This is a genomic window from uncultured Tissierella sp., from assembly GCF_902479755.1.
Classification (GTDB): Bacteria; Bacillota; Clostridia; order Tissierellales; family Tissierellaceae; genus Tissierella; species Tissierella carlieri.
The window spans coordinates 230,686-288,356 of sequence record NZ_CABSQO010000001.1 but is presented as its reverse complement, the minus strand read 5'-3'; the positions used below and the strand labels follow the sequence as shown (position 1 = coordinate 288,356).

At 30.9% G+C, this 57,671-nt stretch carries 49 protein-coding genes (2 of these 49 only partly in view); 42 read left to right on the top strand and 7 right to left on the bottom strand.

Annotation, left to right across the window (positions count from 1 at the left end; genetic code table 11):
• The 3 genes in view from RDK80_RS01550 to RDK80_RS01540 are tightly spaced (at most 35 nt apart) and all read left to right on the top strand, a layout consistent with a single transcriptional unit that may run on beyond the window.
• A protein-coding gene (locus tag RDK80_RS01550) for a hypothetical protein (protein ID WP_308523301.1) crosses the window boundary here: on the top strand, positions 1-394 show its 3' portion. 392 nt of this gene lie to the left of the window's left edge; the window shows 394 of its 786 coding nt (coding positions 393-786); its start codon lies off the left edge, out of view; the stop codon is at positions 392-394.
• A 17-nt stretch (positions 395-411) separates the two neighbouring features.
• Complete coding sequence (locus tag RDK80_RS01545; protein ID WP_158220166.1) at positions 412-1,101, top strand: SGNH/GDSL hydrolase family protein; 690 nt, start codon at positions 412-414, stop codon at positions 1,099-1,101.
• Between the two features lie 35 nt (positions 1,102-1,136).
• The gene (locus tag RDK80_RS01540) at positions 1,137-2,024 is read left to right on the top strand and encodes a DegV family protein (RefSeq protein WP_308523300.1); all 888 of its coding nucleotides are present in this window, start codon (positions 1,137-1,139) and stop codon (positions 2,022-2,024) included.
• A 77-nt stretch (positions 2,025-2,101) separates the two neighbouring features.
• Here RDK80_RS01540 and recQ read toward each other — a convergent pair whose 3' ends face one another.
• The gene (gene recQ / locus RDK80_RS01535; RefSeq protein WP_308523307.1) at positions 2,102-4,267 is read right to left on the bottom strand and encodes a DNA helicase RecQ; all 2,166 of its coding nucleotides are present in this window, start codon (positions 4,265-4,267) and stop codon (positions 2,102-2,104) included.
• Between the two features lie 156 nt (positions 4,268-4,423).
• Between recQ and RDK80_RS01530 the strand changes: the two genes are divergently transcribed.
• The 5 genes from RDK80_RS01530 to RDK80_RS01510 all read left to right on the top strand — a co-directional run bounded on the left by RDK80_RS01530 (position 4,424) and on the right by RDK80_RS01510 (position 9,977).
• Positions 4,424-5,095 (top strand): response regulator transcription factor, encoded by a 672-nt coding sequence (locus tag RDK80_RS01530; protein ID WP_308523299.1) that lies wholly within the window; start codon positions 4,424-4,426, stop codon positions 5,093-5,095.
• Positions 5,096-5,111: 16 nt separating this feature from the next.
• The gene (locus RDK80_RS01525) at positions 5,112-6,149 is read left to right on the top strand and encodes a HAMP domain-containing sensor histidine kinase (RefSeq protein ID WP_308523298.1); all 1,038 of its coding nucleotides are present in this window, start codon (positions 5,112-5,114) and stop codon (positions 6,147-6,149) included.
• 110 nt (positions 6,150-6,259) lie between these two features.
• Positions 6,260-6,940 (top strand): ABC transporter ATP-binding protein, encoded by a 681-nt coding sequence (locus RDK80_RS01520; RefSeq protein ID WP_094903614.1) that lies wholly within the window; start codon positions 6,260-6,262, stop codon positions 6,938-6,940.
• Positions 6,937-9,468 carry an ABC transporter permease gene (locus tag RDK80_RS01515; RefSeq protein ID WP_308523297.1) on the top strand — a complete coding sequence of 844 codons (2,532 nt, stop codon included), beginning with the start codon at positions 6,937-6,939 and terminating at the stop codon, positions 9,466-9,468. Before RDK80_RS01520 ends, RDK80_RS01515 begins: the two co-directional genes overlap by 4 nt.
• A gap of 8 nt (positions 9,469-9,476) precedes the next feature.
• On the top strand, positions 9,477-9,977 hold the full coding sequence (locus RDK80_RS01510; RefSeq protein ID WP_094903618.1) for a M15 family metallopeptidase: 501 nt from the start codon (positions 9,477-9,479) through the stop codon (positions 9,975-9,977).
• A 57-nt stretch (positions 9,978-10,034) separates the two neighbouring features.
• Here RDK80_RS01510 and RDK80_RS01505 read toward each other — a convergent pair whose 3' ends face one another.
• Positions 10,035-12,173 (bottom strand): molybdopterin-dependent oxidoreductase, encoded by a 2,139-nt coding sequence (locus tag RDK80_RS01505; protein WP_308523296.1) that lies wholly within the window; start codon positions 12,171-12,173, stop codon positions 10,035-10,037.
• Positions 12,174-12,485: 312 nt separating this feature from the next.
• On the opposite strand from RDK80_RS01505, the gene RDK80_RS01500 reads away from it, so the two are divergent.
• The 4 genes from RDK80_RS01500 to RDK80_RS01485 all read left to right on the top strand — a co-directional run bounded on the left by RDK80_RS01500 (position 12,486) and on the right by RDK80_RS01485 (position 15,146).
• Positions 12,486-12,752: a hypothetical protein gene (locus RDK80_RS01500; protein WP_308523295.1), complete on the top strand. Its 267-nt coding sequence runs from the start codon at positions 12,486-12,488 to the stop codon at positions 12,750-12,752.
• 236 nt (positions 12,753-12,988) lie between these two features.
• Entirely contained in the window at positions 12,989-13,438 is a 450-nt protein-coding gene (locus tag RDK80_RS01495; protein ID WP_308523294.1) for a peroxiredoxin, read from the top strand.
• Between the two features lie 280 nt (positions 13,439-13,718).
• Positions 13,719-14,591, top strand: a complete 873-nt coding sequence (locus tag RDK80_RS01490) for an AraC family transcriptional regulator (protein ID WP_308523293.1) — start codon at positions 13,719-13,721, stop codon at positions 14,589-14,591.
• 222 nt (positions 14,592-14,813) lie between these two features.
• The gene (locus RDK80_RS01485) at positions 14,814-15,146 is read left to right on the top strand and encodes a DUF6054 family protein (RefSeq protein ID WP_308523292.1); all 333 of its coding nucleotides are present in this window, start codon (positions 14,814-14,816) and stop codon (positions 15,144-15,146) included.
• Between the two features lie 70 nt (positions 15,147-15,216).
• Here the strand turns inward: RDK80_RS01485 and RDK80_RS01480 are convergent, their stop codons facing one another.
• A complete protein-coding gene (locus RDK80_RS01480) occupies positions 15,217-16,545 on the bottom strand; it encodes a Na+/H+ antiporter NhaC family protein (RefSeq protein WP_308523291.1) in 1,329 nt (442 codons plus the stop codon).
• A gap of 23 nt (positions 16,546-16,568) precedes the next feature.
• Positions 16,569-17,639 carry a uroporphyrinogen decarboxylase family protein gene (locus RDK80_RS01475; RefSeq protein ID WP_308523290.1) on the bottom strand — a complete coding sequence of 357 codons (1,071 nt, stop codon included), beginning with the start codon at positions 17,637-17,639 and terminating at the stop codon, positions 16,569-16,571.
• 332 nt (positions 17,640-17,971) lie between these two features.
• On the opposite strand from RDK80_RS01475, the gene tsaE reads away from it, so the two are divergent.
• From tsaE to tsaD, 4 genes are read left to right on the top strand one after another with little or no spacing between them, the layout of a single operon-like run.
• Positions 17,972-18,430: a tRNA (adenosine(37)-N6)-threonylcarbamoyltransferase complex ATPase subunit type 1 TsaE gene (gene tsaE / locus RDK80_RS01470; RefSeq protein ID WP_308523289.1), complete on the top strand. Its 459-nt coding sequence runs from the start codon at positions 17,972-17,974 to the stop codon at positions 18,428-18,430.
• On the top strand, positions 18,427-19,128 hold the full coding sequence (tsaB, locus tag RDK80_RS01465; protein WP_308523288.1) for a tRNA (adenosine(37)-N6)-threonylcarbamoyltransferase complex dimerization subunit type 1 TsaB: 702 nt from the start codon (positions 18,427-18,429) through the stop codon (positions 19,126-19,128). Before tsaE ends, tsaB begins: the two co-directional genes overlap by 4 nt.
• A gap of 1 nt (position 19,129) precedes the next feature.
• On the top strand, positions 19,130-19,573 hold the full coding sequence (gene rimI / locus RDK80_RS01460) for a ribosomal protein S18-alanine N-acetyltransferase (RefSeq protein WP_308523287.1): 444 nt from the start codon (positions 19,130-19,132) through the stop codon (positions 19,571-19,573).
• A gap of 19 nt (positions 19,574-19,592) precedes the next feature.
• Positions 19,593-20,597, top strand: a complete 1,005-nt coding sequence (gene tsaD / locus RDK80_RS01455; RefSeq protein WP_308523286.1) for a tRNA (adenosine(37)-N6)-threonylcarbamoyltransferase complex transferase subunit TsaD — start codon at positions 19,593-19,595, stop codon at positions 20,595-20,597.
• A 164-nt stretch (positions 20,598-20,761) separates the two neighbouring features.
• Here the strand turns inward: tsaD and RDK80_RS01450 are convergent, their stop codons facing one another.
• The gene (locus RDK80_RS01450; RefSeq protein ID WP_308523285.1) at positions 20,762-22,672 is read right to left on the bottom strand and encodes an ABC-F family ATP-binding cassette domain-containing protein; all 1,911 of its coding nucleotides are present in this window, start codon (positions 22,670-22,672) and stop codon (positions 20,762-20,764) included.
• Positions 22,673-22,949: 277 nt separating this feature from the next.
• Between RDK80_RS01450 and RDK80_RS01445 the strand changes: the two genes are divergently transcribed.
• Complete coding sequence (locus tag RDK80_RS01445) at positions 22,950-23,237, top strand: CC/Se motif family (seleno)protein (RefSeq protein ID WP_308523284.1); 288 nt, start codon at positions 22,950-22,952, stop codon at positions 23,235-23,237.
• Between the two features lie 39 nt (positions 23,238-23,276).
• Here the strand turns inward: RDK80_RS01445 and RDK80_RS01440 are convergent, their stop codons facing one another.
• Positions 23,277-23,504 (bottom strand): hypothetical protein, encoded by a 228-nt coding sequence (locus RDK80_RS01440; RefSeq protein ID WP_094904275.1) that lies wholly within the window; start codon positions 23,502-23,504, stop codon positions 23,277-23,279.
• A 135-nt stretch (positions 23,505-23,639) separates the two neighbouring features.
• Between RDK80_RS01440 and RDK80_RS01435 the strand changes: the two genes are divergently transcribed.
• The 17 genes from RDK80_RS01435 to groL all read left to right on the top strand — a co-directional run bounded on the left by RDK80_RS01435 (position 23,640) and on the right by groL (position 45,573).
• Entirely contained in the window at positions 23,640-24,278 is a 639-nt protein-coding gene (locus tag RDK80_RS01435; protein ID WP_308523283.1) for a redox-sensing transcriptional repressor Rex, read from the top strand.
• A gap of 219 nt (positions 24,279-24,497) precedes the next feature.
• Positions 24,498-25,637, top strand: a complete 1,140-nt coding sequence (locus RDK80_RS01430) for an acyl-CoA dehydrogenase (protein ID WP_308523282.1) — start codon at positions 24,498-24,500, stop codon at positions 25,635-25,637.
• Positions 25,638-25,656: 19 nt separating this feature from the next.
• The gene (locus RDK80_RS01425; protein WP_094904278.1) at positions 25,657-26,448 is read left to right on the top strand and encodes an electron transfer flavoprotein subunit beta/FixA family protein; all 792 of its coding nucleotides are present in this window, start codon (positions 25,657-25,659) and stop codon (positions 26,446-26,448) included.
• 30 nt (positions 26,449-26,478) lie between these two features.
• Positions 26,479-27,705, top strand: a complete 1,227-nt coding sequence (locus RDK80_RS01420; RefSeq protein WP_308523281.1) for an electron transfer flavoprotein subunit alpha — start codon at positions 26,479-26,481, stop codon at positions 27,703-27,705.
• A gap of 205 nt (positions 27,706-27,910) precedes the next feature.
• Positions 27,911-29,179 carry a Glu/Leu/Phe/Val dehydrogenase gene (locus RDK80_RS01415; protein ID WP_094904280.1) on the top strand — a complete coding sequence of 423 codons (1,269 nt, stop codon included), beginning with the start codon at positions 27,911-27,913 and terminating at the stop codon, positions 29,177-29,179.
• A 114-nt stretch (positions 29,180-29,293) separates the two neighbouring features.
• Positions 29,294-33,004: an efflux RND transporter permease subunit gene (locus tag RDK80_RS01410; protein ID WP_308523280.1), complete on the top strand. Its 3,711-nt coding sequence runs from the start codon at positions 29,294-29,296 to the stop codon at positions 33,002-33,004.
• Between the two features lie 3 nt (positions 33,005-33,007).
• Complete coding sequence (locus RDK80_RS01405; protein ID WP_308523279.1) at positions 33,008-33,616, top strand: TetR/AcrR family transcriptional regulator; 609 nt, start codon at positions 33,008-33,010, stop codon at positions 33,614-33,616.
• An 82-nt stretch (positions 33,617-33,698) separates the two neighbouring features.
• The gene (locus RDK80_RS01400) at positions 33,699-34,589 is read left to right on the top strand and encodes a DNA glycosylase (RefSeq protein ID WP_308523278.1); all 891 of its coding nucleotides are present in this window, start codon (positions 33,699-33,701) and stop codon (positions 34,587-34,589) included.
• 128 nt (positions 34,590-34,717) lie between these two features.
• Complete coding sequence (locus RDK80_RS01395; RefSeq protein WP_094904284.1) at positions 34,718-35,455, top strand: FG-GAP repeat protein; 738 nt, start codon at positions 34,718-34,720, stop codon at positions 35,453-35,455.
• A gap of 1 nt (position 35,456) precedes the next feature.
• Positions 35,457-37,643, top strand: coding sequence for a DUF3160 domain-containing protein (locus tag RDK80_RS01390; RefSeq protein WP_308523277.1), 2,187 nt, complete (start codon positions 35,457-35,459; stop codon positions 37,641-37,643).
• Positions 37,644-37,761: 118 nt separating this feature from the next.
• Complete coding sequence (locus RDK80_RS01385; protein WP_094904287.1) at positions 37,762-38,454, top strand: response regulator transcription factor; 693 nt, start codon at positions 37,762-37,764, stop codon at positions 38,452-38,454.
• An 8-nt stretch (positions 38,455-38,462) separates the two neighbouring features.
• Positions 38,463-39,533: a sensor histidine kinase gene (locus RDK80_RS01380; protein WP_308523276.1), complete on the top strand. Its 1,071-nt coding sequence runs from the start codon at positions 38,463-38,465 to the stop codon at positions 39,531-39,533.
• 210 nt (positions 39,534-39,743) lie between these two features.
• Positions 39,744-40,511: an ABC transporter ATP-binding protein gene (locus RDK80_RS01375; protein WP_094904168.1), complete on the top strand. Its 768-nt coding sequence runs from the start codon at positions 39,744-39,746 to the stop codon at positions 40,509-40,511.
• Entirely contained in the window at positions 40,498-42,453 is a 1,956-nt protein-coding gene (locus tag RDK80_RS01370; protein ID WP_308523275.1) for an ABC transporter permease, read from the top strand. Before RDK80_RS01375 ends, RDK80_RS01370 begins: the two co-directional genes overlap by 14 nt.
• Before the next feature lie 169 nt (positions 42,454-42,622).
• Positions 42,623-43,318: a DUF554 domain-containing protein gene (locus tag RDK80_RS01365; RefSeq protein ID WP_094904170.1), complete on the top strand. Its 696-nt coding sequence runs from the start codon at positions 42,623-42,625 to the stop codon at positions 43,316-43,318.
• Positions 43,319-43,521: 203 nt separating this feature from the next.
• Positions 43,522-43,803 carry a co-chaperone GroES gene (gene groES, locus RDK80_RS01360; protein WP_094904171.1) on the top strand — a complete coding sequence of 94 codons (282 nt, stop codon included), beginning with the start codon at positions 43,522-43,524 and terminating at the stop codon, positions 43,801-43,803.
• A gap of 132 nt (positions 43,804-43,935) precedes the next feature.
• A complete protein-coding gene (groL, locus tag RDK80_RS01355) occupies positions 43,936-45,573 on the top strand; it encodes a chaperonin GroEL (RefSeq protein WP_094904172.1) in 1,638 nt (545 codons plus the stop codon).
• A gap of 102 nt (positions 45,574-45,675) precedes the next feature.
• Here groL and RDK80_RS01350 read toward each other — a convergent pair whose 3' ends face one another.
• Positions 45,676-47,307 carry a helix-turn-helix transcriptional regulator gene (locus RDK80_RS01350; protein ID WP_308523274.1) on the bottom strand — a complete coding sequence of 544 codons (1,632 nt, stop codon included), beginning with the start codon at positions 47,305-47,307 and terminating at the stop codon, positions 45,676-45,678.
• A 242-nt stretch (positions 47,308-47,549) separates the two neighbouring features.
• Here RDK80_RS01350 and RDK80_RS01345 point away from each other — a divergent pair, with 242 nt between their 5' ends.
• The 8 genes from RDK80_RS01345 to RDK80_RS01310 all read left to right on the top strand — a co-directional run.
• Entirely contained in the window at positions 47,550-49,553 is a 2,004-nt protein-coding gene (locus RDK80_RS01345; protein WP_308523273.1) for a methyl-accepting chemotaxis protein, read from the top strand.
• Between the two features lie 206 nt (positions 49,554-49,759).
• Positions 49,760-50,566 carry a divergent polysaccharide deacetylase family protein gene (locus RDK80_RS01340; RefSeq protein ID WP_308523272.1) on the top strand — a complete coding sequence of 269 codons (807 nt, stop codon included), beginning with the start codon at positions 49,760-49,762 and terminating at the stop codon, positions 50,564-50,566.
• 241 nt (positions 50,567-50,807) lie between these two features.
• On the top strand, positions 50,808-51,506 hold the full coding sequence (locus tag RDK80_RS01335) for a DUF5058 family protein (RefSeq protein ID WP_201260063.1): 699 nt from the start codon (positions 50,808-50,810) through the stop codon (positions 51,504-51,506).
• A gap of 14 nt (positions 51,507-51,520) precedes the next feature.
• Complete coding sequence (locus RDK80_RS01330; RefSeq protein ID WP_308523271.1) at positions 51,521-52,192, top strand: hypothetical protein; 672 nt, start codon at positions 51,521-51,523, stop codon at positions 52,190-52,192.
• 34 nt (positions 52,193-52,226) lie between these two features.
• Positions 52,227-53,402, top strand: a complete 1,176-nt coding sequence (locus tag RDK80_RS01325) for a M20 family metallopeptidase (RefSeq protein ID WP_308523270.1) — start codon at positions 52,227-52,229, stop codon at positions 53,400-53,402.
• A gap of 29 nt (positions 53,403-53,431) precedes the next feature.
• A complete protein-coding gene (locus RDK80_RS01320; protein ID WP_308523269.1) occupies positions 53,432-54,616 on the top strand; it encodes a M20 family metallopeptidase in 1,185 nt (394 codons plus the stop codon).
• 142 nt (positions 54,617-54,758) lie between these two features.
• Complete coding sequence (locus RDK80_RS01315) at positions 54,759-56,396, top strand: PucR family transcriptional regulator (protein WP_094904178.1); 1,638 nt, start codon at positions 54,759-54,761, stop codon at positions 56,394-56,396.
• Between the two features lie 265 nt (positions 56,397-56,661).
• On the top strand, positions 56,662-57,671 hold the 5' portion of the coding sequence (locus RDK80_RS01310) for a flotillin family protein (RefSeq protein ID WP_094904179.1). Its footprint extends 436 nt past the window's final position; the window shows 1,010 of its 1,446 coding nt (coding positions 1-1,010); it begins with the start codon at positions 56,662-56,664; the stop codon falls past the right edge of the window.

The following is a 57,671-nucleotide window of genomic DNA, read 5'->3' as shown; positions in this document are numbered from 1 at the left end:
CTTATATGAATATGCTAAATTGTTTAGTTTCAAAGCACTCGGAAGATGGGGTATAGCATTTATCTATATTAGTTTAATACCATTAATCTATGTATTTCCATCATTATATTTATCTATAGTATATTCAAAAAATATATGGAACCGTAGTTGGCTAATAATTATAATTATAGTATTTTTCTACATAATAACAGATTATATAGTAAATAGAAAGCATATATCAATTGTAGAAAAAGATATTCGACTTTTTGCTTCAGGATTTATATTAACAACATTTTTATATTTATTCATATCAATGAAATTTAAGATTTGGAGTATTGCTTGGGTTCTATATGTGCTTTATTTATCATTGATATCAATTATATTCCACATTGGTAGAAATAAAAGAATGGATTAAAGGGAGAGGTGCTAATTATGAGTCTTATAGATATTTGTGTTTTTGGAGATTCGATTGGCAAAGGCATAGTATTACAGTCTGAAACAAGTCGATATAAGGTAATTAAAATGAATTTAGAGAAAATATTTGGGTTGGAAGAAATAAATATTAGAAACTATTCTATGTTTGGATGCACTGTTTCAAAGGGTTTATCAAATATTAAGAGACATGCAACTGAAATTATGAAATATAAAAATGTCTTTTTAGAATTAGGCGGTAATGACTGTGACTTTAATTGGAAAGAAATAGCCGAGAATCCAGAAAAAGAACATTTTCCTAATACACCGATTATTGAATTTAGAAGATTATATGAGAGTTTAATTGGAGAAATACGTAATAACGGTGGGAGTCCAATAATGATTAATCTTCCACCTCTTGATCCTAAGAGATATTTTAATTGGATCTCTAAGGATTTAAATGAGAGAGGTATATTGCAATGGCTTGGTGATGTTAATATGATTTATAGGTGGCAAGAAATGTATAATGTAGAAGTTATGTTATTGGCTAATAAAATGGGTGTTCCAATAATTGATATACGTTCTGCATTTTTGAAATATAATAATTATAGTGATTTTTTATGCTCTGATGGTATTCATCCCAACGATGCTGGATATGAGCTAATTTATAAGACCATTGGAGAGCAGTATATGTTTACTATTGGTTATTAAAATTAATAATTATAATTATGGAAGGAGTGTTAAATATGTCTAAATTTGTTTTAACATGTTGTTCTACAGCAGATATGCCCTATGAATATTTTTTAAAAAGGGATATACCTTTTGCTTCTTTTCATTTCAACATGGACGGGAAAGAATATATAGATGATCTCGGTCAGACTATGTCTTTTGAAGAATTTTACAGTAGAATTGAGGGGGGAGCAATGCCTACTACCTCTCAGGTAAATGTAGGAGAGTTTATAGATCTTTTTGAACCTTTTCTTAAGGAGTCAAAAGATATTTTGCATATTTCTCTTTCTACAGGTTTATCAGGTGCTTATAATTCAGCATGTATGGCAAAGGAAGAATTATTATCTAGGTATCCGGAACAGAAAATTATGATTGTTGACTCTCTAGGTGCTTCTTCAGGTTATGGATTACTTACTGATTTAGCTGCTGATATGAGAGATAGAGGTTCAAGTATTGAAGAGGTTTATGAATGGTTAGAGGGAAATAAATTAAATGTACATCATTGGTTTTTCTCTACTGATTTAACGCATTATAAACGTGGTGGTCGTATATCTGCTACATCTGCAGTTGTAGGGAATCTATTAAATATATGTCCTTTATTAAATATGAGCTATGATGGAAAGTTGATTTCCCGTGAAAAAATTCGTGGGAAGAAGCATGTAATTGCAGAAATAGTGAAAAAAATGAAGAAACATGCAGAGAATGGGATAGAGTATTCAGGTAAATGTTTTATATCCAATTCTGCATGTTATGATGATGCACGTATGGTTGCTGATTTAATTGAAGAAAAGTTCCCTAATCTAAAGGGGAAGGTAATGATTAACAGTGTAGGTACCGTAATAGGTTCTCATACAGGCCCTGGCACAGTTGCTCTTTTCTTCTTAGGAGATAAGAGAATAGATTAATTTTAAACGATTATTCCTCCATGGATTAGTTAACATTTGCTATTATAGCATAGTATTAATCATATGGAGGATAATTATTATTTTAGTCCATTTTTAGCAATAACTACTTTTATGTCTTCATAAGTAAATTCTTCTGGTAATAATTCTTTTATTGGCTTTAATCTTTCAAATCCTATTCTATTTATTACTTCCAGTATCTTTTCCTCTTTTATAGGGGTGAGAAATCTTGACCAATTTACAGTTTGGCCTTGTTCTTCACATTTAGAAAGATGCTCAATAATAGTATTTATGGTAAAATTTCTTGTTTTTGATATTTCTTCTAAAGATAATCCTTCCTGATAACAATTGTAGGTTGATTTATACCTATCCACTAAATCCTCTCTTACTATTTTTTCATCTCGGGAAATGATTGAGGAAACTCCATTTTTTATACAGTAATCAGTGATTACCTTTAGAAAGACTTCACCATAGCTTTCATATTTCTTTAGGCCTAATCCTTTTATCATCATCATAGATTCCTTATCTTGAGGAAAAAGGGATGCCATTTCAATTAGTGTAGAATCATGGAATATCATAAATGGAGCTAATTTCTTATCTTGAGATAGAGAATATCGTACTGATTTTAATTCTTGGAATAATTCTTCATCGAAGTTTTCATTCATATCCTTTATTGATAATCCCTTTTTATCTTTAGATGATTTAATTTCTATTAAATGCTTCTTATGATATACTTTAACTTGTCCTCTTAAGACCTCTCCAGCAGTTTGGGATAATTTTAATACTGGAAATTTATCTGCTGTTACATAGATATATCCTCTAGAAACCAAGGTCATTATAATTTCTCTTAATGAGCCTTCACTATATTCCTTCATAATCCCATAGGTTGAAACATTATCTAGGCCAAACTCTATTATCCTCTTATTTTTTGAACCTCGAAGTACCTGAATTACTGTAGTCAGTCCATATCTTTCCTGGACCCTATATATACAGGACAGTATTTTTTGAGATTCTATGGTAATATCCACCATCTCAGACCTATCTAAACAATTTCCGCAATTTCCACAGCTTGACTCAGTTATCGTTTCCCCAAAATACTCCAATATACTATTTCTCAAACAGTTATTTGTATGACAGTAGTCAATTAGATATTGAAGATTTTGATATAATAAAGTTTCCCTTTCCATAGATATAGGATTGCTCTGTATCAATAATTTTTGCTTTACTATATCTGAAGGTGAATATAATAGGGTACAGCGACTGGGTTCTCCGTCACGGCCTGCACGTCCGGCTTCTTGATAGTATGCCTCCATATTTTGAGGCATATTATAATGGATTACAAATCTAACATCTGGCTTATCTATGCCCATACCAAAGGCATTGGTGGCTATTATTATCTGAACTCTATTAAATATAAAATCATCTTGATTTCTCTGGCGAATATTTGCATCCATTCCACCATGATATCCTATTACGGAAAAGCCTTCTTCACTTAGCTTCTCAGTTAATGATTCTACAGTTTTCCTTGTGGAGCAGTAGATGATCCCTGACTCATTTTGAAAGCTATTTCTTATATAATCTACTATATATGAATATTTATTGCTTACCTTTAGAACCTGATAATATAAATTTGGCCTATCAAATCCGATTATAGACTCTATAGGATTTTTAAGGGCTATCAAAGACTTGATTTCCCTAACTACTTCTTTGGTGGCTGTTGCCGTATAACAAGCGACTATAGGTCTATTATAAAAGGTTTTGATAAACCTTGGAATTTCTACATAGGATGGTCTAAAATCATGACCCCATTGACTGATGCAATGAGCCTCATCAACTGCCACCATAGATACTTTGATGCTATTTACTAAATTAATAAAGGAAAAAGTATTTAAACGTTCCGGAGCTACATAGATTATTTTATATTTGCCTTCTTTTATTTCTTGTACTCTATAATTAAATTCATTATCATCTAAAGTACTGTTTATGAATGTGCCTGATATTCCGATCTCATTTAATGCATCTACTTGATCTTTCATCAGTGATATTAAGGGTGAAACAACTATTGTAACACCTTCCAGCAATATAGCCGGTAATTGATAGCAAAGAGATTTTCCACCTCCTGTAGGCATTATACCTAGGACATCTCTTCCTGCTAAAATTCCTCTTATTAAATTTTCCTGACCCTCTTTAAACTCCGTATATCCAAAATAAGTTTTAAGAGCATTATAAATATCCAAATATACCACCTCATACATAATTTTATACTTTTATTCACCTAATATCAAGAATATAAGAGAAGATATAAATGTGTTATCATATGCTATTTTTATGATATAATGTGTGTCGTAGGTCTGCATTTTGTGAAATTGATAATATTGATGAAATTACAGGGGAAGAGTTATATGGAAAAATCTAAAATTTTAGTGTTAGAAGACAATAAAATAATAAGAGAAGGAATTAAGGAGTATTTGGAAGAAAATAATTATATAGTCGAGGAAGTTACTACAATCGAAGAATTTTATAATAAATTTATTGATGATATAGATATATTTTTATTAGACATTAATCTTCCAGATGGAAATGCCTTTAATATTGCCCCTAAAATAAAAAAATTGAAAAAACCTATAATTTTTCTTACTGTTAGAGATGAAGAAGAAGATATAATAAATGGTCTAAAAATTGGAGGAGATGACTATATTACAAAACCTTTTAAACTAAGTATTTTAAAGGCGAGAATAGAAACTGTTTTAAGAAGATATAAAAATGAAAATGGTAGATTTATTTATTATGATAAAATGGTTTTAGATATTGAAGGAACAGCACTCTACATAGACGGTAACGAAGTAGAATTAAGACCTAAGGAATATTTATTATTAGAAACTTTCATGAAGAATATAGAAAAAACCTTGACCAGAGATTTTCTTATGGAAATTACTTGGGATAACTATGAAGAATTTGTTAATGACAATACTTTATCAGTCACTATTAAAAGATTAAGGGAAAAACTTGAAATCTACGGTAAAAATATTAAAACTATAAGAGGTTTAGGATACAAATTAGAGAGCTATAAATAGACTTAGGAGAATAAATATGAAAAACAAGAAAATATTTATAATTATATTTCTTACAAGCTTAATATTATTCTTTTTCTTATATAAAGTTATTGACGGAATATATTATAGAGAAGTTTCCAATTTAATTGATTTGGAGGTTTATGGATATGGCGGTTCTATGACCATTTATGGAGATAGATCTCTTGTATTAATATTAATAGTCTTATTTAGTATTATTACATCTTCTGTTTTTATTTATATTTATAATCAAAGGGAAAAAAACTTTTTAGAATATATAAAAATGATAAAATCAAAGTTAAGCTCCTTATCTGAAGGTGATTATTTCATATCTATAGATGAAGTAAATAGTCTTGGAGCATTATATGATGAGCTATATAAATTAGTTCTAGAATTGAGAGAGGGTAGAGAACTAGCTATAAGAGATAAGCTGAAGCTTAAAGAAAATTTAGAGGATATATCCCATCAATTAAAAACGCCTTTAGCATCTATAGAAATACTCATTGAATTATATAAAGAAAATAAAGATGAAAAACATCTTGATAAAATCGACTGTGAGCTTTCTAAAATAAATTATTTAATATCTTCAATGCTTACCATTGCAAGACTGGATGTGAATCAAATAGAATTTAAGTCTGAAGAATTTTCTATTAGAGAGGCAATCAATGCTAGTATAGAAAGTTTGGAAGCCCAAATCCAAGAAAACTCTATAGAAATTTTAGCAGACGGAGAAGATTTCACAATAATTGGGGATTTTTATTGGATTGTGGAGGCCTTAATAAATATTGTTAAAAATAGTATTGAATATGGAAGATCTCAAATTCAGATTATGACTAGAAAAACCAATGTTTATTCAAAAATTATAATCAAAGATGATGGAGAAGGCTTTTCAAAGGAGGACCTAAATAAATTGTTTCAAAGATTTTATAAATCAAAAAATAGTGCAGCAGGAGCAGGTATAGGACTCAATCTTTCAAAAAATATATTGGAAAAACATAATGCTACAATCTTCGCTGAAAATGACAGGGGGGGAAAATTTACAATTAAATTTTATTGAAAGCCAGAAAAGAGCATATCTTTATTCATTATCTTTTCTGGCTTATTTTTATTTATATTCTGTCACTTAAATGTAAGATTCGTCGTATATACTTTAATTGAGGTGATAGTATGGAAATATTAAAGACTATAAATATAACAAAAAGTTATAGGGATGGAAATCAGACAAAAACAGTACTTGATAATGTAAATATCTCTATAAATCGAGGAGAATTTATAGGGATATTTGGACCTAGTGGAAGTGGTAAAAGCACTTTATTAAATCTCATAGGAGGTTTAGATAGACCTTCCAGAGGAGAAGTATATATCGAAAAGGAGAGAACTGACAATCTCACTCAATCAAAGCTTGCAATATACAGACGTAGAAGGATAGGTATAGTCTATCAATTCTACAATCTTATGTCTAATTTAACTGTAGAGCAAAATATTTTACTTCCTTTACTAATGGATGATAAGGAGCCAGATTTAGAATTATATGAAAAAGTCATGAATATAATTGATTTAAAAGAAAGATTAAAAAGTTTCCCCGAAGAATTATCAGGAGGAGAACAACAGAGAGTAGCTATTGCAAGAGCATTAATTAACAAGCCTTCTATCGTCTTACTAGATGAGCCAACGGGTAACTTAGATAGAGAAAATAGAAATAAAATATTTGAACTATTAAAATATTCAAACTCAGCTTTTAATCAAACTATGTTAATAGTCAGCCACGATGAAGAAATAGTTAATAAAACTGATAGAATGCTTCAAATAGAAGATGGAAGAATTATTAGGGATGTGAGTTTGCAATGAAACTCTATGATATATATATTAAAAACTCCCTGAATAGAGAAAATAAAAGGTTAAAAACACTTCAAATTACCATATTTTTAGCTGTGATAGCTTTCTCGTTGTTTATATTATTATTTGGCACCATAGTAAGAAACGATCAAGAAATGGCAGAAAAGATAACAGGAGATTTCCATACAAGGATACCAGTAAGTTTAGACAGTGAAAAGGTCAATATCTTAGAAAGTAATGTAAATATTAAAAAACTAGGTTATTTAGGGAAAAAGGGAATTGAAAAAGGCTCCGATAATAATTTTTCTTTTCATATATTTTTAGGAGATAAGAATTATTTTGATACCATGAAGGTAGTTTTATCAGAGGGGGAACTGCCAAGGAAAGAAAATGAAGTTCTAATTCCTAAATTGACAGCTAAAGATTTAAATCTCCAAGTTGGAGAATATTTAAATACAATTGATAAAGATAATGTTAAGCATGATTATAAAATAACAGGATTAATGAATTATTATACAAGAAGTTGGGAAGAAGAAATCCCGATTTACAGCTATATGGATTCTGATGCTTTAAAAACCAACGCTTATAGGGTAGTTATTTGGTATAAAAATATAAAAGATACTTATAAATTGACACCTAATTTATATGATATATTAGGAATTGATTATGAGAAAGCCATAAATGAAGGAGATTTTGGATATAACTTTTTATATCTTAGCAGCCATTTTGTAAATCCAGATGATATGCGTATATATACAAGCAGCGAAAGATATCCAAAGATATTTGTAATGGGATTGATACTAATTGGAGGATTTTTTATAATCATAATTAAAAACATTTTTTTGGTTTGGGAAAAATCTCATATAAGGGAATATGGTTTGCTTCTAAGTGTTGGAGCCAGAAAAATAGATATTGTGAAGATGATTATAAAAAGATTGATTAAAATTGCTATTAAACCCATACTTTTAGGGGTTATTGCCGGGACAATGCTAGACTTTTTCATTATAAGAATTCTCAATAAATATTATCTTTTGTCTCAGATGAATATGTCTTCCGAAAACATTAAGAATTTAAGAGTCATAATTAGTCCCCTATCAATTTTAATAATCTTAGTGGTAAGTACATTGATTTTATTAGTTGCATCTTTATCACCTGTATTTAAGCTTTCAAAATTAAATCCTATAGACTCTATGAAATTGTATCGAAGTGATGATAAACATTCTAGAAAATCCTATAAGCTTAGGAGAAGTAATTTCATTGGAGATTTGTCAAAAATAAATGCGAAGAAAGATAGAAAAAAGACCTTGATAACCACACTGTCAGTATCAATATCATTATTACTTCTCAGTGTATTATTAGCACTTTCTTCTGCCCTGGATCTTGAACTAAAACACAATAGACCTAATGAGTTATCTTATTATAATCACAAAATTAATTATTTTAGTCCACAGGCTATACCTAAGGACTTAATCTCAGAATTGACTAATAATTTTGAAGAAGAATATATTAGTTATAGAAAGTATGGCTTTTATATGGAATTGAGCAATGATTATGAAAAGATATTAGACCAAGAATACCTACGTGAATTATATCCTAAATATGTAGAGGACAATAAATATGAAGAAATTGGTATAAATCTAATAGGAATTGAAGGCAATAAATTTGGGGAGATTGTTGAAAACTTTAATTTAAAATTGGAGGATTTTAGTAATGGAAATAAATGTATCATAGTAAATACGATTCCAATTGATTTTACTAAGCCTTACAGTAGATTAGAATATACAGATGCTATTGATGAAAATGTGGAAACTATTAGAGTAAATGCAAATCCATCATCCTTTAAAGAGAAATTAGAAGGCTTTGATTTAGAAGTTTTAGATTATACAATGGACCCAAATATATTAAAAATTCCACAATCTAGGACCTCCTTAATTGCTATAATGCCAATGGATAATTTTATTTCCATTTTAAATAATTTAGATACGGCAGCAGATGTCTTTAATTTAGAGAGTCTTTATTTGAAAACATCTGAATATGCAAACCTTGAGGAAATCAAAAATAAAACAAAAGAGTATCTTAATATTAGAGATCTAGAATTTTTCAATAGAGAAAATTTATATGCTTTTGAGTCAAATTCTAATAAAATGTTATATTCATTAATTTTAATAGTTACTATATTTATTGCAATAGTTGGAATATCAAGTTCTTATAGTGCAACTAACAGTATGAGAGAATCTAGGAAACAAGAATTTGTTTTATTGCAGATGGTTGGGATGGATAAAAGCATCTTAAAAAAACTAATAATCAGAGAAGTTAATTATAATATGCTATTTATAGTGATTATAAGTATTTTCTTTCTCTTAATATCTGCTTATATCGGCACTACCGCTTATGATTTTTTCAAGACCTTTGAGGTATTATTAAATATGAAAATTTATCTTTGGTTATTATATTTACTCTTGATATATATAATCCTTAGGAAAAATTATCTTAAGAATTTAAAAGATGTAGAATTGACAATGAATAGTAGAATTATGTAGGTGAGAATATGAGGAAGAGTATAATATTATTTTTATTGCTTTTACTGTTACTATTTGTAATTTTTCCAAGGACTGGTGTATATGCATTTCTCTTTGATAGAGGAAATTATGGATATATAAATGAATCTTCAACTGAAATAATTTCAGATTTAGATGAACTTAGTCCCAGGACTAGAGAATTGGCAATCAAGTTTTTAGAAAAGTGTGAAGAAAAGGGGCTTTCTGTACGAATTACAGAAACTTATAGAACCCAAGCTCGACAAGAGATGCTATATAAACAAGGGAGAACTACATCCGGTTTAGTTGTCACATGGACTAAGAATAGTAAACATACAAAGAGGCGTGCATTTGACATTTGCGAAAACAATACTGATGATCCCTATGGAGATTTGGAGTTTTTTAGAAAATGTGCAGAAATTGGTAAGGAAGTGGGGCTTACTCCAGGCTATTATTTTGAAAGATATCAAGATATGCCTCATTATGAATTAAATAGATGGTGGCTGCGGTAATTATCAAGTATCCCCCTGAAGAAATGGATAGCTATCCATTTCTTCAGGGGGTTTATATTATTTCTTCTTAGGGTTTAGTTTTTCCACATCACATAGTAAAGCTTTATAAATAGGGAATCCAGAAATATAGTCACAATTTTCATCATCAGTTAAATGATTAGTATTGGATTTTGCCCAAGCTTCAGCTTGATAAGCAGAGCCACCCCCCATATTCAATTCTATTTCACCTGATGGAATTTCATAAGTAACTTTAGCTACAAATTCGACCTGATTTCTTTTAGTTTTAACTCGTACCTTATCTCCATTTGCTATATTACGATTTTCTGCATCATCTGTATTGATCCATACCAAGGGTTCTGGCTGCATCTTTAGTAAACCAGGTATATTTAAAAATTGTGAGCGGAAGGTAGTAGGGATACGTGTCCCTGTATTTAGAATTAAAGGATAAGTTTTTGCCAATTCTGGTTGACTCACAGGACTTTCTATAGGCTCCATATATTCTGGCAATCCTGGATATCCAAACTTTTCAAGTAATGATGACTTAATTTCAAATTTCCCAGAAGGTGTAGGGAATCCCGGCTTACCATCTTTACGAAATTTACCATTTTCATATTTTTTAAATGTTCTTTCTGCCATAGGATACTTGATGAAACCATCCCTATTCAATTGTTCCGCCAACTCTTTGCTTCCTAGGGCCCTCTCCAAAAGCTCAGACTCATCCTCAGGATAATTCTCACCATAGCCAAGTCTCTTTGCTATATCATGTATAATGAAAATATCCGTGCGTGCTTCACCAACTGGGGCTACTACACGGGTTCTTTTTTTGATGGTAGGGCCATGTACAACATAGGATTCATCTTCAAAATATGTAGTTGCAGGTAATACAACATCTGCATACTTACAATCCTCTGTAAAGTATCTATCTATTACAACAAAAAATTCTAATTTAGATAGAGCTTCAGCAAATTTATTTGGATTTGGATAGCTGGTTAAAATAGATGAACCTAAGTTTAATAAACCCCTTACTGGATAAGGATTATTTTCTAAAACTGCTTGAGGGAATTTCATAAAGTGGGCATTTTGCATTAATTCACAGAACAAAGGATATTCATTGGCACCAATAGGTTTTCTATCTGGTTTTTTACAGTAAATTTCTTTTACTCTATTTACTGTTGGTGAATTTAATAGTATGCCTCCTGGAATATCTATCTTTCCTAATAGTGCCCAGATAGTATAGACTGCTCTTATGGTTTGTACTCCTGAATTGGAATATTCCAATCCAGTATACATTACTAAGGTAGTCTTTTCTTCCTCTGCTATTTGATAAGTTAGATGACGTATTGCCTCTGGTTCTAAGCCAGGAATAGCTGCCCATTCTTCAAGTGTTTTAGAAGCAACATAGAATTTAAGTTCTTCGAATCCTTCAGTCCATTTTTCCGCAAATTCTTTATCATAAATATCTTCTTCTATAATAATCTTTAAGATTGCAAGTGCTAATGCTCCATCTGTACCCGAACGAACCAGATGATATTCTTCAGCCCGTTTACATATATCTGTTTTAAAATGGTCAATTGCAGTTATCTTAGCACCTTTGCTTACAGCAACTTGAATAGCATGAAATTGGAATTGAGGAGATTTAGTAATTGGATTAGCCCCCCAGACTACAATTCGATTTGCATTGGCTATATCTGGTAAAATACTATTTCCATAAACACCAAAAGTTGTAATTGGAGCAAATGCTCCAAAGGAGTTATAACATACTGATCCAACACTTGATACATTAGGTGATCCTAATGGTAGAAAAAAACCTGGAACTGCACGGTTTTCAGGGTTTACAATCCCCAGAAAGTCGGAGGTGCTTGCTTCGAATCCACCACGACCTGAATGGTTAATCAGAGACTCCGGTCCATATTTTTCCTTTACCTTCAAGAATCCATCGGCAACATAATCTAATGCCTCTTCCCAGCTAGCTTCTCTAAAATCTCCTTCTCCTTTTTCACCCACACGAATAAGGGGTTTCTTCAGCCTATCTGGAGAATAAAGAATTTCTTTTGCAAATTTTCCTCTTAAACAAAGAGCACCAAAAGGTTCATCTTTTGCAGGAAAAATATCAATTAATTTTCCATCTTCTAAATTAACATCAACTACACAAGAACCAGGACATACTCCACATATCACAGATTTTTTAACTTCCATATTAATAGTACCGCCTTTCTACACCCATGTTATTATTTAAACAATACAATTCTATTATATTTACTTTTTTATCTCCAATTAATAATATCTATACCAGCGATTATTGATATAGAAATTATTAAAACACAGAGGGACGGTTCTTCTGTGTTTTAATTTAAGTAATATCAAGAATTAGAGTAATATATAGATAAAATTCTATTATATTGTTTCAAAAGTTAAGTTATGATATTGTATGTATAAAGAAAGAGGGACAATAGTAATTTTAATTTTCAAAAGTTTATAAAGTCATAATCGGCCAAGGAGGATTAGATTATGAAGAATAATATTAAAGCATTAATATTACATTTAATCACTGTAGTATTATCATTCATTTTATTAGTAATCTTTGTTGCAACCGCTTCTAAATTTGGAAAGTATACAACTAATATATTAAGTAGGCTGTTTCTGACTGTATCATTAATAAGATTTTATGTTTATATGGGGACATTCTTAGATATTAATAAGGATAGGAAGTATGATTTTTATGTAGGTGGTATTATTAGCATTATTGGTATTGGATTATGGTTATACACATTTTAATGACAAATGGAAGTTTAATAGAAGTACCTAAAGAGGTAAGTACATATTGGATATTATTCAATTCGTACTATATGCCATTTACAATGATTGATTTTCTTTTAGGTATACAGCATATACCATTATTGTCATTATTGAATATTTTTATGCCATCCTTGTTTATGGGATTTGGTCTAAGATATAAAAGGGTAAGAATAGAGAAGAAGTAATATAATCATTATGAGATGAGGAGGATTAATATGTTAAATTATGATTTTGTATTAAAGGAAACTAGTGGAAATGATATTTCAATAAAGGATTTTAAAGGCAAAAATGTAGTAGTATATTTTTATCCAAAGGATAATACAGCAGGTTGTACTACAGAGGCATTAGAATTTATGGACTTATATGATGAATTTGAAAAACTAGATACTGTTATAATAGGAATAAGTAGAGATAGTTTAAAATCCCATGCTAAATTTAGAGATAAGCATGATTTACCATTTTTACTTCTTAGCGATGAAGATGAAGACGTTCATAATCTATTTAATGTAATGAAACTTAAAAAGATGTATGGAAAGGAATATATAGGAGTTGAAAGATCTACTTTCATATTCAATAAAGATGGAGAATTGATAAAGGAGTTTAGAAATGTGAAAGCAAAGGGACATGCAGAAAAGGTATTGGAATTCATAAAGAATGGAGAGTAGAAAACCTTCAATTTTCAAGAGTCAAATTTAATAAATATTAAAAAAAGTATTGGCATATCAATGCTATTTTTATTGATTACTGGTATGTTTTTAGCTGATTTAAGCACAGATATTGGAGATTAATCTAATAATGGGATAATTAGCAGGAGATAATATTTTAGTAAAATAAAATATTTAAAGTATAATTTGATTATGATTCTAAGCCTGCAGATCTGTGCAGAAAACATCGGGCATACATATTAACTTCCTGATACTATATTGATAAAAGGAGGTCATATAGATGGATTCGCTAAAAAGTATGAATGAAGCATTGAAGTATATTGAAGAAAATCTTACTAATGATATTGATTTTAAAGAAGTAGCAAAAATTGCATTATGCTCAGAATATCATTTTCAGAGAATGTTTTCTTTTCTTGCAGGTGTTACCTTATCAGAATATATTCGTCGCAGACGTCTTACACTTGCGGCTTTCGAGCTTCAAGATGGTCAGATAAAGGTAATTGATTTAGCCATGAAATACGGATATAGTTCACCAGATTCTTTTACAAGGGCTTTTCAGAACTTACATGGAATAACGCCTTCAGAAGCCAGAAATAAAGATAAATTACTAAAAGCTTTTCCACCAATGACCTTCAGATTATCAATTAGAGGAGGTAATATGATGGATTATCGAATTGTTGAAAAAGAAGGATTTAGTATAATTGGCATAATGAAAAGAGTTCCTATTATTTTTGAAGGAGAGAATCAGGAAATCACTAAAATGTGGAAAAGCTTGGATAAAGAAACAATCAATAGGCTTAAAGATATTTCTAATGTAGAACCTTTAGGCCTGATTCAGGCTGACATTAACTTTTCAGAAGGGAGAATGGCTGAAAAGGGAGGATTAGACCATTATATCGGTGTAGCAACAAATAAAGAATGTCCCAAAGGGTTTACTGAGCTTAAGGTTTCACCATCAACTTGGGCTGTATTTGAGACGGTAGGACAATTCCCAGAGACGCTACAGCAAACTTGGGGGAGAATATTTTCTGAATGGCTTCCTACATCAAACTATGAAATTGTGGAAGGTCCAGAAATTTTATGGACTGAAGATTTTAATATAAAATCCCCAGATTTTAAAAGTGAGATATGGATACCGGTAGCTAAAAAATAAAAAAATTATAATATAAGAGCACTTTCTAATTTAGAAAATGCTCTTATATTATTTAATCTGACCTCAGTAATATCACTATAGGTTATTACTGAGATTTTAAAAGTAATTGATGGAATAAGAAATGATAATTAGTAAACAAAGGAATGAAATAATGGGTATGATTAGAATATGATATAAGTTAGAAATATAATGTAATAAGGTTTTAGTATAAGGGGGATGACTATGGATAGTAAAAGATTAATAGTAAAAGGTAATAATGTATCTAAAATTCTTGAATTACTAAGTAATGATATTCGACATTACGATTTACAACCAGCGGAAGATATTTATGTTTTTATGAGTGAAAAATATTATTTTAGGAATAACTCCCAATTAATGACATGCGTAATATTGAAAATAGAAGATCAAAATAATTGTATAATTGATATAGTTGCTGGTGGCGGAGGTCAAGGCTTATTTAATTCTAGTTGGGGGGCAGAGACAAGTAGAATTGAAGAAATTGCAGATGAAATAAAAGATATATGCGTAGATAAGGGATGGAAAATAGATTATTAAGCGGAGTAAGAATACTACATTCTTGCTCCGCTTAATCTAATAGAAACTATTTAGGACATTAGTAGATAATTTAGGAATTCCTTCTTAGATATCCATTTCCAAATGGAGTCACTATGGATAATATAGCAAATACTGCTAATATAAAACAATACCATACATACGGTACTATTTGAACAGGGCTTACTGATCCATTAGTAAAGCTTCCTGCTATTAACAATTGAGCACCATAGGGTATTAGACCTTGCATTATACACGAAAAAGTATCTAAAAGTGAAGCAGTTTTTCTTGGATCTACACCATGAGTTCTAGATATTTCCTTTGATAATTGGCCGCTTACAATTATAGACACTGTATTATTAGCAGTAGCTGCATCTGTAAGTGAGACTAATGCACTTATACCTAGCTGAGCAGATTTTTTGCCTTTAATTTTTTTATTTATCTTATGTAGCAGCCAGTCAAGTCCTCCCCCATTGGATACCATATTAGCTAAACCGCCAGTTAATAAAGATAACAAAAAGATATCAAACATTCCTGTAAATCCAGAGTATATTTGCTGAACAAATTCTAATCCTTTAAAGTTTCCATAGCTAAATCCTATAACACCTGATATAATAATTCCTCCAGTCAAAACTACAAATACATTTATTCCAGCTATGGCGGCTATCAATACAAATATATATGGAATTACTTTAACTATATTAAAAACATATTCTTGACTTTCAGGAACAGTTATCGGTTTACCAAACATGAATAAAAGAAGAATTGTAACTAAAGCTGCTGGTAATGCAAAACCAATATTAACTCTAAACTTATCCTTCATAGATACTCCTTGAGTCCTTGTAGCTGCTATAGTTGTATCGGATATAATAGATAAGTTATCTCCAAACATAGCTCCACCAACTAATGCACCTAGTACCAAAGGTAAATTCAAACCTGCCTTTTGTACTAATTGAACAGCTATAGGACCTATGGCTAAAATAGTACCTACTGATGTTCCTGTTGAAATAGAAATAAAAGCAGCTATTATAAATATTCCTACCGTAATAAATTTGGCTGGTATCAAAGTAAGCCCTAGATTTACTGCAGACTCAACACCCCCCATAGCATTAGAAACTGTAGAAAAAGCTCCTGCCAATAAATATATAATACACATAATTATTATATTATCATCACCGCAGCCTTTAATAAATATATCAAATTTCTCATCTAATGAACCTTTTGTCAAAATAAAAGAAAATATTATTCCTATACTTGCTGCAACTGGAGCTGGAAATTGATAAAATGCCATTTTAACTCCTTGAGATTGTAGTATAATGCCTGAAATTAAATATACAGATACGAAGATAAGAAAAGGTAGCAAAGCTATTCCATTACCCTTTTTTTCATTTAGCTTTTCCATATTAATCTCCTCCTTGATTTAAATTAATCTTTCATTAGTAATTCTAAGTCTATTGGATATTTTCCATAGATGCTGCCTGCTTCCATAAACATTTCAATATTTTCCATTGGAGTATGCATTGGAATTTGACAGCCCGTACTTAAAATATATCCTTTCTTGGAATCATAGCCCTTTCTAATACATTCTTTAACTGATTTGAAAATGGAATCCTTATTGCCTGCATAAATTACATCAACAGGTGGAACATTTCCTGTAATTATGACTTTATCGCCCATTATCTTCTTAGCTTTTTCTAGATCTTCTACATTGTCTATACTGAAATTAGAAATGCCTGTGGATACCACATCTTCCCATATTTCTTTACTTGCTCCACATATGTGTATACTTGGAGCACTACCCGTTTTTTCCTTTATTTTATCAACATTTTTTTGGAGGGCTGGTAAAGAAAACTCTCTAAACTGCTTTGGACTTATGAGACTGGTGGATGAAACTGGATCAGCAAAGCCAATGGATACACCTAATTTTGCCACCTCCTCTATATACCTATTGTTAGATTCTGCGACTATATCCATTAGAGTATGTACTTTTGCAGGATATTTGATAATCCATTTTAGAAGATTTTCTGTTCCTACTACAGAGGCAGCAACGCTAAAGGGTCCAGACATTGAAGCACCAACATCTACTTCATCTGCAAGAGCATCTTTTGTTAGTTTTATAGCCTTAATTAAAATTGGTAGGATTCCATCCTTTAATGGATTAACAATTTTAAGGGATTCTATTTCATCTACAGATTTTATAGCCGGTTCTAATAAATAGGAAATATTGTGATCAGGATAAGCTACCTTTGAGCCCATAGCCTCAGCCACACCTCTGAGGCTTGTAGATATCCCTACACTATCATGACGAAGTCTTTTAAATAAAGCTATTTCTAGTTCTGCCATGAGCTCTGATGAATGATAATAATTACTTACCTTGACACCGATAAAAGGTGCCATAGTAGCCCCCATGTCTGGGACACAGATTATACGGTCGATTTCTTGACCCTTGGCAAAGGCATTCATTCTTTCTCTTGGAGTCATTTCTTCTTTTCTCACTTAAATCACCCTTCTAATATAAAATAATCATTGGGAATTAATTCACAAACATAATCCATAAATCATTATATATTTAATTGAAACACTATTACAATTAAACTATTTTATAATGAAACGCACATTATAAATATTTTTAATATAAGAACTAAAAATGTTTTAAAATGCTGAAAAAGTAGATTTAAAGTATTAGTGAAATTTAATCTTAATTACACAGGTTAAAGTATTGTTACTCTTGGTATAACAAATGTGCTATAAATAACCATGGGGTATGTATTATGAATTGAATTGTGTTATAATATAATATTAGCAATACAAATGAAAGGTTGATATTCTTGGAAATAAGATTAAAGGGATTGGAAGAAACAAAGGATTTTGGGATTAAATTAGGTAATATACTAAAAAGTGGAGATATTGTTTGCCTAAATGGAGATTTGGGTGCAGGTAAGACTACTTTAACCAAATCAATAGGACTAGGTCTTGGAGTTACTGATTATATAACTAGCCCAACTTTTACCTTAATTAACCAATATAATGGGAGACTTGCAGTCTATCATTTTGATGTATATAGATTGGAAAATGCAGATGAACTCTATGATCTAGGATTTGATGAATATTTCTATGGAAAAGGAGTTTGTATTATAGAATGGGCAGAAAAAATAGAAAAATTATTGCCTAGGGAAAGAATAGTATTAGATATAGAAAAGGGTAAAGATATAGATGAAAGGGTAATAAGAATAACAGGACATGGTAATAGATATATAGAGATACTTAAGGAGTTGGAGAAGAATTGAAAATATTAGCTTTGGATACATCAACTATGATGGCAACATGTGCCGTACTAGATGAAAATAGGGTACTAGGGGAGTATTCATTAAATCAGGAGGAAACTCATTCAGAAAAACTAGTGCCTATGGTTAAAGAAATATTAGATAGTTTAAATTTAAATGTTAGCGATATTGATCTTTATGGAGTCGCTATAGGTCCTGGTTCATTTACTGGACTTAGAATTGGAGTAGCAACTATAAAGGCCTTTGCTCATCTATTTAAAAAGCCTGTAGTAGGTATATCTACCTTAGAAGCTTTAGCTTTTAATCTGCCTTATGGGAAAATAATTGTGCCAATGATAGATGCAAGAAGGGACAGGGTTTATACAGGTATATATACATGGAAAGATGGTAAAATTAAGATAGTAATGGAACCTGATGTATTAGATATATACCATCTATTAGATATTCTTAATAAGTCATATGATAAAGTACTAGTAAATGGAGATGGATCCATGTTACATAAGGAAAAAATTCGAGAAGGACTAAAAGGAAAAGTAGAATTTTCAACTATTGGTCAGAATTTCTGTAGAGCTACTAGTATAGGAGAGTTAGCCTTTATAAAGTATAATGAAGGATTTGTAGATGATTATTATACTCTGGTACCAGAATATTTAAGAGAATCTCAAGCTCAGAGGGAATTGAGAGAAAAGGAGCAAGGATAACATGGATATTATTATCCGTAAAATGGAGGAAGAAGATTTAGATAGAATTATGGAAATCGAAAAGGATGCCTTTACCACTCCCTGGCCTAAGGAATCCTTCTTATTAGAGATTACAAAAAATCAGCTGGCTAGGTATATAGTAGCTGAAATAGACGATGTAGTGGCAGGATATGGTGGTATATGGATGATATTAGATGAGGGACATATAACTAATATTGCAGTGGAGAATAAATATAGAAAAATGGGTGTAGGTAAAGCTATAGTAGAAGGACTTATTTATCTATGCAGTAAAGAGAGAATTAGTGCAATGACTTTAGAAGTAAGAGAATCTAATATAGCTGCCCAAAATTTATATAAAAAATATGATTTTGTTGAATCGGGAATTAGACCAAATTATTATGCAGATGATAATGAAGATGCAATAATTATGTGGAAAAAATTATAGAATTAAGAGGTGTTAGATTATGTTAACATTAGCTGTAGAGACTTCCTGTGATGAGACCTCTTGTGCTGTGATTAAAGATGGCAGAGAAGTTTTATCTAATATAATATCTTCTCAAATAGATATACACCGAAAATTCGGTGGTGTAGTACCAGAAATAGCATCAAGAAAACATATTGAAAGTATAAATCCAATAATACAAGAAGCATTGGACAAAGCAAATATTGGTTTTAACGATATAGATCTAATAGGGGTAACTCAAGGACCAGGTTTAGTGGGAGCTTTGCTAATAGGAATATCAACTGCTAAATCGTTGGCTTATGGATTGGATATACCTATTATTGGAGTAAACCATATTGAAGGACATGTATGTGCAAATTATATTGATCATAAAGACTTAGAACCCCCATTTACTTGTTTAATAGTCTCTGGCGGGCATACCTATTTAGTACAAGCAAATAGTTATACTAACTATGAATTAATAGGTCGAACAAGAGATGATGCAGCAGGAGAGGCATTTGATAAGGTAGCTAGAGCGTTAGGACTTCCTTATCCAGGTGGGCCAATTATAGATAAACTATCCACAACTGGAAACAAAGAAGCCATAGATTTTCCAAGGGTATTATTAGAGCCAAAATCCTATGATTTTAGCTTTAGTGGACTCAAGACAGCAGTATTAAATTATTTGAATCAAAAGGAACAAAAAGGTGAGAAAATTATAATAGAAGATGTAGCCGCATCTTTTCAACAAGCTGTATTAGATGTGCTTGTGGATAAGTCCTTTAGATTAGCTAGAGAAAGAAATTCAAATAAAATTGTGTTAGCTGGTGGAGTAGCTGCAAATCAAGGCTTAAGATCTATGATGGAAGAAAGAGGTAAGAAGGAAAAGATAGAAATATTCTATCCATCTAGGATATTATGCACAGATAATGCTGCAATGATTGGTGCAGCTGCCTATTTTAATTATAAAGAAGGAAAAGAATCAGATCTTTGTCTAAATGTCATACCAAATCTAGACTTAATCTGATATCTTTTAACAAATTATTCCACAAATTGTCCACATATAAAAAATCGATTTATTATAAATTTATGTGGGCAATGTGGATAAACTGAGAAAAACCTTAAAACATAGGCCTTGTATTGTGGATAAGGTTGTGGGTATTGTGTATAATATGTGAATTATATGTGGAATTACGCTTCAGTTAATGAAATCCATTCATCATATAGATCATCTAGTTGAAGCTGAATTTTCTCTCTTTTCTTTGTCAATTCAACAATTTTTTCAGGTATCTCATATATTAAAGGGTCACAAAGAAGGTTGTCTAACTCTTCTAGTTTACATTCTTCTTCAGCTATTCTTTTTTCTACATCAGATATTTCTTTTCTTTTAGCTCTTTCCTCTTTTTCTAATTCCTTTTCTCTTCTTTTTTCTAGTTTTATTTGAGTTTTTGTTTTACCATCATCTTCATCCTCTACGTATAGTAATTCATTTTTCTTTTCTAGATAATAATTATAATTTCCTAAATATTCTTTAATTCCTTCGCTGGTTAAATCCAAGATTTTATCTGTTACCCTATTTAGAAAGTATCTGTCATGGGATATTACAAATAATGTGCCATCATAATCAAGTATAGCCTCTTCCAGCACCTCCTTGGAATCAATATCTAAATGGTTTGTAGGCTCATCCATTAGAAGAAAGTTTGCATTAGATAGCATTAGCTTTAATAAGGAAAGTCTACCTTTTTCTCCGCCACTAAGATCAGAGATTTCCTTAAATATATCATCTCCTATAAACATAAATTGACTAAGGATTGTCCTTATTTGATAGTGGTCAAAGGTTGGGTTCTCATCCCATATTTCATCTATAATGGTTTTATCTAGATTTAGACTTTTCATTTCTTGATCAAAATAACCACTAACAACATGATGACCAATATTTATATTTCCATTATCTTTAGGAATTTGTCCCAAAATTATTTTAAATAAAGTAGTTTTTCCTATACCATTTGCACCAATAAGACCAACCTTTTCTCCTCTATAGATGTTAAAATTTATATCTTTTAATAACCTAAACTCACCAAAGGACTTCTCTAAGGATTCAACTCTGAGTACATCTCTACCAGATTTAATACGAGGCTCGAATCTTATTCTAGTCTTCTTTTGGTCAGTAGGTTTAGTCATTATTTTCATTTTATCTAATATTTTTTGTCTACTTTGAGCTTGTTTTATATATCTAGAACCTCCGTAGTTCATAAATCTACTGATGATTTCTTCCTGTCTCTTTATTTCCTTCTGTTGATCCTCAAAATGTTTCTTGTATATTTCTAATTCTTTTTTTCTTCTTGTCATGAAATTAGTATAATTAGTATTGTAAATATTTAATTTTAAGTTTTCTATATGAAATATTCTATTTACAACATTATCTAAGAAATACCTATCATGGGATATTATTAAGGCTGCTCCTTTATAATCCTTTAAAAACTTTTCTAACCAATCTATAGCCTCTATATCTAAATGGTTAGTAGGTTCATCTAATAGTAGAATATCTGGTTTTTTGAGTAGTAATTTAGCCAAAGATAAACGAGATTTTTGTCCGCCACTAAGGACATTAACTTCTTTTTCCATGTCCTCCTCGTTAAAACCTAAGCCTTTAAGAATTCCTTTGATTTCTGATTTATATCCATAACCATTTAAGGATAAAAACTTTTCTGACATATGTGCGTATTCATCCATTAATATATTTAGTTTTTCTGTCGTACCATTTGCACTTTCTGAAGATATTTCATGCTCAAGAGTTCTTAAATTTTCTTCCATTTTTATTAGAGGAAGGAAGACTTCCAAACATTCATCAAAAACAGTTTTATTGCTTTCTATTTTCGTATGTTGCTTTAAATATCCAATTTTTATATCCTTCTGAATATATATGTCTCCACTATCTTGTTGGATTTCACCACTTAAAATATTGAAAAGAGTAGTTTTGCCTGAACCATTTAGTCCAATTACTCCGATTTTATCTCCATCTTCTACAGTGAAACTAAGGCTATCCAAAATAGTATCTATCACATAAGTTTTAGTTATATTGCTACATGAAAGGACTAACATTTTATTTCCTCCTAAATATTATTCTCCTATAATGAAATAGGAAAGTTCTACTTTAATATTCTAGTATTGAGAACTTGACTAAATTGAGTTTTAAGCAGATTTCCCAAATCTTTGATTTCCTGCAAGTTGCTTATGCAGTGGACAAAAAGGGTTTCCTTAATATGATTTGTTAGAAGTCCTTTTAATATTGTACCAAAAAAAATGATCCTTTTCCATTGTCTTCGATACCCCTATATGGTAAAATGAAATAAATTTATCTGATAGTAAAGGAGAAATGATGGATATATATATTGATGAGAAAGCGAAGGAGTATATAAGGAGTGAGTCTGGAGATAAATCTGTACAAGTTATAGTTATGAAAGTGGGGGGAGGATGATGCGGGTCTTATCAACCATCAGTGAAGATGGGAAGACCTTATAATGAAAGATCCTTTAATATGTATAAAATAGAAGATATAAATGTATATATTTCACCTAGTATTAGAGTGCGTAATAATAAATTAAAGATTAGTTTCAGTAAGTTTTTTTGGGTAAAGTCTTTAAATGTAGATGGTATAATTTTATAATAAAATAGAGAAAATACTCCTGCAAAAGTGAGGAGTATTCTAGGATTTTAGATTTAATTCCATTGCCATTGAAGATAGAATTGGATCAATTAAATTTAAATCGCATTTACCTTCTTTGGTATAATGGATACAATTAAGGCAGTTTTCGTATTTATCTTCATAAGCACGTGCAGAGGATGTGAGGGTACTTGATGCAAGATTATTTCTCGAGGGGTCATATTCATTACAATATAGAGCTACTTTTCTAAGTTGTTCTTTGCTTGCCATTCAAATCACTCCCTTCAATAGTTATTGTGTCAAAAAAGTAATTAAATATTCAAAAAACATTATATGAGTAAATTGACATATTAATATCAGAATGTTATAATAGTCTGTAAAATATTATTAGGTGGTGATTATAGAATGGACAGAGACAACAAGGTTTCCATAACGGTTATAAGGAGATTGCCAAAATATTATAGATATTTGGGAGATTTGTTAAATAAAGGAATCAATAGGATTTCATCGCAAGAATTAAGTAAGATGACTGGCTTTACAGCTTCTCAAATAAGGCAGGATTTAAATAATTTCGGTGGATTTGGACAACAAGGCTATGGATATAATGTAGAAGAATTACATAGTCAATTAGGAAAGATACTTGGATTAGAGACTATATATAGAGCTGTAGTAGCGGGTGCAGGAAACCTAGGTCAAGCCATAGCAAATTATAAAGGTTTTGAGGATGCTGGATTTAAGGTGTTATCACTGTTTGATAAAAATCCAAAAGTCATAGGACTAAAAATTAGAGATATCGAAATAAGAGATGTAGATACAATGGTTGATTTTATCAAAGAGAACAATGTAGATATAGGAATTATTACTTCTCCAAGAGATAGTGCTCAAGAATTAGCAGATACCTTTATTAAAGCAGGTGTAAAGGGTATATGGAATTTTGCTCCAATAGACTTAAATGTGCCTGAAGATATGATTGTTGAAAATGTACGTTTAAATGAGAGCTTATTTACACTTTCTTATTTCTTGAGAGAGAAGTATAACAAATAGAATTAAGATGTTAATATAATGACAACAATTATAAAGAAATGTTAATAAAATAGGAAAAAAGTCTAAAAAAAGGTCTAATTAATCAAATTATGTGATTAATTAGACCTTTTATATTTAAAATTAAAGATAAATATTTAACAATATTAGTGGAAATAAAAAATTAAATAGATTATAATGAAATTATAAGGATAGCCAATATATTAGGGAGGGAAATAATATATGAATTTCAATTTAACTAAAGAGCAACAAATGGTAAGAAATGTAATGAAGGAATTCACTGAAAAAGAAGTGAAACCTATTGCTGCTGAGATTGATGAAACGGAAAGATTTCCGAGGGAAACTGTCGAAAAAATGGCAAAGTATAATATGTTAGGTATACCTTTTCCAGTTGAGTACGGTGGGTCAGGTGGAGACGAATTAGCATATGCCATAGCAGTGGAAGAATTATCAAAGGCTTGTGCTACTACAGGAGTTATATTATCAGCCCATACATCTTTAGGATGTTGGCCGATATATAAATATGGAACAGAAGAACAAAAACAAAAATATTTAGTTCCTTTAGCCAAGGGAGAACATTTAGGAGCTTTTGGTTTAACGGAGCCTAATGCTGGTACAGATGCAGCTGGACAACAAACTACAGCAATACTTGATGGAGATTATTATATATTAAATGGTACAAAGATATTCATTACAAATGGAGGACAGGCAGATACATATATAATATTTGCTATGACTGACAAAAGTAAGGGAACTAGAGGAATATCTGCATTTATAGTAGAGAAAGATTATCCAGGATTTAGTATCGGAAAAATAGAAGAAAAGATGGGTATTAGAGCTTCAGCTACTGCAGAATTAATATTCCAAAATTGTAGAGTTCCAAAGGAAAACTTATTAGGTAAAGAGGGAGAAGGTTTTAAAATAGCAATGGGTACCCTTGATGGTGGTAGAATCGGAATAGCTGCTCAGGCTCTTGGTATAGCAGCAGGTGCATTAGATGAAACCGTAAAATATCTAAAGGAGAGACAACAATTTGGTAGACCAATAGCTAAATTCCAAGGTCTTCAATGGATGGTAGCAGATTTAGCTACAGAGATTGAAGCAGCAAGACTTCTTGTTTATAGGGCAGCATATAATAAAGCTAATAATCTTCCATATAATAAGGAAGCAGCTATGGCTAAATTATTTGCAGCAGAATGTGCTATGAATGTAACTACTAAATGTGTTCAATTATTTGGTGGATATGGATATACAAAGGATTATCCTATGGAAAGAATGATGAGAGATGCGAAGATTACTGAAATATATGAAGGTACATCTCAAGTTCAACAAATGGTTATAGCAGCTCAAGTATTAAAATAATTTGTTAAGGAGGAAGAAAATGAATATTATAGTATGTTTAAAACAAGTACCAGATACTAATGAAGTTAAAATAGATCCAGTTCGTGGAACTCTTATTCGTGAAGGAGTACCAAGTATTATAAATCCAGATGATAGAAATGCTTTAGAAGAAGCTTTAAGACTTAAGGATGAACATAAGGATGTTAAAGTAACAGTATTAAGTATGGGACCTCCTCAGGCAGATGTTGCACTTAGAGAAGCATTAGCCATGGGAGCAGATGAAGCAGTATTGTTAAGTGATAGAGCTTTTGCGGGATCTGATACTTGGGCTACATCCACAGCTTTAGCGGCAGGAATTAAAAAGATTGAAGACTATAGCATTATTTTCTGTGGTAGACAAGCAATAGATGGAGATACTGCACAAGTTGGGCCTCAAATTGCTGAGCATTTAAATTTACCTCAAATAACTTATGTTGAAGAATTAAAGATTGAAGATAATAAAGTTATAGCTAAGAGGGCATTAGAAGACGGACATTTTGTAATAGAATCAAATATGCCCGTACTCCTAACAGCTATAAAAGAATTAAATGAGCCAAGATATCCTTCTATTAAAGGTATATATGATGCTCATAGAGATGATAAGGTAAAGATTTGGTCAGCTAAAGATGTAGATGCTGATTTCAGTAATCTTGGTTTAGATGGTTCTCCTACTCAAGTAAACAAATCTTTTACACCACCAGGAAGATCTAGTGTAGGTGAGATATTACAAGGAAATCCTAAGGAATCAGTTAGAGAGCTAATAGTTAAATTGAGAGAAAAACATCTTATTTAATATAATCATTAGATAAAGGAGGAAATTTAAATGGCTGTAAAAGTTATAGAATTGAAATGTATTGGCTGTGGAAAATGTGTCAGAGTATGTCCCTTCGAAGCTATAAATATGATAGATAAAAAGGCTAAAATAAACGATAAATGTACGGCTTGTGGTCAATGCGTAGAAGCATGTCCAGTAGATGCAATAGAAAAAGAAGAGAAAAAATTTAGAGCTGGCGGAGTAGATGTAAGTTTATATAGAGGTGTTTGGGTATTTGCAGAACAAAGAGACGGAAATCTATTAAATGTAGCTATAGAGTTAGTTGGAGAAGGGCGAAAGATAGCTAATGCTCTAGAAGTACCGCTTACTGCAGTTTTACTTGGAAATAATATAGATGGTTTAGCTGAAAAACTTGTTAAATATGGTGCGGATGAAGTTTTATATGCTAATCACGAACTGTTAAATGTATATACAACTGATGGCTATACTAAAGTAATTTATGATTTAATCAAGGAAAGAAAGCCTGAAATTATGTTAATTGGTGCTACAAATATCGGTAGAGATTTAGGACCTAGAATATCTGCTAGAGTACACACAGGTCTTACTGCTGACTGTACGAAGTTAGACGTAGATTTAGAAAACAGAAGACTTATGCAAACTCGTCCAGCATTTGGCGGTAATCTAATGGCAACGATTATATGTCCAGATCACAGACCACAAATGTCTACAGTTAGACCAGGAGTTATGGAAAAAGCAAAATATGATGAGAATAGAAAAGGTAATATAGTTAAGTTTACCCCAGACTTAAAAGATGAAGATATAAGAGCTAAAGTTAAGGAAGTAGTTAAAGGTGGAAAAGCAGAAGTACAATTAGAAGAATCCAAGATAATAGTATCTGGCGGTAGAGGACTTGGAAATCCAGAAGGATTTAAATTAATTGAAGATTTAGCTAAAAAACTTGGTGGAGTAGTAGGTGCTTCCCGTGCTACAGTTGATTCTGGCTGGATAGAGCATAGTCATCAAGTGGGACAAACAGGAAAAACGGTTAGACCTTCACTTTATGTTGCCTGCGGTATTTCAGGAGCTATTCAGCATTTAGCTGGTATGCAAGAATCTAAGGTAATAGTAGCTATAAACAAAGATGCAGATGCTCCTATATTTAAAGTTGCTGACTATGGTATAGTTGGAGATGTTTATGAAGTATTACCAGAACTTATAGAAGCATTAGATAATGTTGATGATATAATGGATGCCTTTAAGGCGATGAACAAATAACAATTAATAAAGATAATTAACGATTAACAGAGAACAAAGAACAATTAAAAGATTAATGCCTTTAATGTTTTTTAATTGTTAATCGTTAATTAAACTAATATTCTGAAAGGTTTACAAAAAAATTTGCTTGTGTTATAATTTCAATGAAATGATATACGACTAAAAATAAAGTTTCGCTATTAAAATTATAGGGAGGTTTTGTACAATGTCAAAAGAAAGTTTAAATCCATTAGAAAGTGCCCAGTTACAAGTTAAGCATGCTTGTGATGCATTAGGACTAGAACCAGCAGTTTATGAATTACTTAAAGAACCACAAAGAATTATTGAAGTTTCAATTCCAGTTAAAATGGATGATGGAACAGTAAAGGTATTTAAAGGCTATAGATCATCACATAATACAGCTATTGGACCTGCTAAAGGTGGAATTAGATTACACCCAGGAGTTAATCCAGATGAAGTTAAGGCTTTGTCAATTTGGATGACATTTAAATGTGGAGTTATGGGAGTTCCTTATGGCGGAGGAAAAGGTGGAATCACTGTTGACCCACTTACACTATCTCAAGGTGAATTAGAAAGACTATCTAGAGGATATATACAAGGACTTTATAAGTACTTAGGAGAAAAAATAGACGTTCCAGCTCCAGACGTAGGATCTAACGGACAAGTTATGGCTTGGATGGTAGATGAATATATTAAATTAAACAATGATAATATGGCTCTAGGCGTACTTACTGGTAAACCAGTTGCATGGGGTGGATCACAAGGAAGAAACGAAGCTACAGGATTTGGAGTTGCAGTTATAGCAAGAGAAGCAGCTAGAGAATTAGGTATGGATATGACTAAGATAACTGTTGCTATCCAAGGTTTCGGAAACGTGGGTAGATATACAGTTAAAAACGTACAACGCCAAGGTGCAAAAATTGTAGCTATAGCTGAATGGGCACCATCAGTTGGAACTTATGCATTATATAATGAAGATGGATTAGATTTCTATGATATGGAAGCTTATTTCAATGAGCATAGAAATTTAGTTGATTATCCAAAGGCAAAAATGATTTCCTTAGATGAGTTCTGGACACTTGATGTAGATATGTTAATTCCAGCAGCTTTAGAAAATGCTATTACAGAAGACGTTGCTAAAGTTGTAAAAGCTAAATTGATTTGTGAAGCAGCAAATGGACCTGTTACACCAGGCGCAGATATTATATTAAAAGAAAGAGGAATTCCGGTTACTCCAGATATTTTAACAAATGCTGGTGGAGTTACAGTTTCTTACTTTGAATGGGTACAAAACCTACAAGGATATTATTGGTCAGAAAAAGAAGTAGAAGAAAAACAAGAAGTTGAAATGGTTAAAGCATTTAATGAAATATGGAAACTTAAAAATGAGTATAATGTTACAATAAGAGAAGCAGCTTACATGATTTCAGTTAAGAAAGTTGCTGAAGTAATGAAATTAAGAGGATGGTATTAATATAAAAAAGACTGGCTTAGGCCAGTTTTTTTATTGACAAATTTTCCATAATTATCTATACTAAAGGAGTGACCGACCAGTCGGTCGCTAATATTATATATTAGGAGGGCTAGTATGTTATCTAGATTTAGTGTAAGAAAACCTTATACAGTAGTTGTAGCTGTAATCTTAGTATTGATATTAGGAGCTGTATCTTTTATTAATTTACAGACAGATTTACTTCCTAGTATAGATCTACCATATATAGTGGTCATAACTTCATATCCTGGAGCAAGTCCAGAAGAAGTGGAGATGGTAGTTACAAAACCTATAGAGCAAGTAGTTGCCACTACTAGCAATATAAAAGATATTAGTTCAGTATCGCAGGAAAATTCATCAATAGTTATATTAGAGTTTAACAATGATGTTAATATGGATTCAGCCATAATAGAGATCAATGGAAGTCTTGATTTAATTAAAGGAGCATGGAATGATTCTGTTGGTTCACCTATGATTATAAGATTAAATCCAGATATGCTGCCAATAATGGTTTCATCTGTAAATGTAGAAGGTATGGATGTAGCTGAGATTTCTGATTTTGTAGGTCAAAAAATAATACCTGAATTGGAAAGCATAAATGGAGTTGCATCTGTTTCTGGAGTGGGACTTGTTGAAGAAAATATTGAAGTATTTATTAATCCAGATAAAATAGAAACTCTAAATAAGAAAATATTAGATAAGGTGGATTCCAAACTCTCTCAAGCGGGAGATCAGTTAGAAAATGCTAAAAAAGAAATTAAAGACGGAAAAGCTAAGTTAGCTTATGAAGAAAAAAATCAAAATGAAAAACTTATAGAAGGAGAAAAAGTAATAGCTGGGGCTAAGGAACAAATAATTCAAGGAGAAGCTAGTATCAATTCTGGATTAGAGGAATTAAATAAAAATAAAGATAGTCTTCAAAATATATTAAAGGAAATGAATGAAAAAGAGGAAGAATTAAAGTCCATAGAATTTTCATTACTAGCCATTAGCAGAGAATTGACTCAAGAAGAAAAGATTCAACTAGAAACAGTTAAACAAGGTATAAAAGAAATATCACAAAAGAAAGTAGAAACAAATGCTGCATTATCATCAATAGAGTCTAAAATAAAAGAAGTTGAAAAAGAAAAGGTTAATCTCGAAGAAAAGAAAAAAGAGTTGAATATACAAGAAGAACAAATAATCAAAGGGAAAGCTACATTAGCAGCTGAAATGAATAAAGCAAGGTCCCAGATTATTAGTGGAGAAGAAACTTTAAATCAAAAAACAGACGAATTTGAAAAGGCTCGAGAAGAAGCCTTCAAACAAGCATCTTTAGAAGGTGTAGTCTCTACAAAGATGATTTCTGGGATATTGGCGGCACAAAATTTTTCAATGCCAGCGGGTTATATTTCAGAAGAAGGTACTGATTATTTAGTTAAAGTTGGAGATAAGATAAAAGATATAAATGAGATTAAAGGGTTACTTCTATTTGATACAGGAGAGGATGGAATAGGTAGAATTAATCTTGAAGATGTAGCAGATATAAGCTATATAGATAATTCTAGGGATATATATGCAAAGGTGAATGGAAATAATGCAGTAATATTAACTTTTCAGAAACAAAGTAATTTTTCTACAGCAGAGGTATCACACAATATAAGAGAAAAGATGAAAAAACTATCATCTGAAAATATTGGGCTAGATTTTACTACCTTAATGGATCAGGGAGTTTATATTGATATAGTTGTAGACTCGGTATTAGATAATTTAATCTATGGTGGAATATTGGCTATATTGATACTTATCATATTCTTAAGAGATATAAAACCTACATTTATAATAGCAGTATCTATACCTATAAGTATAGTATTTGCGATTGCAATGATGTATTTTACAGGAGTTACAATAAATATTATATCTTTAGCGGGGCTAGCTCTGGGAGTAGGTATGCTTGTAGACAATTCAATAGTTGTAATTGAAAACATATATAGATTAAGAAATGAAGGTGAAACTTCCATAAAAGCTTCTATAGAGGGAGCAAAAGAAGTCGCGGGAGCTATTTTCGCATCTACTCTTACTACAGTTTGTGTATTTTTACCAATAGTATTTACTAAAGGAATATCCAGACAGTTATTTACTGATATGGGATTAACCATAGCTTATTCTTTATTTGCTAGCCTTATAGTAGCATTAACTTTAGTACCTACTATGGCATCCGCTATGTTGAAAAATACGAAGGAAAAGGAACACAAACAATTTGATAAGTTTATTGATGTATATGAAAAAATGCTAATGTGGTCTTTAAAATATAAAACTGTTGTGATGATAGTCGTAGTAGGGTTGCTTGGACTTAGCGGAATTCTTGCATTATCTATGGGTACATCCTTTATTCCAGAAATGGAAACCCCACAAATGTCCTTAGCACTTGAAATGCCGAAGGAAAGTACCTATGAGGATACAATTGCTATGTCAGATATAGTAATAGACAGAATTATAGATGTAGAAGGAATAGAAGCCGTAGGAGCATTTGAAAACCAAAGTATAGGTGGATTATCATTGGGAAGTAATAAGGGAAATTCAATGTCCATGTATCTGATCCTTGATGAAAATAAAAAAATAAGCAATAAAGAAATAGAAGGACAAATAAGAAGACTAACAGAAGATTTAGACTGTAATATATCAGTGAATACATCTAATATGGATATGACCGTATTAGGAGGTTCTGGTATAGAAGTTTTGGTAAAGGGTAGAGAATTAGATACCTTACGGGATGTTGCACTTGATATATCGAAGATACTCGAAGAAACTGAAGGAACTGTGGATATTTCAACTGGATTAGAAGAAAATACAACTGAAACGAGAATCACTGTAGATAAAGAAAAGGCTATGGAAAATGGTCTAACAGTAGCTCAAGTATTTGGAGAAGTTAATTCTATAATATCAAAAGGAAAATCTGCCACTACTTTATCTGTGGCAAATAAGGATTATCCAGTAATAGTAGTAGATGGAGAGAGCCAATCTATTACAAGGAATGAATTGGAAGATTTAACAATTAAGTTTAATAAAAATGGTGAAGAAGCTGAAATAAGAATTGGAGACATTGCTAAAATCACGGAAGAGAGGGGTACTTCATCTATAAGTAGAAAATCTCAGGAAAGGTATATATCTATAAAAGCTAGCATTGAGGATGGGTATAATATAGGACTTGTCAGCCGTGATTTTGAAAGCAAATTAAATAATTATAAGATACCAGAGGGATATACTATTGAATTATTAGGGGAAAATAAAATGATAAAGGATTCCTTTAAGGATTTAATTAATATGTTATTATTAGCAATTGCCTTTATCTATTTAATAATGGTAGCAGAATTTCAATCATTGCTATCACCATTTATAGTAATGTTCACAATACCTCTTGCATTTACAGGAGGACTATTAGCTTTAGCAGTCACTGGATATGAAATTAGCTTAATTTCAATGCTTGGTTTCTTAGTTTTATCTGGTGTAGTAGTAAATAATGGGATAGTATTTGTAGATTATACTAATCAATTAAGGCAAAAAGGTATTGATAAAAGGGAAGCTCTCATATTAACAGGAAGAACTCGTATGAGGCCAATACTCATGACTGCTATAACTACTATACTTGGGTTATTTACATTAGCCATAGGAGTAGGAGCAGGTGCAGAGATGCTTCAACCTTTAGCAATTGTAGCAATTGGAGGATTAACCTATGCAACAATACTTACTCTTTTAGTAGTCCCAGTAATGTATGATTTACTTCATAAAGATCAAGTAGGTAAGCTTTCAGCAGGAGGTGATAAGTAGATTATGAAGGATGTTGAATATTCGGAGAAAGAAATAGCCATATTTGAAGGATTAATTAATTTAATTAAAGAAGGAGCTAATCCTTACTCTATTAAAGTATCTGATATAGCCATAGCATCTAATGTGGGAAAAGGAACGATTTATGATTATTTTGATTCAAAGGAGGAGGCCATATCTAGAGCTATAATCTATAATATAATTCATGAGGCAAAAAATGCATTCGAGAGAATAAATTCTAAGGATAACTTTAAAGATAAGTTTTATGAAATATTAAAAATTCTAGTAGATAATATGGAAAGTAATTTTTGTACGTTAAATATGCTATTATCTGTTGGTGGAATTCAAGAATTCTATGAATATATTAGGGATGAAAATTATGATTTATCTAGATTTATAGTTATAATCAATGATGAAATTAATAGGTTATTAGAATTAGGTTTTAAGGAAGGAATCATTAATACTACTGAATCTAAATACTATCAAATAACAGCGGTAAAAGGATCAATATCAGGATTTGTTCATTATATTAGTAGAAAAGATATATATAAAGATACTAGTGTAGAAGAGGCAATGAGTGCATCATATAAATTATTAACAAAATCATTAAACTAAAAAAACTGGCATATGCCAGTTTTTTAGTTATAAAATGGGGTAAACTATAATAGAACTAATAATAAATTTTAAGGAGAATAATATGAAATATACTATAATAGAAGAAAAAGATAAAATTATCCTAAAGGATATAAGAAATTTTAACCCTAAACATATATTTGAATGTGGGCAAGCCTTTAGATGGTATGTAGAAGAAGATAAATCATATACAACGATAGCTTATGGTAAGGTAATAAATGTAAAGAAAGAGAATAATGATATTATACTGTCCAATACAAATTTGCAGGACTTTAATAATATCTGGTATCATTATTTTGATTTAGAAAGAGATTATGATGAGATAAAGAAGGAATTATCTAAAGACCCAATATTAGCTGAAGCAATTGAATTTGGAGAAGGTATTAGGATACTTAATCAAGAACCCTTTGAGATGGTAATATCCTTTATAACTTCCGCAAACAATCAAATACCTAGAATAAAAAAGTCTATAGAATTAATGTCTAAACATTATGGGGAAAAAATAAAAATAGATGAAAATTTCTCAGGTTTCGAATATTATAGTTTCCCTACATCAGAAGGCTTATCAAAAGCTAGACCAGAGGATTTAAAGGAAGTATGTAAAGTAGGGTTTAGAGGAGAGAGAATTGTAGAGACAGCAAATGTTATAGCCAAAAGGGAATTGGATTTAAACTCAATTTATAATTTAACTAGAGATGAGGGAAAAGAACTTCTAATGACATTGCCAGGAGTCGGACCAAAGGTATCTGATTGTATACTATTATTTGCTTTTAATAAGGATGATGCTTTTCCAGTGGATGTATGGGTTAAAAGAGTAATGGAGCATTTCTATTTGAAGGAAGATACAAATGTAAAATTAATAGGCTCTCATGGGGCTAGGATATTTGGCAGACTTGCGGGATTTGCACAACAATATTTGTTTTACTATGCAAGAGAATTAGGTATAGGAAAATAGAATTGTAAATAATATGTAACTTTTTTCAAATAAAAGGTTGATATACTAAAATTAAATAGAGTAGATGTCTGGGATAATCAGTTATATAAGATAAATAGTCCCTAATACATTGAAGGAGAGGCTATGTTATGAAATATTCTAAGGTTTTAATAGGAATTATACTAATATTTCTTATGAGCCTCTTGTTTTTGTTTTTTGTAAAGGAGCAGAGGAACTTTACTTTGCTATGGAAAGATCAACACATACCTATAAAGATAAAAGAAAATGTTAAAGAATATGCCCTAGGAAATATCAATGGAGATAATAAAGATTATTTAGTAGTATTGACAGGAGCAAGATGGAAAAAGTTTGGTAAAGAAGTAGTTGTTTTTTCATTAGAAGAAATGGAAGAAATATATAGGCGAGACTTTTCAGAATTTAAACCTTGGAAAATAGCTATAGGAGATATAGATGGGGATGGAAAAGATGAGATATCTATAGGAGTATATAAAAAATCTCCTCTTCATCAAGTAATGGCGAAAAGACCATTTATATATTCATTTGAAGATAGAAAATTAGAACCAAAATGGAGAGGATCAAGATTATCTAGACCTTTTATTGATTATGCTTTTCTCGATATAGATGGAGATGGAATAGACGAAATATTATCTATTGAAATTCTAGAAAATGATAGAAAAGTTATTAACACGTATAAATGGAAGGGTTTTGGATTTGAGGGATATTTAGAAACTAATGATCATGAAGATATTACTAGGCTAATAGTAGAAGAAAATAAAGTATATATTGATATTAAAGAAGGAAAAGAAAAATACTTAGGGATGATAAGATTACAAAATAATAATTTAATAATAGAAAGGGTGGACTAGAGTGAAAAGAAAATCGTTATATTTAATCATTTCTTTGATATTGTTTTTATCTATTATTATGACTGGATGTATTGGAAAGGAAGTAAATAAAATAGAAAAAGAAGACCTTGCCAATGTGCCAGATTTTAACGAAAATAAAGAAGAAACCAATATCGAAGTAAATCAGGGGTTAGTCAATATAGGAGTTCCTTATGAGCCTATAGAGTTTGAGGTAAAAGTGGAGCCCTATAAGGTAAAGGCTGATTTATCTAATATTGAAAATTTAAAGATATTTGGTGAATTTTCTGAAGAACAGCTAGAGCTTTTGGTCAAAAATAATTTTGTGGTAAATCCTACAAAAAAAGAGCAATTATTTTATATTTATGAAGATAATGAATATAAAGATATTCCTTCTTTTATTACTACCGATTCTATTTTGCAAGTATATCATATATTTTATGACTATACTTTAAGGACATTAGAGAATGATAAACTAATAGGCCTAATAAAGGGAATGACAGAAAAAAGTTTAGTTGATGTTATTGATTTATATGGCAAACTGAAAGATGGAGAAGTAAAGGATGCCCAACTAAAAAACATAGCATATTTTTCTGTTGCACAATTGCTATTAGGAAATGAGCTTCCAGAGAATATCCCAAAGGAGTCTAAGGAAATAGCCTTGGAGGAATTGGAAAAGATCAATACTCACTCTGGATTTGAGAAATCCAGCTTGTTTCCATATGATTTAGATTATAGTCAGTTCACAGTAAGAGGACATTATACTAGATCTGAAGATTTTGAAAGATATTTTAAAGCTATGATGTGGTATGGTCAGGCACCATTTCCATTATATTTTGCTGATGGAGAGAGAAATATAGAGCAAACTCTTCAAGCTCTATTGATAACCTATAGTTTATATTCAGATAAAGAAAACTATAATAAATGGGAGAATATATATGAACCAACAAATTTCTTTGTAGGGAACTCTGATGATTTAAATATTTACCAATATGGAGAGTTATTATTTAAAATATATGGTAAAAATCCTGATTTAAATAAACTTAATGATGAGAAAAAGTTAGATGAATTTTATAAAGAATCAGATAAACTTCCAGAACCAAAAATAAAGCCCAAATATACTTCAGTAACTACTCCCGCGGGCAAACAGTTCAGATTTATGGGGCAAAGGTACGTCCTTGATGCTGAAATAATTCAAGAATTAGTAAAACCAATAGAAAGACCAATACCATCAGGACTTGATGTAATGGGAGTTCTAGGTTCTGAGAGAGCAAAGGAAATTCAATTATCTAAAGAAGAAAACCAAGGATGGAAGGATTATCCAAAAGAATTTGATAGACTAAGAGATAAGTTTGGGAGATTATCAGACAAACAATGGATGGGAAATATGTATCAAGGATGGCTCTGGACATTAAAGGGATTTTTAGAACCTTTTGGAGAAGGTTATCCATCTTTTATGACTAATAAAACTTGGGTAGAGAAGGATTTAAATACAGCCCTTGGGTCTTGGTCAGAACTGAAACATGATACTATTCTTTATGGAAAGCAATCAGGTGCAGAAATGGGTGGCGCAGGATTTAAAGAAGTGGTAGGATATGTAGAGCCAAATATAGAGGTATATGAAAAATTATTATGGTTGACTAAATTCTCAAGAAAAAATTTATCAGCTAGGGATTTAACTATAGAAGGAATAGATATGAAGATGGAAGAATTTGAAAAACTTCTAGATTTTTTAATAAGCTGTTCAATAAAAGAGCTTAAGAATGAAGAATTAACCATTGAGGAATATGAATATATCCAAGTTTATGGTGGTGTACTAGAGCGTTTAACAGCTTCTTTTGCAGGAGATTATTTGCGTTGGTTTGAAATAACTTCTGAAACAGATAAAAATATGGCAGTAATAGCAGATTTCCATACAATAGCACCAAATTCTTATAGTCAAGGAGGCTATATGGAGGCAGGAGTTGGGCCTGCATATGAAATATATGTAGTGGTGCCTATAGGAGGAAAATTATATCTTACAAGAGGTGCTGTATTTAGTTATCATGAATTTATATCAGATATGAGATTAACAGATGAAAAGTGGCAGGAAATGATAAAGGAAGATAAACAACCGAATATGCCAAAATGGACAAATTCTTTCGTAAGGGGAGGAAAGGGAGAGATACCTTATCCTGAGGATTATGAATAATTAATGATAAAAAAATGGAATTCTAAAAAGAATTCCATTTTTTTATGTGGAAAAATTATCTTGAATAGGATATCCTAAATATATAATTATAAAGGTTTTCAGATTAAGAGGTGGAAAAATGTATAAGATTTTTGTTATAGAAGATGATGAAAAGATTTTAAATCTTATCAAAGATAGATTAGAGAGATATAATTATATAGTGACAACAGTGGAAGATTACTCTAACATAAAGGGAGAATTTATAAGAGAAAATCCTCATATAGTCCTTTTAGATATAAATTTACCTAATTATGATGGTTTCTTTTGGTGTAGAGAGTTGAGAAGTATATCTAAAGTTCCTATAATATTTATCTCAGCCAGATTTTCAGATATGGATCAAGTAATGGCTATAGAAAATGGTGGGGATGATTATATAACAAAACCTTTTTCCTTTGATTTGTTGCTGGCAAAACTAAAAGGGGCAATAAGAAGAACCTATGGTGAATATGCAGAAAGTAGCTCTAAGGATATATATGAAGTGGACGGAGTATATTTATATAAGAGCCAAAGTATAGTTGAATGGGAAGGAAAAAAGGTAGAGTTAAGTAAAAAAGAATTTGGACTCTTATATATTCTTATGTCTAATATAAATGAAATAGTGTCCCGGGAAATACTTTTAGAAGAATTATGGGATGATATTGAGTTTGTAGATGATAACACTTTATCAGTAAATATTGCTAGGCTAAGAAAACGCTTAGAGGATATAGGAATATATGATTCCATTCAGACTAAAAGAGGCCAAGGCTATTCAATGATAAAAACTTGGGATTAGGTGATAAAATGAAATTTAGAGATTATTTGAAAGACAGATTATTATATATCATTATATATTTAATTAGCACTTCTCTAGTTATAACTATAATGATGTTGGACTTAATAATTAGAAAAGAAAGGCTTCATACATCAAATATAATCTATGCATTTATTTTATCAACTATATTTCTAATAGTTTTTTTATCTATAGATTATATGAAAAAAAGGAAGTTTTATAATTTAATTAATAATAGATCAGATGAGGATATTGATTTAACTTATATATTTAATATTCCAGACAACATAAGCAGAGAATATGATTTTTTCAAAGAAGCATTAATTAGCAATTATCTTAAATATATAGATACATTAGAGAAATATAAAAAGTCTTTTGAAACTCAAAATTATTTTAATAATAGATGGATTCATCAGATGAAAACTCCGGTATCAGTTATTAAACTTATTCTAGAGGATGAAAATCAAGGAAATTTGGATGAAAAGACTAAGAAGAACTATGAAAGTATTGAGGAAGAAATAGAGAAACTATCCCATGGATTAGAGATGGCTTTATATACATTAAGGGTTAGTAATTTTGAATTAGATTTTAAGGTGGAAGATGTTAGTTTGCTTGAAACCATTAGAAATATTATAAATGAGAATAAAAATGCTTTTATAGTGAATTCTATTTATCCTAAGATAAATTCTGAAGAAGATATAATAATTAAAAGTGATAGGAAATGGATTAAATTTGTAATCAGTCAAATAATATCTAATAGTATTAAATATTCAAAGGTTAAAGATAGCAGTAACAAGACTATAGATATAGAATTTTACAATAAAGATAATAAAACCATACTTTTAATTGAAGATAAGGGAGTAGGCATACCAAAACAGGATTTAGATAGAATATTTGATCCCTTCTTTACTGGAAAAAATGGTAGGAAATACTTAGAATCCACAGGTATGGGACTATATCTTGTGAAGGATGTATGTGATAAATTAGGTCATGGTATATTTATAGAATCTATCGAGGGAGAAGGTACAAAATCAAGTATTATTTTTTATCATGGAAAAAGTATTTATGACCTAACCCAGTGAATGAACGAAGGCTCTAACGGACACCACTGAAATATATCCTACGGAGTAAATAGAGGTTGTGAGTAAATAGATTTGTATTGTGAAACTGCGGAAAACAACCTAATCTAACAATATTGTAAGATAATATCTCCATTTGAAAGGGAAATCGATAGAAAGATTTCCCTTGAATTATTATGATATATATAGAAATACAAATCAGGAGGTAATAGAATGTCAGTATTGCAAACTAAAGATCTATCTAAAATATATGGAAGCAAGGGTAAAGGAGTATCGGTGAAAGCCTTAGATAATTTTAATATGAATATAAAAGAAGGAGAATTTGTAGGAATAATGGGTCCTTCAGGTAGTGGAAAGACTACTCTATTGAATATTCTTGCTACAATAGATTCTCCATCTTCTGGAGAAATATTAATAAATGGAGAAAATCCCTATAGATTAAAGGAAGATAAGTTAGCTATATTCAGAAGAAAGAATTTAGGGTTTATATTTCAGGATTTTAATTTATTAGATACATTATCTGTAAAGGAGAATATAATACTTCCTTTGGTATTAGAAGGTTTCCTAAAAAGAGAAATAGAAAAAAAACTAGATGAAATAACATCCATATTAAATATCAAGGATATCCTAGATAAAAGGACCTACGAAGTATCAGGGGGACAGCAACAAAGGACTGCTTGTGCAAGGGCATTAATAAATAACCCCGCTATTATTTTAGCAGATGAACCCACTGGAAACTTAGACTCTAAGGCATCCTTTGATTTAATGAGCTCTTTAGAAAATATAAATGAAAAAAGAAAAGCTACTATAGTTATGGTAACTCATGATGCTTTTGCAGCTAGTTTTTGTAAAAGAATAATAATGATAAAAGATGGGAAGTTCTTCACTGAAATAGTTAAGGATTCTAATAGACAGGTATTTTTTAAAGAAATTTTAGATGCCTTATCCCTTCTTGGAGGTGGATATAATGAAAATATCTAATATGGCTCTTAGCAATGTTAAGGGAAATCTATATAGATATGTAATGTATTATTTAAGTAATGCATTTGCTGTTACAGCATTCTTTATATTTGCTAATTTTGTATTCCATCCTTCTTTAAATTTTAAAAATATAGGCGGACATCCAGTGGCACAAATGGGGGTAATTAATAGTATGGTAGCCTGTCAAGTTATCATAGTAATGTTTTCAGTACTGTTTGTGGGGTATTCTACTTCCATATTTTTAAAATCTCGAGGAAGAGAGTTTGGATTACTATCTCTATATGGAATGACTACAAATCAAATAAGGAAATATGTTCTTATAGAAAACACTATAATATCTATTTTATCCATAGGAACTGGTATATTGTCAGGAGTTGTCTTTTCAAAATTATTTCTTATGGCAATGGAAGCATTTATGGATATTAACTTGCCATTTAATATTTCTTTTAAAGCTTTAGGTATTACTGCTCTGATTTTTTTCACCTTATTTGAGATAGTAAGCACTTTAATGCTTTTTAAAATAAAGAATAAGGAAATAATACAACAAATTAAAAGTAGTAAGATGCCTAAGGAAATGCCAAAGTTTTCAAAGAAGAAATCAATTCTTGGAGTTAGTTTATTAATATTGGGTTATGGTATAGCTTGGATTGTAGAAGGAGCACTTGTGCCTTTGGCTATGATACCAGTTATATTAATAGTTGTAACTGGTAGTTATTTTATCTTTACTCAATTTAGTATAGCTGTAGCTAATAAAGTTTTAAAAAATGAAAATATAATTTATAAAAAAACTAATATAATATCTTATTCCCAAATGATATTTAAACTGCAAGATACAGCTAAGGTATTGTTTTTAGCAGCTACCTTAGGTGCAATTACCTTTACTGCTACAGAAACCATATATTCATTTTTTACAGAGATATCAAGTATATCAGGAATTGATACGCCAGAAGATATTGCAATAATCCAAAAAGGGGAAACACTGAAGGATAAACAGAGTATAGAGAGAGTAAAAGAAATCCTAAAAAAATATGATTTAAAAATAAATGAGTTTCATACAGTTAAAAATATAAAGGTTAAAAATGAGTCTAAAAAAGCTAATGATAGTATCAGAGAAGAAATCTTACTTATATCAAATACTGATTATAATAAATTAGCTGTTTTCCAAGGTAAGGATAAAATTGAAGTGAAAGAGAATGAGGTAGTCTATAATTTTCCTTATGAGGTATTTGGCTATAATGGTAAACCAGAGAAAATTAAAAAATATCCCCTTGAAACAGCAATATTAAGTTTAAATGAGGAAGCAAATGAATATAGAGTAAGCGGGGAGATACATGGTGGTGTTATGTCTCTTAATAAATTAGGATATTTTGATGCATTTATATTAAACGACAAAGACTACAACCATATATTAGAAATGACTAAAGAGGATAATATAGTTATATATAATGGAATAAAATTAGAAAAATGGAAGAACTCCTTCGATGCTTCAGTTGAAATAGAGGAGATGTTGGGTAGTAAATATCAAGGTAATTATTATTCTAAGTCAATTCCTTATAAAGACATCAGAAAAAGTTTTGGACTTACATTATTCATAGGATTTTTTATAGCCTTTTTATTCTTTATAGCCTCAGGCAGTATAATATATTTCAAATTATTCAACGAAGTAAAACAGGATAAAGTAGAATACGATATACTTAGAAAAATTGGAACTACAGAAAAAGAAATAAATAAAGTAATAACAAAACAAATAGGGATTATATTCTTTTTACCTTTTGTAGTTAGCACTACACATTCTTTATTTGCATTGAAATCCCTTTCTAATTTACTTCAAAGAAATCTTTTTGCAAATGGTCTTGTAGTTGCATTGGGATATCTAGTATTTCAGGTAATTTATTTTATCATAATAAGAACAATGTATATAAGGAAAGTGAAATATAATTAAAAAATAGGATGAAAATGGAATTCTTTAAAAGGATTCCATTTTTTTTATAGAAATTATCTTTAAAATGGTGTATCCTATTAAAATATAGTGAAAAGTGAATGGTGAATAGTTTTGAGCAAAGATTTTGGTTTTTTTAACTATTCACTGAACTAATGGGGGTAGATTAACTATGCTAGGAACAATAGTAAATGCTTTAGCAATTATATTAGGTTCATTATTAGGTATAGGAGTAAAAAAAGGAATTAAAGATGATTATAAGAATACCATAATGGATGGTATAGGTCTTGCTGTAATCATCATCGGTATTATGGGAGGGATTAAGTCTGAAAATATTATCCTAGTTATAGGAAGTATTGTAGTAGGAAGTATAATAGGTGAGGTAATTGGAATAGAAAATAAGCTTGATAATTTAGGGAATTTTTTACAAGACAAATTTGGAGGAAAAGATAGTAACTTCTCTAAAGGCTTTGTAACAGCTTCTTTAGTATATTGTGTTGGAGCTATGGCAATAGTTGGTTCTCTTGAATCTGGAATACAAGGCAATCACCAAACTCTATTTGCAAAATCAATCCTTGATGGTATTTCGGCTATAATATTTGCTTCAACTTTAGGCATCGGAGTTGCATTTTCAAGTATCCCAGTATTTATCTATCAAGGGAGCATTACTTTATTGGCTAATTTTATAAAAGATTTACTTACTGTACAAGTAGTAAATGAAATGTCAGCAGTAGGTGGTTTGCTTATTATGGCAATAGGAATAAATATATTAGGAATCAAGAAAATAAAGGTAGGAAATATGCTTCCAGCAGTTTTTATTCCTATTATTTACTATATATTAGTAAATTTAGTTAATTTAATAAGATAAGAATAGCAAATTAGAGAAAAAATAAGATTAATGGTTTAAAAGCCATATTTTAGCAAATAATACCTTAATATAGTCGAATTTCAGACTTGATTACATGATTTCATTTAAGTAACATATATATTGTACATATTAGCACTCAACGACAATGAGTGCTAATAAAATGAAGGATAAAACTAATATTAACATAAGGAGGTAGTATAACTATGAATCTAAGACCATTAGGTGATAGGATTGTAATTAAAAAAGTTGAGGTTGAAGAGAAAACAAAAAGTGGTATAGTTCTACCAAGTACTGCTAAGGAGCAACCACAAATGGCAGAGGTAGTTGCTATTGGTGCTGATATTACAAATGATGAAAAGAAAAAAGATCAAATTAAAGCTGGAGACAAAGTAATATTCTCAAAATATGCTGGAACAGAAATCAAAGTAGATGGTGAAGAATTAACAATCCTAAAATTATCCGATATTTTAGCAATAGTAGAGTAATTACAATTAACAATTGTCAAAGAACAAATAACAATTAAAATATTAAAAGGCTAAGTAATTAAATAATTAATGATTTTCAATTGCTAATCGTTAATTGTTAATTGAAAATTGAATAAAGGAGTGTGGATATAAATGGCTAAAGAAATTATGTTTGGAGAAGACGCACGTCGTGCTATGGAAAGAGGTATAAATCAATTAGCTGATACTGTAAAGGTTACATTAGGACCAAAGGGAAGAAATGTTGTATTAGATAAGAAATTTGGTGCACCACTTATTACAAATGACGGAGTAACTATAGCTCGTGAAATAGAATTAGAAGATAAATATGAAAATATGGGTGCTCAACTTGTTAAAGAAGTAGCTACAAAGACTAATGATGTGGCTGGAGATGGAACTACAACAGCTACTTTACTTGCTCAAGCAATTATTAGAGAAGGACTAAAGAATGTGGCAGCAGGTGCAAATCCAATGATTCTTCAAAGAGGAATTAAATCAGCTGTAAATGCTACAGTAGAAGAAATTAAGAGATTTTCTAAGGAAGTAGAATCAAAAGAATCTATAGCTCAACTTGCATCTATTTCTGCAGGAGATGAAGAAATAGGAAAATTAATAGCTGATGCTATGGAAAAGGTAGGAAATGATGGAGTTATCACTGTAGAAGAATCAAGATCTATGGGAACAACTCTAGATGTAGTAGAGGGTATGCAATTTGACAGAGGATATGTATCAGCTTACATGGTTACAGATACTGAAAAAATGATAGCAGAATATGATAATCCATATATTTTAATTACAGATAAGAAGATTAGTAATATTCAAGAAATCCTTCCAATTCTTGAGCAAATAGTACAAATGAGTAAACCTCTTGTAATTATTGCTGAAGATATTGAAGGAGAAGCAATGGCTACATTAGTAGTTAACAAATTAAGAGGAACATTTAACTGCGTTGCTGTTAAGGCACCTGGCTTTGGAGATAGAAGAAAAGAAATGCTACAAGATATAGCTATTTTAACAGGTGGTGAAGTAATATCAGAAGAATTAGGATATGACTTAAAAGAAACTACTATTGAAATGTTAGGTAGAGCAGCTAAGGTTAAAGTTGATAAGGAAACAACTGTAATAGTTAACGGAGAAGGAAATCAAGAAGAAATTCAAAATAGAGTTAAACAAATCAAAGCTCAACTTGAAGAAACAGAATCAGAATTTGATGCTGAAAAGCTTCAAGAAAGACTTGCTAAATTATCAGGCGGAGTAGCAGTAATTCAAGTAGGTGCTGCAACTGAAACAGAACTTAAGGAAAGAAAACTTAGAATAGAAGATGCTTTAGCTGCAACTCGTGCAGGAGTTGAAGAAGGTATGGTTCCTGGTGGTGGAACAGTATTGATAGATGCAATACCAGCCGTAGCTAAATTGCTTGAAACAACTCATGGTGATGAAAAAACAGGGGTTAGTATAATAGTGAGGGCGTTAGAAGAGCCAGTTAGACAAATTGCGGCAAATGCAGGACTTGAGGGTTCTGTTATCGTTGAAAAAGTTAAAGAAGAAGCGCCAGGTACTGGATTTGATGCTTTAAATGAAAGATATGTAGATATGATTCAAGCAGGTATAGCAGACCCAACTAAGGTGACTAGATCAGCATTACAAAATGCAGCATCTGTAGCAGCTATGGTACTTACTACAGAAGGTGCAGTAGTAGATATAGAAAAAGAAGACCCAATGGCAGCTATGGGTGGAATGGGCGGTATGGGTGGAATGGGCGGCATGATGTAATTCCATCATAAATAATAGTACAAATTTTTAAATTATCAATCACTTATATCCTAGAGGTTTTTCATAAGTATATTAAACTTATGATAGACCTCTTTTTTCTTGCTAGAATTTTGAAATGCTTAAATAGGTCCTTTTAAGTATATCTATCTGATCCTGTAACATTATAATAATCTCGTTTTTGTCTTTATTAATAGGAGCAATCTGCTCCCAAGTTTGTTTGAAATATTCTTCAAAGGCTTTAATTAAAGTGTTTTCTTCTATTGATAGCTGTACTTTTTTGAGGTCTTTTAAAGGATTAAAAGTCTCGAATAATACAGCTTGTCTTTCTTTAATAGCACAATATGAATTAACACTTTTTAAAAAGTTATCATTATTTTTAGGCATAAAAGCAATATTATAATTGTCATAGGTTTTGAGAAGATAGATTATGTTTTGTAGAAGTTCGATGATATCTTCAACATCCATATTTATTATCTCTGTTTCTTCATAGTAGTCAAAATAAAATCGTTTATGCATAACTAGATCTTCAATAGAATTTGCTAAAAATATATCTTTATATTGATAGTATTTTATACTTGATAAGAATGCATTAAATTGTCTTTTATGAAAGTCTAAGAGCATAAGTATTTCATCATTTGGAAGATTTTTTTTTCTTAAGACTTTTTCAAGCAAGTTTTCAGTTAATGTAAATGTAGTAAAACAGTATTTATATTGAAATCGATTACCTATACTTTCTTCCAATTCAGTTAACTTATGATGATATTCAATATTTTTTGTATGATATTTAATTAAAGGTTTAGCATCATTTGCAATGATTGCATTAAAATAATTTTTCAAGATATTGACACCAGCCTTATTTTTTAAGTAAAAGCTACAGGTAATTTCTGAATATGGTTCCGTTGGAAAGCAGGATAATGCACCAATATCTGAAACAATATAAGTTTCTTTACTAGCAATACAAGTACCATATTTATCTAAATAATATAATCTAATTCTTCCAGTTATCATAATTGGATGTATAAAATTGATAAATCTTATTATTCTATTAATATTATTATCCAGCCTCAATAAGAAGAAAACCTCCCATCCATTATTTATAGCATTCAGTAAGGCATTTCTCAAAAGTATTAATTTATAATGGCTCTTTGTTGTATTAACATTATTGTAAGTTATATAAATTATCTTGTTTTTTTTATATTGCTGATTAATTGCATATTCAAGTAGAGAAATACCTTTAGAGATAATATTTTCAATTCCGAAAATTATTTTATCCTCATTGGATAAATCTATAGTTTGATTAGAATTATTAATGCTATTCTGTTTCTCAGGACAAATTTGATCCATACTTACAAAATTAAAAACTTGATCTTTGCTGGCTAACTGATTTTTCTTCTTTAGATATTCTTTTTTTTTGCATTCCATAGAATATCCTTGGGACTCCAATAATACTTTTTTCATTTTTTCTTTGATATTGCCATCTAATTCTTCATTTTTATTTAGACTTAACAAAACTTTATTTAGATTTTGTTCTTGAAATGAATTTTTAATATTTCTTGAAAAGTATTCAGTAATACTATCAATATATATAGTATTATATGCAGGAATTCTTTTCCCGCTGACCCAACGGCTAACAAGTGAGCTATCTACATTTATAGCTTTTGATAGTTGATTCATACTTATATCTAAAGCAGAAAGTAAAAGAGATAGACATTCACCAAACTTCATATTAGTCATCAAAGAGTTCTCCCCCTTTATATAATTGTAAATAATATATAGACTTACAATAACTCTATATAATCAGATAGGCTATAGATAAACATAGAATTGTCATTGCCATGGCAATGACAAGGAATGAAATACAGTGTAACCTACGGAACTATTAATATATAATAATACAATAATCTACAATAAACTACATTAGTCTACATTAAATATATTATATTAAATAGTTAATATTTAATTAAGGAGGGTATATTTTGAAGCTTAAAAGTATTAAGACAAAACTATCTTTATTTTATGGAGTACTGCTTCTTGTTATCTGTATGGGGTTTGGGGTGGTGTCTTACATAGCCTCATCAAAAGCTTTATCAACAAGTATTGATGAATCATTATCTCAATTAGCAATACAAAATGCTGAAATAGTTGATAAAGGAATGGAAATTCAATTTAATGCTTTAGAGGCATTAGCTGAAAGTGATTGGCTGAAAGGTACTAGTTTGACTTTAAATGAAAAGCTAAAATTACTTAATAATGAAGTGAAAAGAAGTAATCATATAGATATGTTTATTACGGACATAAATGGTAATATGGAAGATACTGCTGGAGGGAGAGCAAACGTTTCGGATAGAGAATATTTTATAAAGGCATTATCAGGTGAAAAGGCAGTTTCAGACCCTATTATAGATAAGACTAATGGTAATTTGATATTGTGCTATGCAGTTCCTATAAAGGATGGTGGCAGAGTGAAAGGTGTACTAGCTGCTACTCGCGATGGAAATGTATTGAGCGATTTTATAAGTGATATGCGTTTTGGAGAAAATAGTGAGGCTTTTATGATTAATAAACAAGGAACAACAGTAGCTAGTAAGGATAGGGAACTTGTTATGAATATGTATAATATTTTGGAGGAAGCTAAAGCAGATTCTGGGTTAAAATCATTAGCTGGACTACAAAAGAAAATGACTCAGGGGGAAAGAGGTGTAGGAGAATATAGTTATAAAGGAGTAACTAAATATATGGGGTTTGCTCCAGTAGAAGGAACAAATTGGTCATTAGCTATAACGGCTCCAAAGTCGGAAGTTATGTCACAAGTAAATAGTCTTACAATGACAATGATAATAATATCAATTATTTTTCTTGCAATTAGTATAGCTATTACTTTATTTATAGCAGGAGGCATTTCAAGACCTATAAAGGAGGCATCAGATTATTTAAACATAGTAGCCACTGGGAATTTTACAGGTATGGTACCTGCACAATTACTTGAAATGAACGATGAAACGGGTACTTTAGCAAAAGCAATTGATACTATGCAGGAATCAGTAAAAGATATTATAAAAGAAGTTGTTAGTGAGTCATCTAATGTAAGTCAAATGCTAGTTGATATTAACTCAGATATGAGGAAACTCAATAAAAGTATAGAAGAAATTTCTGCTACTACAGAAGAATTGTCTGCGACAACTGAGGAAAATGCTGCATCTACTGAAGAAATGAGTGCAACTTCAACTGAGATTGAAAAAGCTATAGAATCTACTGCATATAGGGCCCAAGAAGGCGCAGCTACAGTAAGTGATATAAATAAAATGAGTGAAAATATGAAGCAGAAAGCAATATCTTCAAGAGAAGATACAATAGAAATATATAGAAAGACAAAGGATGATTTGCAAAATGCAATTGAACAATCGAAAGAAGTAGACAAAATTAATGAATTGTCAGAGGCAATTTTGGCCATAACTTCACAGACTAATTTATTAGCATTAAATGCTGCTATTGAAGCAGCTAGAGCTGGTGAAGCAGGTAAAGGCTTTGCAGTTGTTGCAGATGAAATTAGAAAGCTGGCAGAAGGGTCAAAAAATACCGTTTCTAGGATACAGGAAGTAACTAAAATAATATTAGAAGGTGTAAATGATCTTTTATCTAGCTCAAGTGAGATTATGGAGTTTATAGATAAGAAGGTACTAGATGATTATGAGAGCCTTGTTAGTACTAGTGAGGAGTATAGTAAAAGCTCTTTTATAATAAATGATATGGTAAACGAATTTAGTTCTACATCTGAGGAACTTTTAGCTTCAATGCAAAACATGGTAAAAGCAATAGATGAGATAGCAATTGCAGCTAATGAAGAGGCAGAGGGGGCTACTAATATTGCACAGGAAGTATCGGCTATAACAGAAATGTCAGATCATGTTATCAAATTGGCCGATACAGCAAAAGAAAGATCAGAGTTATTATTAAAGGCTGTTTCAAAGTTTAACATTTAAAAGAGTTAAGATGTATTAGTCTAATTAAATCCTAATGTTCTAAATCATATATGGAAATATCAATTTTACAATATTAAGTTAACCTCTAAAGAAATTTTAGAGGTTTTTTATATTTTCAAAATGAAGGATTAACTTAATAATATGAAAAATAGGTTCATATATTAATATATGAATTATAAGACAATAATTTAAAGGAGGTTTTTTCTATGTTGATTATTATAAATAAACGGACACTAACAATTTTTTTTCTAGCACTTATTATTATAGTTTTCTTTATATTTAAATTTATTTTTCCAGAAAAATCTATTACAACTAATACTATTCCAAAAGGATATGTTGCAATAGTAATAGATGATTTAGGTAATAATGGAGAAGGAACGGACGAACTCATTAAGCTTGATATACCAATTACTGCTGCTGTAATGCCTTTTTTAGAATATAGTGAGATAGATGCAAAAAAAGCCCATGATGCTGGAATAGAGATAATATTGCATTTACCTATGGAACCTGAAAAAGGGGACCCAAAATGGTTAGGGCCTAGGGCAATAAGATCAAGTTTTTGTAATGATGAGGTTAAAGAAATAGTTCAAGATGCTTTAGAACAAATACAATGGGCAAAAGGTATAAATAATCATATGGGATCTAAGATTATGAAAGATGAGATAATTATGAGGGAAATACTGAGTGTAGCAAAGGAAAAAAAACTATATTTTCTAAATAGTAGAACAGACCAATCTAAAGTGGTAGAAGACATAAGTAAAGAGCTAGAATTAGTGTATTTTAAAAGAGATACTTTTTTAGATAATGAAAGAACTGAATATTATATATCAAAGGCTATGGAGGAACTCGGTAAGATAGCGCTAGAGAAAGGCTGTGCTGTAGGTATAGGTCATGTAGGAGGTCAAGGGGGTAGGATAACTGTAGGTACTTTAGATAAGATTTCTAAGAAGTTGAAGGATCAGGGAATTGAATTTGTATATTTATCTCAGCTAAAGGATATTCATAGAGAATAAGAAAAATAGCTAGCAAAATAGGTACTAGTACCAATCTTGCTAGCTATTTTTTATATAATCATACAAAAAAATGATATCTTTTGTACAAAAATGCAAAACTACAAAATAACTTAGGATTTTATACAAAAGTGCAAAGCTACAAAAAGTATTGTTAATATTTTAATTACTCACAAATTCCATTGTCAGAAAATGTAGTAATATAAGATTACAAATAAAAATAAATATGTCAGGAGGTAGTAAAATGAAGGAATATTTAAAAATAGCCAATGATCCAATATTATGGTTAATGTGTTTACCAGTAGTATCATTAGTAGCAGTTCAAGCAATTATATTTTCTAAAAGAGCATTTGCATCCGCAAGTTCAGTAGAGCTTACAAAGCAAGAGGCTAAGGACGCATTTAGAATTGGAGCGATCTCAGCCATAGGACCAGCTGTAGCAGTATTTGTTGTAATGCTTGGTATGATGGCTGTTGTAGGAGGACCCATGACATGGTTGAGACTATCTATAATAGGAGCTGCACCTACAGAGCTAGCAGCATCCACTATGGGAGCTAAGGCTATGGGTGTTGAATTTGGTGGAGAGGGTTATGGAGTATTAGAATATGCTAACTCTGTTTGGGCAATGACATTAAATGGTATAGGATGGCTTTTATTTGTCGGATTATTTACTCATAAATTAGAAGGATTGAGAAATAAAATATCAAAAGGCGATACAAGACTTACAGGTGAAATAGGTGGAGCAGCTACATTAGGTGCTATGGCTTATTTGGTTGGAGGACATTTAATAGCAGGTAGTGGAAGACTAGTAGCAGCATTAGCAGCAGGACTATCAATGATATTATTAGGAAAATTAGCAGAGAAATATCCAAAGCTTGGAGAATATAATCTAGGAATTGCAATGGTTATTGGAATGGTTGCTGCAGTTACTTATGTAGGATAATAGGAGGGAGATTAATGGAAAATAGTAAAGATCAAGCTTATTATGAAAATTTTACAAAGCCAATTATAAAAACAGGGAAATGGACCTTACTTCTTGCAGTTGCATTTTGTTTTCTACCAGCAATCTATTTGTGGATTAGATACGGAGCATTACCACCAGTTAAGTCTATAATTACAGGTTGGTTTTTAATTGCATCAATTTATGGCTCTTATTATTTTATTGAGCCGATCTCATTTTTTCCAGTATTGGGAATGGCAGGGACTTATATGTCATTTTTAGCAGGAAATATAGGTAATATGAGAGTGCCTTGTGCAGCTATTGCTCAAGAGGCATTAAAGGTTGAGCCAGGTTCAAAGAAAGCAGAATTAGTAGCTACATTAGGAATTGCAGGCTCAATTATTACAAATATAGTAATTGTAACAATAGCGGCTATAGCTGGAAATGGGCTTATGCAATTATTTCCGCCAGTAGTAATTAAAGCATTTGAATTTGTGTTACCAGCAATATTCGGTTCAATGTTTGCAATGTTCGCAGTTAAATATCCAAAATATGGTGCATTTGCAATAGGATTAACATTATTCCTTTTAGGAGTTGTAAAGGTATTACCAGTATATGTTTTAATTCCTTTATGTGTATTCAGTACAATAATATTTGCAACTACTTCATATAAAAAGAAAGCAAAATAGCAATAGGAACAATAATACATTGGAGGGGGACGTAATGAAAGATAATAATGTACTACAATTTATTGACAAAGATGAAGCTATAGATCTGCTTCAACAAATGATAGGTTTTAAAACTGTGAATGGGCCGGGGGATGAGTTACCTCTAGCTGAATTCATAGGACAAAAGCTAGAAGAAATTGGAGTTGAAACAGTAATTGATGATTTAGGGAATAATAGGGGCAATGTAATAGGAAGAGTAAAAGGTAGTGGAGAAAGAGAAGCACTACTATTTAATGGACATTTAGATACAGTACCTCCAGGAGATATTGAATGGGAATATGGACCATATAGCGGTGCAATAGTAGATGGAAAGATATATGGTAGAGGGTCTGCTGATATGAAAGGTGGACTAGCAGCAATGCTTATAGCACTTAAGGCAGTGAAAAAAGCAGGATGGGAATTAAAAGGTGATTTTATTTACTCAGCTACTGCTGGAGAAGAAACAGATAGCATAGGGGCAATTAAGTTTGTAGAAGATGGTGGATTAGAGGGAGTTGGGGCTATTATAATTGGAGAGCCAAGCTCAAATGGAATAAATATAGCAGAAAAAGGTGCATTTTGGATTGAAATAACTACCTATGGAAAGACAGCTCATGGAGCTTTTCCTCAAAATGGAACTAATGCTGTAGTTCATATGAATGCGTTATTGTCCGAACTCGTAAGCTATAGGTTCAAATATGAGGAAAATGAAATACTAGGTCATCCGACTATGAATATATCTACTGTAAATGGTGGGGTGAAGACAAACGTCGTGCCAGACAAATGTAGTATCACTATAGATATGAGAACTGTACCTGGTATGGACCATAAGGGAATAGTAAAAGATTTCGGAAGAATAATAGAAAAACTATCTTCTCAAATAGAGGATTTTAAAGCAGATATAAAGATTTTAAATGATAGAGCAGCAGTGGAAACAAAAGGAGATAATCCGTTTGTAAAATTAGCTGAGGAAATTGTTAAAAGGGAATTTGATAAAGATATTAAGGCAAAGGGAGTAAACTTCTATACAGATGCGTCAATATTTTTACCAGCGAAACAAATACCTTGTATATTCTATGGCCCTGGAGATGCTAATATGGCTCATCAGCCAAATGAACATATAACAATAGATAGTCTAATGGAATCAGTACATTTCTATATAGCAATGATTGAAAAATATCTTGTAGTATAGGGGTACTTATTAGTAAAGGGGGAATCACTATGGATATAATAGCAAAATCTCAAGAGGTAGAAAAAAACATTATAAATTGGAGAAGGGAATTACATCAAATACCAGAAGTAGGTTTGAATTTACCGCAGACTTCACAATATATAGCTAAACAACTTAAAAATATGGGAATTGAATATAAAGAAAATGTTGGCGTTTCAGGTATAGTAGGGCTTATTAGAGGAGGTCAGCAAGGAAAGACCATAGCATTAAGAGCAGATATGGATGCACTTCCTATTAGGGAAGAAACAGGGCTATCCTTTGCCTCACAAAATGGTAACATGCATGCTTGTGGGCATGATGCTCATGCTGCAATTCTTTTAGGAGTTGCAAAGGCATTAAGTGAAAACAAAAATAAACTGAAAGGCAACGTAAAGCTAATATTCCAGCCAGCAGAAGAAGGACCTGGTGGTGCTAAGCCAATGATAGAAGATGGAGCATTAGAAAATCCAAAGGTAGATGCAGTTATGGGACTTCATGTAGGATCATTAACAGATGCAAAAAAAGAAGGATTAGTAATGGTGTCTTATGATAGTATGATGGCATGTCTAGACAGATTTAAATTAAAATTAATAGGAAGTGGCTGTCATGGTGCTTATCCAGAAACTGGTATAGACCCAATTGCTATGGCAGGATATTTTTTATCCAATGTACAGGCTATAATTAGTAGAGAATTAAGTCCAACAGACCCAGCGGTTGTTACAGTTGGAAAGATTAATGGAGGCTTTGCATATAATATAATTCCTGATAGTGTGGAATTAGAAGGAACTGTAAGAGCGGTAGAGCAAAATGTAAGGGAGAATATAGCTAAAAGAATAGAAGAGATTGCAAAAGGAATTTCTAAAACAATGAGAGGAGCTTATGAATTTGAGTATGTATTTGGATATCCTCCATTGGTAAACGACGAAGCATTTACTAAGAATTTCGTAGAATCTGCAAAGAAGATTATTCCAGAAGAAGATATAATGGTAATGAAGAAACCTGTAATGGGTGGAGAAGATATGGCATATTTTCTAAAAGCAGTTCCAGGAACATTTTTCTTTATGAATACACCTAAAGCAGTAGATGGAGTATTCTATCCACACCACAATTCCAAATTTGATATAAATGAAGATGTATTATGGAAAGGGGCAGCACTGCTTATCCAAGGAGCAATAGATTATTTAGAAAAAAATTAATTTGAAACAGTGTTAAATAACTTCCTAATTTTGATGAATTACCTAAAAGTTAGGAAGTTATTTATTACACTGGCAATGTCGAATATTGTCTAAGATATGATATAATAGAATTATGATATATTAAACGAGGGAGAAAGATAGTATGGGAGTTACAATAGGAGAAGCATTAAAAACAAAATTTTTTACAGGTTATCATTTAATTGCAGGAGAGAAAGGATTAGATAGGGAAATACAAGCTGTATCACTATTTGATGCTCCAGATGGATATAAATGGGTTAAAGGTAAAGAATTTATGCTTTCCTCTGGATATTTATTCAAAGATAATGTTGAGCTTTTTAGAGAAGCAATATTATTTTTGTATAAACAAAACTCAACATGTATTGCAGTAAAGAAGGATAGATATTTAGGTGAAGTTCCAAAAGAAATAATAGATTTATGTAACGAATTAGGATTTCCATTAATCAATGTTCCTAATAATGTAGCTTGGATAGATATAATAAATGCTGTAAATTCCATTGTTATGAATAGATATATAACCCATATTATTGATAGGAAAAATGCGGATAAACTTGTACTAAGGAGCGATAATTTTCATAAGAAGATTGAAAAGACAATAATTTGTCTTTCGGAAGAGTTAAAATACCCTATATCTATAGTTGATATTCTAGAAAAAGAAGTTTTTACGTATCCTAAGGAGCAACCTTTTTTAAAGGATAATATTTCATTTAGTAAAGAAGATGATTTTTCTTTTAATTATCAGAAGGAAATATTATGTGATAAATTAAATATTTACAGAATTAAAAATATAGAGGATAGCAATAAATGTCCTTTCGTTATAATACCAATAGTAATAAAAGGTGTTACAGTATCAAAATTAATAGTATGGGAACACTCCGGCAAAATTGATTATTATGATTTATTCGTTCTAAGGCTTAGCTATACTTTGCTTTTGGAAGTATATGAACAAATTTATCTTATGAACTCTTTTGAAAGACGTTTTTATGATGACCTTATTAGGGCTTTAATAAATGGGGAATTAGATTCAAAACAAAACTTAATAAAGGCAATAAGCAATATTCAAGACTTTAAGCTAAACATAGAAAATAACTTTATATGTGTATGTATAAAACAAGATGAAGGTAATCCATCATTTTATAATGATCGTGAGAAAATATCTACTACATTTTTGCTTAACATTCCAAAGGACAAGTCCATATTTGGTATATTAGATGACAACACAATTATACTCCTATACGATGTTAAGGGATATAACAAAGATGTAATTAAGAATGTGAAAAAGGATTTTGAAGGTATATTTAAAGAAATAAAAAACAATTTTCCGGATAGAGAAATAAAACTAGGTATAGGTGATATGGTAGAGGATATCTGTTCTATAAAGAAAAGTTATGTAGGATCTTTAAAAGCTGTAGATATTGGATCTTATATCTATACAGATGGAGAAATGATAACCTTTGAAGATCTAGGGCCATTTGGATTACTACGTCTAGAGAGTATTCAAAGAAAGGATTTTGGCAATAACTTTAGTCATATATCCCCCTTACTAGAAGAACCTGATAGTGATGAGTTAATATCAACATTGAAGGTTTATCTAGAAAGTGAATCAAATTGTAATATAGCAGCAAAGAAATTATTTATTCATAGTAATACAGTAAGATATAGAATTGGTAAGATACAACAAATTTGTAATATTGACTTAGAAGACCCTATAGAAAGATTAAAAGTAGAAATTACATTGAAATTTATTAATAGTTTAAAATGAAGAAAAACTATGTGAGCACGCCTAAAGATGTTAAAGATAAAAATTAATATTTCAGGTGTGCTTTTTATTATAATCCATGGTAAAGTGTAGTCTTATTTGATTTAGGATTGATCTAGAATCTAAAAAAACTTCCTTAAATCCATCATCTTAACAGAAGTTTATTACAAAAACATTACAATTGTTAAAATATTGTTTAGTTTGAAGTCATACAGGTATATAATAGATATCAGTTTTATATATTTATTTTAATAAAGGGGGTTTTGCTATGGAGTACATATTCATTGCAGGAGGAATATTGGGGTTTTTAATAATCTTGTTACTCTTCTGGAGAAAAGTGCCGGCTGACAAGGCAATGGTGATCACAGGATTAAAGAAAAGAGTATTATCAGGTAAGGGTGGATTTATGGTTCCATTTCTAGAGACTTCTTGTACAATTTCTCTAGAAAATATTAGTATGACTACTGATGTAAATGAAGCACCTTCTAAACAAGGTATATTTGTAAACATTGTAGGTACAGCTATAGTAAAAGTTAACAATGAAACTAATAGCATACTTAAGGCTGTAGAACAATTCTGTAGTGGCGGAGCAAAAAATACAGTATCAGTTATCAGCAGTATGGTAGAACAAATCCTTGAAGGTAAACTAAGAGGTATAATATCAACTCTTACTGTAGAGCAAATAAATGAAGATAGAGCTGCCTTTGAGCAGAGAATAGAAGATGACATAAGAGAAGAATTACATTCTATGGGACTGTTACTGATATCATATTCTATACTTAGGATATCAACTCAAGGAGCCTATTTAGAGAATAGAGCAATACCTCAAATAGCATCAGCGAAGGCAGATGCAGACATCGCTACAGCTGAGAGGAAAAGAGATACAGAGATACGTACAGCAAATGCAGTGAGAGAAGGAGAAAAAGCTAAATTATTAGCTGAAACAGAAATAGCAGAAAGTCAAAGAGATAAATTAATTAAAGTTGAAAGCTATAGAGCAGAGCAGGATAAGGCTAAGGCAGATGCAGACGTAGCATATAAATTAAAAGAAATTGAAAATGAGTCTTTAGTAGCAGAACAACAGGCAGCCTTGGCTAAAAAGAATGCATTGGTGGTAGAAGAGAGACTTGTAGCTGAAGTCAAAAAGCCTGCAGACGCAAAGAAATATGAGACTGAAGTAAATGCAGAGGCAGAAAAGATAAGATCTATAAAGCAGGCAGAAGCACAAGCGGAAGCCATAAAGATTAAAGCTATAGCAGAAGCAGATGCTTTGAAAAT

Coding starts and splice junctions, on each gene's coding strand:
- RDK80_RS01365 (WP_094904170.1), top strand. CDS start 42,623: ATGCTAGGAACAATAGTAAATGCTTTAGCAATTATATTAGGTTCATTA.
- RDK80_RS01370 (WP_308523275.1), top strand. CDS start 40,498: ATGAAAATATCTAATATGGCTCTTAGCAATGTTAAGGGAAATCTATAT.
- RDK80_RS01490 (WP_308523293.1), top strand. CDS start 13,719: ATGGATTCGCTAAAAAGTATGAATGAAGCATTGAAGTATATTGAAGAA.
- RDK80_RS01330 (WP_308523271.1), top strand. CDS start 51,521: ATGGAAAATAGTAAAGATCAAGCTTATTATGAAAATTTTACAAAGCCA.
- RDK80_RS01510 (WP_094903618.1), top strand. CDS start 9,477: ATGAGGAAGAGTATAATATTATTTTTATTGCTTTTACTGTTACTATTT.
- tsaD (WP_308523286.1), top strand. CDS start 19,593: ATGTTAACATTAGCTGTAGAGACTTCCTGTGATGAGACCTCTTGTGCT.
- RDK80_RS01515 (WP_308523297.1), top strand. CDS start 6,937: ATGAAACTCTATGATATATATATTAAAAACTCCCTGAATAGAGAAAAT.
- RDK80_RS01500 (WP_308523295.1), top strand. CDS start 12,486: ATGAAGAATAATATTAAAGCATTAATATTACATTTAATCACTGTAGTA.
- RDK80_RS01530 (WP_308523299.1), top strand. CDS start 4,424: ATGGAAAAATCTAAAATTTTAGTGTTAGAAGACAATAAAATAATAAGA.
- RDK80_RS01315 (WP_094904178.1), top strand. CDS start 54,759: ATGGGAGTTACAATAGGAGAAGCATTAAAAACAAAATTTTTTACAGGT.
- RDK80_RS01485 (WP_308523292.1), top strand. CDS start 14,814: ATGGATAGTAAAAGATTAATAGTAAAAGGTAATAATGTATCTAAAATT.
- RDK80_RS01325 (WP_308523270.1), top strand. CDS start 52,227: ATGAAAGATAATAATGTACTACAATTTATTGACAAAGATGAAGCTATA.
- RDK80_RS01525 (WP_308523298.1), top strand. CDS start 5,112: ATGAAAAACAAGAAAATATTTATAATTATATTTCTTACAAGCTTAATA.
- RDK80_RS01430 (WP_308523282.1), top strand. CDS start 24,498: ATGAATTTCAATTTAACTAAAGAGCAACAAATGGTAAGAAATGTAATG.
- RDK80_RS01505 (WP_308523296.1), bottom strand. CDS start 12,173: ATGGAAGTTAAAAAATCTGTGATATGTGGAGTATGTCCTGGTTCTTGT.
- RDK80_RS01350 (WP_308523274.1), bottom strand. CDS start 47,307: ATGACTAATATGAAGTTTGGTGAATGTCTATCTCTTTTACTTTCTGCT.
- RDK80_RS01420 (WP_308523281.1), top strand. CDS start 26,479: ATGGCTGTAAAAGTTATAGAATTGAAATGTATTGGCTGTGGAAAATGT.
- RDK80_RS01545 (WP_158220166.1), top strand. CDS start 412: ATGAGTCTTATAGATATTTGTGTTTTTGGAGATTCGATTGGCAAAGGC.
- RDK80_RS01395 (WP_094904284.1), top strand. CDS start 34,718: ATGAAATATTCTAAGGTTTTAATAGGAATTATACTAATATTTCTTATG.
- RDK80_RS01335 (WP_201260063.1), top strand. CDS start 50,808: ATGAAGGAATATTTAAAAATAGCCAATGATCCAATATTATGGTTAATG.
- RDK80_RS01375 (WP_094904168.1), top strand. CDS start 39,744: ATGTCAGTATTGCAAACTAAAGATCTATCTAAAATATATGGAAGCAAG.
- groL (WP_094904172.1), top strand. CDS start 43,936: ATGGCTAAAGAAATTATGTTTGGAGAAGACGCACGTCGTGCTATGGAA.
- RDK80_RS01410 (WP_308523280.1), top strand. CDS start 29,294: ATGTTATCTAGATTTAGTGTAAGAAAACCTTATACAGTAGTTGTAGCT.
- RDK80_RS01405 (WP_308523279.1), top strand. CDS start 33,008: ATGAAGGATGTTGAATATTCGGAGAAAGAAATAGCCATATTTGAAGGA.
- RDK80_RS01440 (WP_094904275.1), bottom strand. CDS start 23,504: ATGGCAAGCAAAGAACAACTTAGAAAAGTAGCTCTATATTGTAATGAA.
- RDK80_RS01520 (WP_094903614.1), top strand. CDS start 6,260: ATGGAAATATTAAAGACTATAAATATAACAAAAAGTTATAGGGATGGA.
- RDK80_RS01385 (WP_094904287.1), top strand. CDS start 37,762: ATGTATAAGATTTTTGTTATAGAAGATGATGAAAAGATTTTAAATCTT.
- RDK80_RS01450 (WP_308523285.1), bottom strand. CDS start 22,672: ATGTTAGTCCTTTCATGTAGCAATATAACTAAAACTTATGTGATAGAT.
- RDK80_RS01380 (WP_308523276.1), top strand. CDS start 38,463: ATGAAATTTAGAGATTATTTGAAAGACAGATTATTATATATCATTATA.
- RDK80_RS01425 (WP_094904278.1), top strand. CDS start 25,657: ATGAATATTATAGTATGTTTAAAACAAGTACCAGATACTAATGAAGTT.
- RDK80_RS01400 (WP_308523278.1), top strand. CDS start 33,699: ATGAAATATACTATAATAGAAGAAAAAGATAAAATTATCCTAAAGGAT.
- RDK80_RS01320 (WP_308523269.1), top strand. CDS start 53,432: ATGGATATAATAGCAAAATCTCAAGAGGTAGAAAAAAACATTATAAAT.
- RDK80_RS01415 (WP_094904280.1), top strand. CDS start 27,911: ATGTCAAAAGAAAGTTTAAATCCATTAGAAAGTGCCCAGTTACAAGTT.
- RDK80_RS01435 (WP_308523283.1), top strand. CDS start 23,640: ATGGACAGAGACAACAAGGTTTCCATAACGGTTATAAGGAGATTGCCA.
- rimI (WP_308523287.1), top strand. CDS start 19,130: ATGGATATTATTATCCGTAAAATGGAGGAAGAAGATTTAGATAGAATT.
- RDK80_RS01495 (WP_308523294.1), top strand. CDS start 12,989: ATGTTAAATTATGATTTTGTATTAAAGGAAACTAGTGGAAATGATATT.
- RDK80_RS01480 (WP_308523291.1), bottom strand. CDS start 16,545: ATGGAAAAGCTAAATGAAAAAAAGGGTAATGGAATAGCTTTGCTACCT.
- RDK80_RS01340 (WP_308523272.1), top strand. CDS start 49,760: ATGTTGATTATTATAAATAAACGGACACTAACAATTTTTTTTCTAGCA.
- groES (WP_094904171.1), top strand. CDS start 43,522: ATGAATCTAAGACCATTAGGTGATAGGATTGTAATTAAAAAAGTTGAG.
- RDK80_RS01540 (WP_308523300.1), top strand. CDS start 1,137: ATGTCTAAATTTGTTTTAACATGTTGTTCTACAGCAGATATGCCCTAT.